This window comes from Virgibacillus salarius, from assembly GCF_039521925.1.
GTDB classification, from domain to species: Bacteria; Bacillota; Bacilli; order Bacillales; family Amphibacillaceae; genus Virgibacillus; species Virgibacillus salarius.
This window is the reverse complement of the sequence record NZ_BAAACY010000008.1, coordinates 52384-101552: the sequence shown is the minus strand read 5'-3', so window position 1 is coordinate 101552 and position 49169 is coordinate 52384. Positions and strand designations below refer to the sequence as shown.

Sequence of the window (49169 nt, the reverse complement as noted above, 5' to 3'; positions counted from 1 at the left end):
ACATCAAACATTTCAAAATAACTACTTGGCTTAACGCAGTCATTGCACTGATTTTATACTTTCTTATCTTTTAACAAAAGACTGACATTTTTCATTGTCAGTCTTTTATTAAAATCATATCATATGTTGTGGCTCGCTCACTGATCTAATACATCCATAATTCGTTGTAAGTCTTCATCATTATAAAACTCAATTTCAATTTTACCTTTTCGTTTACCGCGCTGAATGGAAACTGCTGTACCCAGCCTATTTCTTAAGTATGATTCTCTCTCCTGAAGGAAAATATCCTTCTTAGGCTTTTCTTTCTTCTTCACCGGTTTTTCATTTAACTGAATAATTAACTTCTCTACTTGTCTAACATTCAGCTTCTCTCTCCGTATCTTTTGAATCAGTGCTTGCAGTTTAGTTTTATCTTTCAGACCTAATAAGGCTCGTCCATGACCCATTGAAAGCTCCCCGTTGTTAATACAAGCTATCACCTGATCTGGTAAGGAAAGTAACCGAACGATATTGGCAATATGTGAGCGACTCTTTCCTAACCTCCTTGATAGCTCTTCTTGGGTAATCCTTAATTCATTCATTAAGTTGGCGTATGCATGCGCCTCTTCAATCGGTGTTAAATCTTCTCTTTGAAGATTTTCTAATAGGGCAAGCTCCATCATTTTTTCATCCGATAATTCTTTAATGACGACAGGAAGTTTTTCTAAACCAGCCTCTTTAGCAGCACGGTATCTTCGTTCACCAACAACTATTTCATATCCTTTAATACTTTTACGTACTATGAGTGGTTGAATGATTCCATATTCTAGTATCGATTCTTTTAACTCCTCAATAGCATCTGCATGAAATGTCTTACGTGGTTGATATGGATTTGGTCTACATTCAGTAATGGCTATTTCCTGAATAACATCATCTTCATGCTCTTCAATGTCTGGAAAAAAAGCATTAATACCTTTACCTAACCCTTTCGCCATTGGCCATCACTTCCTTCGCTAATTCAAGGTATACTTCTGCCCCTCTTGATTTTGGATCATAACTTATAATCGGAAGTCCATGGCTAGGAGCTTCACCCAACCTCACATTTCTAGGAACAATCGTTTGATACACCTTATCCTGAAAATATTTTTTAACTTCCTCAATTACCTGAAGACCCAAATTCGTTCTTGCATCTAACATCGTCAACAGTACCCCTTCTATCATAAGTGACTTATTTAAGTGCTTTTGGACTAGTCGAATGGTATTCAATAACTGACTTAGCCCCTCCAAAGCATAATATTCACATTGTACTGGAATAATTACCGTATCTGAAGCAGTTAATGCATTTAATGTTAATAAGCCTAAAGAAGGCGGGCAATCTATAATGATATAATCATACTTTTCTTTCAAGTTTTCTAATGATTTCTTTAATCTTATTTCCCTAGAAATTGTTGGTACAAGTTCAATTTCTGCACCAGCAAGCTGAATGGTAGCAGGTATGATATCTAAGTTGTCTACATTTGTTGGAATACAAACTTCCTCAGCTGGTAGATCTTCTACTAGTACATTATAGATACAGTTTTTCACATCTGCTTTATTAACCCCTGTACCACTTGTTGCATTTCCCTGGGGATCTACATCAACAAGAAGTACATTGTTGCCCAAATGTGCAAGACAAGCACTTAAATTCACCGATGAAGTTGTTTTTCCTACGCCACCTTTTTGATTTGCGATGGACATTATTTTTCCCATGTTGACACCTACCCTAAAACTATATACTTTCTATTTTATCACTTTTTTTATGCAATGGGCGACTTATTTATGTTTTGTTTCTATTTCATAATCCAAAATTGCACCATTTTCCGTGTTTTAACTATTCATGTGCAAAATACCCATCTTTTTTGTAAAAGATGGGCTGTACATGTAATTATTTCAATGTATAATAGCTTTACTTCTTTTTAGGTATTTTTATTGTGATTTGGTAGTAATCGTCTAAATCCTGTTCATCTGATTCAACTTCTACTCCCGTATCTGACACCATATTTAAAGACTGTCTAATGGTGTTCATTGCAATTCGAATATCCTTATTGAACCCTTTTCTCTTTGGCGCTTTCTTTTTCGTTGTAGATTGTTGCTCATTTAATTTTTTAATTCGATCTTCTGTTTGTTTAACATTTAGGTCATTATCCAAAATATCTTGTAATAATTTAATCTGCTTTTCTTCATCTTTCAATTTAATGAGTGCGCGTGCATGTCTTTCTGTGATGTATTTACCCAATAATGCCTCTTGTACGGGCTGTGGCAATTTTAATAAACGAAGCTTATTAGCAATTGTAGATTGATTCTTGCCTAAACGTTGTGCTAATGCTTCCTGCGTTAATGAATGTAATTCCAATAGTCTAGCGTAAGCAGTTGCCTCTTCTATAACTGTTAATTCCTCTCGTTGCAAGTTCTCAATTAATGCTACGGAGGCAGTTTCAGCATCTGTCATTTCACGAATAATAGCCGAGATGTATTCCCATCCCAATGATTGCACTGCTCTCCATCTGCGTTCCCCAGCTATTAACTCATATTTTTCTTCCTCGCCATCCACCTCTAACTTACGTACGACGATTGGTTGAATCATTCCATGCGTATGAATTGTCTGTGCGAGTTCTTTTATTTTTTCTTCACTAAAAATCGATCTTGGTTGAAATCGATTGGCCTCTATATGATTGATAGGAATCTGAATAACTTCATCAGGATGAAACGATTCCATTTCAGCATCTGAATCCGCTTCAGATTTATCACCTATTCCAAAAAATCGGTTAAAGGGCTTCACCATAATCCCACACCACCTCTATTGTACTTGATATGCTTATCTATGTATAAAATATAAAATGTTTCACGTGAAACATTTTATATGAATCTATCATTATTATAGCACAGGAAAAGGTATTCATAAGAAAAGCGCGGGGCAACTTGACTACTCCCAACATGCCTTTACAAATCTTTTATTTCCTTAAGGAAAGTGCTAAAGACCTATAAAAAAGGCAGTAAATCTAGACATTTCATCACTTATACGTTCATATCGCTTAAGAAAAAACGCTGCAGCAAAAATGCTACTGCGCTTGTATAAAAACTACACACCCATGTACATGTTGCTGGATGATAGTGCATCAGCTTATATTTTATCACATTTTTTAGCCAAAGAATATCCAATCAGCCTATTTTAAAATTAATGGTTTGATCGCTAAAATTCATACATGTAAGTAATGATAGCTTATTCAATTGGCTCTTTGTTTGGTAAGCCAGCTTTTCTTGGATACTTCTTAGGTGTTTTTCTTACTTTTTTAATCTCTATAATAGATCGTTCGCTAGCTTCTTCAGGCAAAGCAAATGTGTATGTATGCATTAATTTTCCACCTAATAACTCAACTGCCGATTTTGCTTGTCCTACTTCATCCTTTGCCTTTAATCCCTTCATAGCAAGAAAAACTCCATGCTTTTTAGTTAATGGTAAACACAATTCACATAGCACGGACATACGGGCGACAGCTCTTGCTGTTACTATATCAAACGATTCTCGAAATTGGTTCTTCCCGAAATTCTCGGCACGATCATGATAAAAAGCAACGTTATCTAATGCTAACTCCGTTGCTAAGTGATTTAAAAAGCCGATACGTTTTTTTAATGAATCCACAATCGTTACTTTAAGCTGCGGAAAACATATCTTTAAAGGAATACTGGGAAATCCTGCCCCTGCTCCGACATCACAGATAGTTAAGTCTGTAGTGAAATCATAATAAAAGGCCGCACTTATGGAATCATAAAAATGCTTTAAGTAGACATCCTTTTCTTCTATTAAACCAGTAAGATTTATTTTTTCATTCCATTCAACTAACGTACGATAATAGATAGCAAATTGTTCCTGCTGCTGTTGATTTAGATCGATTCCTTTTATCCTTAAAGCTTGTACAAATTGTTCTGGGTTCATACCGTTTAACTCCTTATGTAGAGGGTGTTACAGAAAGGAATAACAGCTGTATACCTTTCTGTAACCTGAAATATCCTAAACACTCCTGCATCAGTCCACTGTCAGTCAAATACTAATTCGCCAAACGAGCGATATTTCCTTGTTCAATATATACGATTAAAATGGATATATCTGCAGGATTGACCCCTGAAATTCGTGACGCTTGACCTACGGATAGTGGTCTTACCTTTTTAAGCTTTTCTTTTGCTTCTGTAGCTATTCCACTAATATCATCATAATCAATATCTACTGGAATTTTCTTATCTTCCATCTTAAGCATACGCTCTACTTGTTCATTTGCTTTTTTGATATAGCCTTCATATTTTATTTGAATACCGACCTGTTCCGTTACTTCAGCGGATAATTTGGGATCTGCTTGGATAATAGATGCTAATAAATCATACGATAATTCTGGACGCTTCAATAAATCATAAGCTTTTATAGCTTCTTTTAGAGGTGTTGCACCTGCTTGCTCAAGCAAGTAGTTTACCTCTTCAGAAGGTTTTATAATTAGCTTGAACAATCGATTTTTCTCTTCTTCTACCAGTCGATTTTTCTCGACAAATTTAGCATAGCGTTCTTCTGAGATAAGACCAAGCTGGTAGCCTAATTCAGTCATTCGTAAATCAGCATTATCATGTCTTAATAATAGACGATATTCCGCACGAGAAGTAAGAAGACGATAGGGCTCATTGGTTCCTTTTGTTACTAAATCATCTATTAGTACACCAATATAAGCTTGGGATCGATCTAGAATAACTGGTTCTTTATCCAATACTTTTGCTGCGGCATTAATTCCTGCCATAATTCCTTGAGCAGCAGCTTCTTCATAACCCGAAGTACCGTTAATTTGACCAGCAGTAAACAATCCAGGAATTTTTTTTGTTTCCAAGGTTGGCCACAGCTGTGTTGGTACAATTGCATCATATTCAATTGCATAGCCTGCGCGCATAATTTCTGCATTCTCTAGTCCTTCTACACTTCTTACCATTTCATGTTGAATGGATTCAGGAAGTGATGTGGAAAGTCCTTGTACATAAACCTCTTCCGTATCTCTTCCTTCTGGTTCTAGGAAAATTTGATGACGAGGTTTATCATTAAATCGAACAATTTTGTCTTCAATAGACGGGCAATAACGAGGACCCGTTCCCCTTTTCATACCAGAATACATGGATGAAAGTGATAGGTTCTCATTAATTATTTCATGTGTAAATTCATTTGTATACGTTAACCAACATGGGATTTGCTCCGTAATATATTCCGTTGTTTCATAAGAAAAACTTTGTGGTTTTTCATCACCTGGTTGGATCTCTGTTTTTGAATAATCAATGGTATGACTATTTACTCTTGGTGGAGTACCTGTTTTAAAGCGAGTAATCTCAAACCCAAGCTCTTCTAAGTTTTCGGATAGCTTAATTGTTGGGCGTTGGTTATTAGGACCACTCTCATACTCCAGATCCCCCATTAAAACTTTCCCACGCATAAACGTACCAGTAGTAATTATAACTGTTTCTGCACTATAAGCAGCATTCGTTTCAGTAATAACACCTTTACATATGCCATTTTCGACAATTAATTGATCTACCATACCTTGACGTAGTGTAAGATTTCTTTCATTTTCAATTATTTGTTTCATTTCTTTTATATATAAAGGCTTATCAGCTTGTGCACGTAAAGCCTGCACAGCTGGTCCTTTCCCAGTATTTAACATACGCATTTGAATATACGTTTTATCAATTACTTTTGCCATAACACCGCCAAGTGCATCTATTTCACGAACCACTATACCTTTAGCAGGTCCGCCTATTGACGGGTTACATGGCATAAAGGCAATCATATCTAGGTTGAGTGTGAGCATTAATGTCTTTGCGCCCATTTTTGCTGCAGCGAGACCTGCTTCTACTCCAGCATGCCCTGCACCAACTACAATCACGTCATAATGACCTGCATCATATGTCATTGGTCTTCATCCTTTCTATATTTTCATTACCAATATCAAAAAAACGATAGTTTTTATTTACTTTCCTAAACAAAATTGTGAAAACAGCTGATCAATTAAACTGTCACTTGCTGTATCACCAATAATTTCTCCTAATAATTCCCATGTTCTTGTAACATCAATTTGAACAATATCCAGAGGCATTTCTAATTTTAGAGCATCGATAGCATCTTCTAATGCACGGCTGGCTTGTTTTAATAACTGAATATGTCGTACATTTGAAACATACGTTAGATCTCCGGTATCAATTTCCCCTTCGAAGAACGTTTTAGAAATCGCATTTTCTAATTCATCTACACCTTCTTCTTCAATTAATGAGGTAGTGACAACTGGTTTATCCTCTGCTAGCACTTTTACCCGCTCTAAATCCAATTTTTGCTCAAGGTCTGTCTTATTAATTATTACAATATAATTAAGTCCCTGTATTGCTGTAAATAATTTTTCGTCTTCCTCTGTTAAATCATCGTTATAGTTCAAAACGAATAAAATCAAATCAGACTCTTTTAATACCTGTCTAGAGCGTTCCACACCAATCTTCTCAACAATATCTTCTGTTTCTCTAATACCTGCTGTATCTACCAAACGTAGTGGAACACCTCTTACGTTTACATACTCTTCAATAATATCCCGTGTTGTCCCTGGTATTTCTGTTACAATGGCCTTATTTTCTTGAACCAGTGTATTCATTAACGAAGACTTACCGACATTTGGTCTACCAATAATAGCCGTTGCTAAGCCTTCTCTTAATATTTTGCCTTGTTTAGCAACCTGTAACAGCTTCTCTATTTCTGCATGAACTTCTTTTGTCTTCTTACGCATCATTTCATGTGACATTTCTTCCACATCATCATATTCAGGATAATCAATATTCACCTCAACATGAGCAACTGTTTCCAATAAATCCTGTCGTAGACGCTCAATTAAAGTAGACAAACGACCATCCATTTGTTTTAGAGCTACCGACATTGCTTTGTCTGTTTTAGCCCGGATTAAATCCATTACCGCCTCAGCTTGAGACAAATCTATTCTGCCATGTAGAAAGGCTCGTTTGGTAAACTCACCAGGCTCTGCTAAACGTGCTCCTTTACTCAATATAATTTCCAGCACACGATTTACAGCAACCATTCCACCATGACAGTTAATTTCAACTACATCTTCACGTGTAAATGTTTTCGGCGCTCGCATCACAGAAACCATTACTTCCTCAGCAATCTCATTTGATTGTGGATCGATAATTTTCCCATAGTTAATAGTATGTGACGCTACCTGCTTTAAATCATTGCCTTTGAATATTTCCGTAGTTATTGAAATTGCTTCAGGACCACTTAATCGGACAATTGCTATCGCCCCTTCACCAATCGGTGTGGATATTGCAGTAATTGTATCTGTTTCCATTGCTCTTCACCTCCAACATAAAGTTATATATATAGAACGTATAATTATTTTTATCGTCACTAACTTAATAGAATATCATACTTTCTAATAAAAATAAAGTTATCCACAACACATCCCCGCTAACCGTGATAAGGTTTATGCACATGTGGATAACTTTATTCGATATACGCTTCCTGCTTCGTGAATTGTACACAATCTGTCAAAATAATGCTACCCTTTTTCAAAAAAAATTCCGCCTAGTTTGGCACTAAGCGGATAATTTTTGATTTATTTCTTACTAGCCATATTAAGGCTGTATTACAATATGACGATGTGGCTCTTTACCATCAGAATATGTCGAAACTTCTTCATTTGCTTGTAGTACACTATGAATAATTTTACGTTCGAAGGCAGGCATTGGCTCCAAAGCTACCTTTTTATTCATGCGGATAGCCTTATCTGCCATTTTTAACGCAAGCGACTCAAGTGTCTCTTTTCTACGTCCCCGATAACCTTCAGCATCTAGTGTCACCGTATAATATTGCTTTCCTTCTTTATTGATAACAAGATGTAGTAAATATTGTAAGGCATTTAAAGTTTGTCCTCTTTTTCCAATAAGTAAAGCTATATTATCACCCTGTACATCATAGGTTACATGATTTTCCTCTACCTTTGTAAAAATCGTAGCATCTATATGCATCTGTTTTATGATTTGCTGTAAATATTTTTCCGTTTCTTCTATCTGATTTTTGACAGTCGATACCTTTACAAAAGCGCGTTTGGACCCGAAAACACCTAGTAACCCTTTTTTTCCTTCATCAATCACGTCGATTTCGACTTGGTCCCTTGTTGTATTTAACTGCTCTAATGCTGATTGGACCGCTTCTTCAACCGTTTGTCCACTAGCAGTTATTTCTCTCACTTTTTGTCTCCTCCATTACTTTTATCAGCCATCATTGGTTTACGGATAAATAGTGTTTGGGCAACCATAAAGATATTCCCTACTACCCAATATAACGCCAATGCTGCTGGGAAGAATATTGCAAAAACACCAATCATAATAGGCATCACATAAAGCATAACCATCATTTGTGGATTTTGAGCGGCTGGACTTCCTGACATCATCAATTTTTGCTGGAACCACGTAGCTGCTGCAGCAATAATCGGTAAAATGAAAAATGGATCCGGCGCACCTAGCTCAAACCACAGAAAACTATGTGTTTTGATGGATTCCGTACGCATAATTGCATGATACATGGCAATTAAAATAGGCATTTGAATAAATATTGGTAAGCACCCTGCAAGCGGATTTACCCCATTCTTTTGAAATAATGCCATTGTTTCCTGCTGTAGTTTTTGCTGTGTATTTGCATCTTTCGAGCTATATTTCTGTTGCAGTTCCTTCAACTTAGGCTGAATATCCTGCATAGCTTTTGAACTCTTTAATTGTTTCACATTTAGTGGTAGCAGTACTAGCCTTACTAAAATAGTAACGATTACAATCGCTAGACCGTAGTTTTCATTAAATAATTCTGCAAAATATGTGATTAGCATGGATACTGGAAAGACGAAATATTTATTCCAGATACCTTCACTTTCTTCCGTGATAGGTTCATTTACATCGGTACAACCAGAAAGTATTGCTAGCAGACCAATTAAAGTTACCAGCAACCAAAACTTTTTACGCAACACTTTTCCTCCTAACTAAAATAAAAGAGCTAACTCTTTTCTATCAACGAATATTCAAATAGCTTATCCTAAGAGTTATTTTAACCTAAACAAACCTAAGATTCTATATTAAATTTATTGATTTTTTAACAATCGTTCTTTATATAAAAGATGTGTCAAGCTTTTTTTGATTTCATGATATTCCATCTGTTTTGCAGGGTGTCTGGCAATGATTACAATATCATGTGGATACGCAATTTTTTCCTCTAATTCTTGAAAAGCCTGACGTAAATAACGCTTAATTCGATTTCTTGTTACCGCATTTCCTATCTTTTTTCCAACAGATAACCCAATTCTGAAATGATTCTGCCCCTTTTTCTCTACATAATAGATGACGAGTTGTCTGTTTGCAAAAGATTTACCGCACTTAAACGTATATTGAAATTCTTCATTCTTTTTAATTCGAAATTCTTTCTTCATCTATATCACCTTATTACGTATACCACTTATCAGCTTGTCCCTGATTCTGGTCTTTTCTATGTATAATTATAGAAGAAATATCATTCTTCTATTCTTAAGCTGCCCAACTTATAAGTGGTAATAACACATTAACCCCACTTCTATCTATAAACAATATGTCTAAAGTGGAAAAAAGACCACTGATTATTCAGTGGCCTATGCAGACAAGACTTTTCTTCCTTTACGACGACGACGAGCCAATACTTTACGTCCGTTTTTAGTACTCATACGTGAGCGAAAGCCGTGTACTTTTTTACGTTTGCGATTATTTGGTTGATACGTTCTTTTCATTTATCCTGCACCTCCCTAAGGGATGAAATAATCTTTTATTAAACAGTCAATAGACAGTCTTTGTAATTATACGTAAAAATACTTCCATCTGTCAACTCACTTCTAATTTAAACTATCCACACCCTACTGTTTGGAAATAATCGAGTCTTATTTGCTATCCACAACATATATCGACAGGAAAATCACAAAATATAGTGGTGTGGACAATAATTGTCTACAACCGATGGACTTTGTGGATAACTGTCGAAACCCCATTGCATTCAAAGGGTTTTTCTGATATTATATTTGTGTTTAACTTGTGAAAAAAGAAAACTGAAATTCTAGTTATACACAAACTGTGGATAACTTGTGGATACTTGTTAACATGATTGTTTATGTTGTTATCAACAAAGCTGTGGACAACGTTTATAATTAATTCAAAGCTTATTCCACCTATATTTATTTATCCACACCAATATTATTTTTGTTATACCATTTTAACCCTTCAATTTTAAATACAATTGGAAGTAGACCTAAACGTAAATTCTATTTATCTTGCCTTTCCATCTTTAAAAGATTGAGAGAGGCTTTTTATGTCATTATTACTCATTAATTGGAGCAGTATGCAGTCTTTACGTAAATACTCATTAATTAACATAAATGGTTCCTAATAGAAACATCGATAATTGGAAGTGGATGACATTTATTACAGTGAAAGGAGTGAAATTCTGCTTGGAGAATATACAGGAAATATGGATAGCTACCTTAGAGAGAATTGAAGAAAAAATTAGTAAGCCGAGCTTTGATACATGGTTAAAGAACACAAAAGCAGAAACCATCGAAAACAATACACTTATTGTTTCCGCACCAAATGAATTTGCTAGAGATTGGCTTGAAAATCAATACACAAAGCTTATTTCCGAGATTCTATCAGAAATAACTGGTTCAGATATTGTTGCTAAATTTATACTTCCGAATACAAGTACGTCGATTGATAACTTCGAACCTACACAGAAGCAAAAGCCAAAAGACGATCCTAATGAAGCACCTAAATCCATGTTAAATGCAAAATATACCTTTGATACGTTTGTTATTGGTGCTGGAAACAGATTCGCTCATGCTGCATCCTTGGCTGTAGCTGAGGCACCAGCACAAGCATATAACCCGTTGTTTATATATGGAGGAGTAGGTCTAGGGAAAACACATTTAATGCATGCCATTGGACATTATGTACGTGATCATAATCCAAACGCAAAGGTCGTTTATCTATCTTCTGAGAAATTTACAAACGAATTTATTAACGCAATTATGGATAATAAAACAGTTAACTTTCGTAATAAATATCGTAATGTTGATGTTCTGCTAATTGATGATATTCAATTTATAGCAGGTAAGGAATCGACACAGGAAGAATTTTTCCATACATTTAATGCATTACATGACGATAATAAACAAATAATTATTTCAAGTGATCGGCCACCAAAAGAGATTCCAACTTTAGAGGACAGGCTTCGCTCTCGCTTTGAATGGGGATTAATTACAGATATTACACCACCGGATTTAGAGACCAGAATTGCTATCTTAACAAAAAAAGCAAAAGCAGAAGGACTCGACATTCCAAATGAGGTTATGCTTTATATCGCTAATCAAATTGATACGAATATTCGCGAGCTAGAAGGTGCGCTTATTCGAATTGTTGCTTATTCATCCTTAGTTAATCAAGATATTGATGCATCACTAGCTGCTGATGCTTTAAAAGATATTATTCCTAGTAATCAACCAAAGATAATAACTATCCAGAGCATTCAAGAAACGGTTGGAGCAAAATATAATGTACGATTAGAAGATTTTATTGCCAAAAAACGGACAAAATCGATTGCTTTTCCACGCCAGATTGCTATGTATCTATCTCGAGAAATGACAGACGCATCCTTACCAAAAATCGGTGAAGAGTTCGGTGGGCGAGATCATACTACAGTAATTCATGCTCATGAAAAAGTATCAAAGTTGATGGAAAAGGATACGCAATTAGTAAAAGAACTTGAAGAATTGAAAGAGCAATTAAAATCACTTTAAATGATAACTCTCACTTTCTCATTTTCAGCTAATTAAAGATCCTGTGAAAACTGTGGAAAACAGAGACAACCTTATAAACAAGTTGTCCACATGTGAATAACCTTAGCGCATTGACAAAAACAGATTTATCCACATAATCACAGCCCTTATTATTATTATTATTATTACTATATTTTTATAAAATAATATAATTAAAAAGAACTTCCACTAGGAGGATTTATTTCATGAAATTTATCATTCAGCGAGATCAATTAATAGCAAGTGTTCAAAATGTAATGAAGGCTATTTCATCTAGAACGGTTATTCCTATATTAACTGGAATAAAAATTGAAGCTAGACAAGACGGTATAACCTTAACAGGAAGTGATTCTGATATATCTATTGAGTCCTATATTCCTGCTGAAGAAAACGGTACGGTTAATGTTGAGTACATTGAAGAAGGAAGTATTGTACTACAAGCGAAGTATTTCCCAGACATTGTTCGCAAACTTCCTGAAAAGACGATAGAAATACATGCAGATGAAAACTTAAAAGTAACCATTCGCTCAGGAAAAGCAGAATTTAATTTAAATGGACAAGATGCTACAGAATATCCACAATTACCTAAATTACAGACAGATGATAGTTTTGAACTACCAATTGATTTACTAAAGAGCTTAATTAAACAAACGGTATTTGCTGTATCCACAATGGAAACTCGACCAATCTTAACGGGTGTAAATGTAAAATTAGAAAATCAAACACTTACATTTACAGCGACAGATAGTCATCGACTAGCTTCTAGAACGATACCAGTAGCAGATACTACCAATGAATTTTCTAATGTTGTTGTTCCGGGAAAAAGTCTAAATGAATTAAACAAAATCTTAGATGATACAGAGGATAAGGTTGAAATTAGTGTAACTAGTAATCAAATTTTATTCCGAACAAAACATTTGAATTTCTTATCCCGTTTATTAGACGGTAATTATCCAGAAACCTCTCGGTTAATTCCTGATCAAAGCAAAACGGTATTGCATGTTAAAACGAAAGAATTATTAAGTACAATTGATCGTGCTTCCCTATTAGCTAAAGAAGAACGCAATAATGTAGTTCGTTTAACTACACAAGGTGATCAGCTAGTAGAAATTGCAAGTAATCATCCAGAAGTTGGAAATGTTACAGAAGAAGTTACGGTATCTTCAATAGAGGGAGAAGAGTTAAAGATTTCATTTAGTTCTAAATACATGATGGATGCATTGAAAGCCATTGAATTTGAGGATGTGAATATCGAATTCACTGGAGCGCTACGACCATTTATTATTCATCCAGCAAATGAAGACTCTATCCTGCAGTTAATTGTACCTGTGAGAACATACTAAAAATAGCTCATGCTTTCCGTTAATTTAATCAAAAAATTAACAATCACTTTGATATTTCAGCGTAAAATTTAATAAAAAGCTCTTATCGGACGAAGATAAGGGCTTTTTACATCTGTATAAGTGATTTTTAGCCTAAATAAGCGATTATTTTAGGATATAAAGGGTCATACCTTTCCTTAATGGAAAATCTTTAGTAAAATAAGAATAGAGGATAAATAGATACGTGTTTTACAAATATGACCTAAAAGAGTGATAATATGCCTGAAAAAATAACTATACGAACGGAATATATCTCCTTAGGCCAATTCATCAAGCTTGCCAATGTTTTAGAATCTGGTGGTATGGTAAAAGCTTATTTACAAGATGTTGGCGTCTTAGTTAATGGTGAACGAGAACATAGGCGAGGGAGAAAGCTATATCCTGGTGATGTGGTGAAGATTGAGGAAATCGGGTCTTTTCTCGTTACAGATTGATAAAAAATGAATTAACATATAGAGTCTTAGAAAATGATTTTGACGGTTAAAATAAAACTTGCTTGTTTCTGACGCAGCTTTTTTCATTCTGCGTCTGCAATTCGTTCAGGTTCAAGCTATTTTTGCTGCTTTGCAATCTCATTACTAGGAAGAATTTAACAGGCATCAGCAAGCCGTCATTCATAAAAATCTGTTTTCGAAAAACGTTATTTCAATAGATTACCTACGTTAAAAGGATGGAATCATAATTTTTTATGATTAGAAGAGGATTAACTATGCATATTGAAAAGCTACAATTAAAAAATTACCGTAATTACCATAAATTGGATATATCATTTGATGATAAGATAAATGTAATTATCGGTGAAAATGCGCAGGGGAAAACGAATTTAATGGAGGCTATCTACCTGCTTGCCTTTACAAAGTCCCATCGAACTCCTAGAGAAAAGGAATTGATCAAATGGGATGAAGAATATGCTAAAATAGAAGGTAGAATTACTAAAAGAAAACAATCTTTTCCGCTAGAAATCGTAATCTCCTCAAAAGGGAAAAAGGCGAAGTTAAATCGATTGGAACAAAAGCGGTTAAGTGATTATATAGGAGCGCTAAATGTTGTTATGTTTGCTCCAGAGGATTTAACACTTGTAAAAGGAGCACCACAAATTCGCAGACGTTTCATTGATATGGAACTTGGCCAAATACAGCCTCGTTACATCTATCATTTAGGACAGTACCAAAAAATCCTTAAACAACGTAATTCTGTTCTAAAACAATTGCAACGCAGATCGGATCAAGATACTACGATGTTGCAGGTTTTAACAGAGCAGCTCTCAGAACATGCCGCAACTCTATTGGAAAGGCGGTTTGTTTTTTTGGATTTATTAAGAAAATGGGCTAGTCCGATACATTATGGTATTAGTCGTCAACTTGAAAGTCTGGAAATAAAGTATTCTCCGACAATAGAAGTATCAGAAGAAGCAAATAAGGAGAAAATAGAAGATATATACTGTGAAAAATTCAAAAGCATTCAAGAAAAAGAGATCGAGAGAGGGACAACATTAATTGGCCCCCATCGTGACGATCTGCTGTTTTATGTTAATCATAGAGACGTACAAACCTATGGATCACAAGGACAGCAGCGAACAGCAGCTTTATCTGTAAAACTAGCAGAGATTGAATTAATTTATAGTGAGGTAGGAGAATACCCCATTTTATTGTTGGATGATGTGTTAAGCGAACTAGATGATTTCCGACAATCTCATCTTTTAAACACAATTCATGGTAAAGTTCAGACCTTCGTATCCACCACAAGTGTTGATGGCATTAATCATGAAACATTAGAAAAAGCGGAAATCTTTCGTGTGCAGGAAGGAAAAGTAGAAGCATAATGTGGGGGGATACAGATGTTTATTCATATTGGAAATGATACCGTTATTCACTCGAGTGATGTTGTTGCTATTATTGATTATCATTTAATTTCATCATCAACCATTATGGAAGAGTTAATGACAGAATCATTAAAAGAGAAGCGAGTAGCTGGACCGATTGAACATGCAAAATCAGTCATGATTACGAAAGAGATGATGTATTATAGCACTTTATCTGTCTCTACTCTGAAAAAAAGAGCAAGTATGATATCTACAATCAGCAAGCTCGATGATTTTTCAGACGAAATTAAGGAACTAGATTCCGAAGAAGTTTAGAAATGGATGTGAAAACATGTCAATGGAAGATAAGATCATGAATGAACAGGCCTATGATGCAGATCAAATACAGGTACTTGAAGGGCTAGAAGCGGTCCGTAAACGTCCCGGAATGTATATTGGTTCAACAAGTGAAAAAGGCTTGCATCATCTCGTCTGGGAAATTGTAGATAACAGTATTGATGAAGCCCTAGCTGGCTATTGTGATAAGATCGAGGTTATTATCGAAAAGGATAATAGTATAACGGTAAAGGATAATGGACGCGGTATCCCTGTTGATATCCAGAAAAAAACAGGACGCCCAGCTTTAGAAGTTATTATGACTGTCCTTCATGCCGGAGGAAAGTTCGGTGGTGGTGGTTATAAGGTTTCTGGTGGGCTTCATGGCGTAGGTGCTTCTGTTGTTAATGCGCTGTCTACTAATTTAGAGGTACATGTCCATCGAGATAATAAAATTCATTATTTACAGTTTAAAAAAGGTGTTCCACAAGGGGAAATTGAAGTAGTTGGCGAAACAGATATTACGGGAACAATTACACATTTCAATCCTGATCCAGAAATCTTTAACGAAACCACGACGTATAATTTTGATACGTTATCTCAACGACTTAGAGAGTTAGCATTTCTAAATAAGGGAATCAATATTTCCATTGAAGATAAGCGAACAGACTCAGAGCCAATTAATTATCATTATGAGGGTGGAATTAGCTCTTATGTAGAATATATAAATCGCACAAAGGAAATTTTGCATGAGCCTTTTTATGCTGAAGGAGAAGAGCAAGGGATATCTGTAGAAGTTGCCATTCAATACAATGATGGCTTTACGAGCAATCTCTATTCATTTGCCAATAATATTCATACCTATGAGGGCGGTATGCATGAATCTGGGTTTAAAACAGGATTGACACGTGTGATTAACGATTATGCTAGAAAGAATAACTTATTTAAGGAAAATGATCCGAATTTATCTGGAGACGATGTTCGCGAAGGATTGACAGCAATTGTTTCCGTTAAACATCCTGATCCTCAGTTTGAAGGTCAAACAAAGACTAAATTAGGTAATAGTGAAGTACGGACAGTTACCGATTCTGTTTTTAGTGAAACCTTTTCTAAATTTTTATTCGAAAATCCAAACGTTGCTAAAATCGTTGTAGAAAAAGGATTAATGGCTTCACGTGCCCGGGCAGCGGCGAAAAAAGCTCGTGAACTGACACGTAGAAAAAGTGCGTTGGAAGTATCCAATTTACCTGGTAAACTTGCAGATTGTTCTTCAAAGGATGCTAAAATCAGTGAATTGTACATTGTGGAGGGAGATTCTGCGGGAGGATCTGCTAAACAAGGACGTGACCGACATTTTCAAGCAATCTTACCTTTACGTGGAAAGATTTTAAACGTAGAAAAAGCGCGGCTTGATAAAATTTTATCAAATAATGAAGTGCGAACGATTATTACTGCTTTAGGTACAGGGATTGGCGAGGATTTTGATATCACTAAAGCCCGTTATCATAAAATTGTGCTTATGACAGATGCCGATGTTGATGGTGCCCATATTCGAACGTTATTGTTAACCTTCTTTTATCGTTATATGCGCCCACTTATTGAGCATGGCTATGTTTATATTGCGCAGCCACCTCTTTACAAGATACAACAAGGTAAGGCTGTTCATTATGCCTACAATGACAAAGAGATGGAACGGATATTAGAGGAAATACCGAAAGCTCCAAAACCAGGCTTGCAGCGATATAAAGGTTTAGGGGAAATGAATGCAACGCAACTTTGGGAAACAACAATGAGTCCAGAATCACGTACCCTTCTTCAAGTTGAATTATCTGATGCAATTGACGCTGATCAGATTTTTGATGTGCTGATGGGAGATAAAGTGGAACCACGAAGAAACTTTATCCAAGAGAATGCCCAATATGTAAAGAATTTGGATATTTAGATAAAGCCACGTTCCACGTTGTTATATAAAATATAAAGCCAGCTTCTCAGGCTTTATAGGTTTTGGTTGTACTAGTGAATGGAGGTAGTATTACAATGGCGGATCAGCAACGTCCAAATGTACAGGAGATAAATCTTAGTCAGGAAATGCGTACATCATTCCTTGATTATGCAATGAGTGTTATTGTCTCACGTGCTCTTCCAGATGTTCGTGACGGATTAAAGCCTGTTCATCGTAGAATATTATATGCAATGAATGATTTAGGTATGCATGCAGATAAAGCTTATAAAAAATCTGCTCGTATCGTTGGTGAAGTAATTGGTAAATATCATCCACATGGTGATTCAGCTGTTTATGAAGCTATGGTAAGGATGGCGCAGGATTTTAGTTATCGAAATATGCTGGTAGATGGGCATGGTAATTTTGGTTCTGTAGATGGAGATTCAGCGGCAGCAATGCGTTATACGGAAGCAAGAATGTCAAAAATATCCATGGAATTATTGCGTGATATCAATAAAGATACAATCGATTATACGGATAACTATGATGGCTCAGAAAGGGAACCAGTTGTTTTCCCTTCTAGATTTCCTAACTTACTTGTTAATGGAGCATCAGGGATAGCTGTAGGGATGGCAACAAATATTCCACCACATAATCTTGGTGAAACAATAGATGCCGTACTTGCGCTAAGTAAAGATCCAGAAATTACAATTGATGAACTGATGGAGGATTATATTCATGGTCCTGATTTCCCTACAGCTGGGCAAATTCTTGGTAGGAGTGGAATTCGCAAAGCATATGAAACAGGGAAAGGCTCTGTTACTATTCGAGCAAAAGTCAATATTGAAGAGAAGCCAAACGGAAAGTCTACGATTATTGCAACTGAATTACCATATCAGGTAAATAAAGCAAAGCTGATAGAGAAGATTGCTGAGCTTGTACGAGATAAACGAATTGACGGAATTACTGATTTACGAGATGAATCAGATCGTGATGGGCTACGTGTCGTTATTGAACTCCGTCGGGATGTAAATGCGAATGTTGTTCTTAATAATTTATATAAACATACTGCGTTGCAAACTACCTTTGGGATAAATACGTTGGCATTAGTAGACGGACAACCTAAAGTACTTTCAATCAAACAATGTCTTATTCATTATTTAGAGCATCAAAAAGTAATTATTAAACGGCGTACAGCATTTGAATTGCGAAAAGCTGAGGCACGTGCACATATTTTAGAGGGGTTGCGAATTGCGCTTGATAATTTGGATGAGGTTATTGCGCTTATTCGTAGTTCAAAGACAACAGATATTGCACGTACTGGACTAATTGAACGTTTTGATCTATCTGAGAAACAAGCACAAGCAATTTTAGATATGCGTTTACAACGTTTAACAGGTCTTGAACGTGAAAAAATTGAAAATGAGTATAAAGAACTTCAAAAACTAATTGAAGAGTTAAAAGCGATTTTAGCGGATGAAGAAAAGGTATTAGAGATTATTCGTGAAGAGCTAACAGAAATTAAGGAACGCTTTAATGATGATCGTCGAACTGAAATTGTTGTTGGTGGTAGTGATTTCTTTGAGGACGAAGATCTAATCCCAGAAGAAAACATTGTTATTACATTAACACATCAGGGATATATCAAACGATTACCTTCTTCTACCTATCGTACTCAGAAGCGTGGCGGTCGTGGTATCCAAGGAATGGGAACGAATGAGGATGATTTTGTTGAACATCTTGTCTCTACTTCTACCCATGACACTATATTATTCTTCACAAATAAAGGTAAAGTGTACAAGGCAAAAGGATATGAAGTGCCAGAGTTCAGTAGAACTGCAAAAGGAATTCCCATTATTAATCTGTTGCAAATTGAGAAAGGCGAATGGGTGAATGCGGTTATCTCTGTAAAAGACTATCGTGAAGATCAATTTTTATTTTTTACAACGAAGCACGGTATTTCTAAACGTACGTCACTTGCCCAATTTGCAAATATTCGTAAAGGTGGACTTATTGCAGTAGGACTTCGAGAAGAAGATGAGCTGATCTCAGTGCGGCTAACTGATGGTACAAAGGATATGATGATTGCAACGAAAAATGGCTATTTAATTCGTTTTCCAGAGGACCAAATACGATCTATGGGAAGGACTGCAGCTGGCGTAAAGGGTATATCATTACGTGAAGATGATGAGGTTGTTTCCATGGAAATCTTACAGGAAGATGCTAAGATTCTCCACGTAACAAGTAAGGGTTATGGTAAACAAACACCAGAGTCAGAGTATCGAATAACAAATCGTGGTGGTAAAGGAATATACACTTGTAATTTAACAGAAAAAACAGGACATGTAGCAGCGGTGAAAGTTGTTTCAGGTAAAGAAGATCTTATGCTAATTACTGTTGCAGGTGTACTCATTCGTATTCCAGTCGAAGATATATCAGAGACTGGACGTAATACGATGGGAGTTCGTTTGATCCGTTTACAGGATGATGAGGAAGTAGCTACTGTAACAAGGATTGATCAGGATGAGGAAGAAGAACAAGTGGATCAGAAAGATCAAGCAGCACAAGATACAACAGAAGATGTGGAAGAATAATTGAAAAGATGGCTGACGTTCGGCCATCTTTTTTTCAACTAGATGAAACACAATGAGATACTATCCTATTTTATATATCTTATTTATCTAGTGGGGAGGAAAGTAATATGCAAGTAAGTCCATTACATCTAATACCAGGCTGTGTTTTAATGAAGGACGTAGAAGGAAAAACGAGTCGTCCGATAATCCCTAAGCAGACTGTGCTTACAGAGCAGCATATTGTTGTATTACAAAAATTCCTAGTGAAAACCGTTCATGTCTCTCCAAAGTTGGCAGATGGTAGTGAATATCAGCCGAAAGAGGAAGAAATGCAGCAAAGAAAGAGTGATTTGTTAGAAACTAACCTTCGTGAGGAAACATCATCTTTACCATTTGCAGCACATTATCAGCTAGCTGTTAAGCAATACAAAGCGCTCTTTGTATCTTGGCAAAACGGCTCAGCTATTGATATTACTCAAGTACGTAAGTTGATTATTCCTTTGTTAGGGCGAATGAAAGACATCAGCCAGGAAATCTATACTATACATCACTATGCAACTAGGGAGGACTATTTCTTTCATCATAATGTGGCGGTGGCTATTTTATCGGCTTATCTCGGATACAAAACCGGATACGCAAAAGGAGAATGGTTACAAGTTGGTCTAGCAGGATTTTTAAGTGATTGTGGAATGGCAAGAATTGATCCTGCCATCGTGAAGAAACATCATTTTTTAACAACTGAAGATTTATTAGAAGTAAAAAAGCATCCTACTTATTCCTATCGATTAACCGAGAAATTACCAACGATTAAACAAGCTGTTAAACAAGCAGTCTTACAACATCACGAGCGAATGGATGGCAGTGGTTATCCACTTGGATTATCCAAAGGGAAAATTCATCGTTATGCTCGGATTGTCGCTGTTTGTGATATGTACCATGCTATGATTTGTGATCGGTTATATAAGGAAAAGCAATCCCCTTTTAAGGTAATGGAGAAACTGCGGCAGGAGCAATTTTCTAAGTTAGATCCAGATGTAGTTCATACTTTTGTGCAAGGTATTACCAATTTCCCCGTAGGGACAAAGGTAAAGCTATCCAATGCAATGATAGGGGAGATTGTCTTCACTGATGCCAATAAGCCAACTCGACCAATGATAAGGCTACAAGATAATGACGACATCATGGCATTACAAAATCATCCTACTGTTTATATTGAAGAGATTTTAGAGAGTTCGTCTAGCATCGACTGACTCTCTTACAATTTTTTTCGTTGATCGTATAAATTTTCCCCTAATAGAAGTGGCATTTTAGTTGACGTTAATTCTAAGAAGTACAAAATGAATGGATAATCGATGTCGGGTTTTGCGACGAATAAATCTCCCCACCACTCTGTTTCATAACGACAAAGCATGCTTAGATTATATAAAATCAAATAATGTACCATCACTTCGTGAATGGACAGATAATCTTCACGTTTTAAAGGGAAAAATAATTGTTCTGTAGAACTGTGGACGAAAAATGGGCCAGTTACTTTTTTAACTGGATCAGTAACCTCCATTCGAATCATACGATCATCGTAATCATAATATTTTATATTTGGTAGGTATGGTTGAATTCGGCGAATAAAGGCTGTATCTGTTAAATGATAGGAATCCAGTAAATGAGCTGGAAACTCTAATAGTTTGGAATATTGTTTTCCGACAGGTACCATCTTATGTTCCCCTTGAAATTGAAAGAGTTGATTCATTTCTGGTATTACTGCTAATAAATGTTTCATACTTCTTTTTTCAAATGGAATCGTTTGCTCGTATAAATGCTCAGAAAAGTAAGGGAATAAGCCATTATGTTGTACTTTTACCTCATCATTCATAAATGTATAATCCTTTTTCTTTCTTTTCCTAGCTGTTACACCATGAGCTAATAAGTTGGTCGACTCAGGATAATTTGGGCGTTTGGTTAATAAGCAGGCTTTAATGAAGTGCACCATCCCATAAAAATAAAGAATCGGCTGCATAAAAGGATCAGACTTCCTTCCTTGCTGATAAAATCGGTTCCCATGGTTTAAATAATAGATAAAGGCATTACAATTCTCATAGCTCTTCGCTTCCGGATCTGGAAGTTTTAACTGTGTATAACAATGGCATAAATAGCTTTGTGCAGTTTGTTGGGATTGTAAGTAATTAACAAAGGAGATAATCGGATTCATAGATGATACCTCTTAACTATTAAAAAATTTTGAATCTATTTATTTTTTTATTTCCAACAATCTCTTGTTGAAAAAGCTAATATGTTGGCGTATTGTAAATAAAAATAGAAGTACTACTAGTGTATGCAAGTTCGGTTCTTGCATACATAAGGGTGTAGTGAAAAGCCTAGATAGTTATCTAAACTTATAAGGAGGATAAGCATGCGAGAAGATAAATTTTCTAAAGAAGGTTTAACGTTTGATGATGTTTTGTTAATGCCTGCAAAATCAGAGGTATTGCCAAAGGATGTGGATGTAAGTACACAACTAACGGACAATATAAAGCTCAACACCCCATTAATAAGTGCTGGAATGGATACTGTAACAGAAGCATCGATGGCAATAGCAATGGCTCGACAAGGTGGAATTGGTATTATTCATAAGAATATGTCGATTGAGGAGCAAGCAGAGCAAGTAGATCGTGTTAAACGTTCCGAAAGTGGCGTAATTACAAACCCATTCTTTTTAACTCCAGAACATCAGGTATATGATGCAGAACATTTGATGGGTAAATTTCGCATATCGGGTGTACCGATTGTTAATAACACGGATGAACAGAAGCTTGTAGGAATACTTACGAATCGTGATCTTCGATTTATTCAAGATTATTCTATATTGATTTCAGAAGTGATGACAAGTGAAAATCTGGTAACAGCACCAGTTGGTACAACTTTAGAAGAAGCTGAACAAATCCTCCAACAATATAAAATTGAAAAGCTGCCATTAGTGGATGATCAAACGGTTCTAAAAGGATTAATTACTATAAAAGATATTGAAAAAGTAATTGAGTTTCCACATGCAGCAAAAGATGCGCAAGGTAGACTATTAGCAGGTGCAGCAGTTGGTGTGACAGGAGATGCTATGAAACGAATTGAAAAGCTTGTGGAAGCTGGCGTTGACGCTATCGTTATTGACACAGCTCATGGCCACTCACAAGGGGTTATCGAACAAGTAAAAGCAGTACGTAAGGCTTATCCGTCATTAGATATTATTGCAGGTAACGTAGCAACACCTCAAGCAACGAAAGAGCTGATTGAGGCTGGAGCATCGATTGTTAAAGTAGGAATTGGCCCTGGCTCTATTTGCACTACACGTGTCGTAGCCGGTGTAGGTGTTCCACAAATTACAGCAGTATATGATTGTGCGCAAGCAGCTGCTGAATATAATGTACCTGTTATTGCAGATGGTGGTATCAAGTATTCAGGTGACATTGTAAAAGCATTGGCTGCAGGAGCTCATGCGGTTATGCTAGGTAGCATGTTTGCAGGTGTTTCCGAAAGCCCTGGTGAAACGGAGATTTTCCAAGGAAGACAATATAAAGTTTACCGAGGAATGGGATCTGTTGGTGCAATGAAGGCAGGCTCAAAAGATCGTTATTTCCAAGAGGACTCTGATGTGAAGAAGCTTGTCCCTGAAGGAATTGAAGGTAGAGTTGCTTATAAAGGTCCACTTGCTGATACGATTCATCAATTAATGGGCGGACTTCGTTCTGGAATGGGTTATTGTGGTACAGAAACTATTGATGCACTAAGAGAAGATGCTCAATTCGTAAAAATTACAAATGCGGGGCTAAGGGAAAGTCATCCACATGATGTACAAATTACCAAAGAGGCACCTAATTATTCTATATAGTCTTTACGACAAACTTTGTACTAGTCGATGAAAAAATTGTAGATGGGGATATTTCCCTGTCTATTTTTTTGTCTATTTCTATGGTAAAATAACTAAGTGCATCCTTAAATTGAAAAAGTGTGCAACAAACATAGAGGTTAAACTACAGGTTGGAGGTACAGAAAGTTGAAACATAGTCTACAAAAGAGTTTCGTCATTTTACTAGCAGCGATGGTAATGATGGTTTCTATCATTGCAAAGCCATTTACTGCAAATGCTGCAGAAACATTGGATATTGAGGCAGAATCTGCGATATTAGTAGATGCAAATACTGGTAAAATTTTATTTGCCAAGAATGCGGATGTGGCTCTTCCTCCAGCTAGTATGACCAAAATGATGACAGAATATCTCGTATGGGAAGCCATCGAAAAGGGTCAAATCAGCTGGGATACAACAACACAGATTAGTGACTATCCATACAGCATTTCTGCTAATGCTTCTTTTTCAGGAATAGGATTAGAACAATCGAAGGATTATAAAGTAAAAGATTTGTATAACGCAATGGCAATCAACTCTGATAATGCTACTTCGATTGCATTAGCTGAATTGATTGCAGGTTCAGAAGCGGAATTTGTGAAAATGATGAATAAAAAGGGAGAGGAAATGGGGCTTCCTGACTTTAAATTCGTTAATTCCACTGGTTTAGACAATGAATCATTGGGAAAAAACCATCCAGAAGGAACAGATCCTAATGGTACAAACTTGCTTTCTGCGGAATCTGCTGCGCTACTTGCCTATCATCTAGTAAATGACTATCCAGAATCGTTAGAGGTTTCTAGCATGCCATCCACCGAATTTGATGGAAAAGAGATCCGAAATTGGAACCACATGCTTCCGCATAAAACAACCTTTTTAGAGCAATTTTATTATGAAGGTGTAGATGGGTTAAAGACAGGATATACTGATTTAGCTGGTTACTGCTTTACAGGAACAGCTAAAAAAAATAATCAGCGCTTGATTTCAGTTGTGATGCAAACGGATAGTGAAGAAAAGCGATTTGAGGAGACTGCCAAATTATTTAATTATGGTTTCCAACAGTTTGAAAGCACAGAGGTATTTCCGGCAGGACATCAAGTAAAAGGTAAATCCTCCCTTCCAGTAGCGAAAGGAAAGGAAGATCAGGTTGATATTTCTATTAAAGAAGGAATAACGATACCTATTAAGCCTAATGAAAAAGATAAATATAGTATGGAATATACAATAAATAAAGATTTGTTAAATAAAGAGGGCAAATTGACTGCACCAATTAAAAAGGGAGAAAAGATTGGGACAGCACAGCTTAAATATAAGGGCGAGAATGACTATGGCTATATTATTAAAGATAGTAATAGTACGGTAGATGTTGTAGCGAATGAAACAGTTGAAAAATCCAACTGGTTTATGTTAACACTTGGAGCAATTGGTGATTTCTTTGCTGATTTATTTACGACAGTAGTTGATTGGGTGAAAGGCTTATTCTAATCAATTTTTCTTAAAGAGGAAAACTTGATCATCTGATATAGTTATTTTATAACAAGGGGGAGTTTATATGTCTCATACAGGTACAGAACGTGTAAAACGTGGTATGGCAGAAATGCAAAAGGGCGGCGTTATTATGGACGTTGTCAATGCTGAACAGGCGAAGATTGCTGAGGAAGCAGGAGCAGTTGCGGTAATGGCTCTTGAACGTGTTCCATCTGATATACGAGCAGCTGGTGGTGTCGCTCGTATGGCGGACCCTACTATAACAGAAGAAGTGCTAAATGCTGTCTCGATTCCTGTAATGGCAAAGGCACGCATTGGACATATCACAGAAGCACGAGTGTTAGAAGCAATGGGTGTTGACTATATTGATGAAAGTGAAGTCTTAACACCAGCTGATGATGTGTATCATATTAATAAATCAGATTATACCGTACCATTTGTTTGTGGCTGTCGTAATCTAGGAGAAGCGGCACGTCGGATTGGCGAGGGTGCTTCCATGTTACGTACCAAAGGTGAACCTGGAACAGGGAATATTGTAGAAGCAGTTCGTCACATGCGTCAGGTACAATCAGAAATTAGGAAGCTTACTGCGATGTCAAGAGATGAAGTGATGACTTATGCCAAGGAGATAGGTGCACCGTTCGAATTACTAATCGAAATTCGTGAGGATGGCCGTCTACCTGTGGTTAATTTTGCAGCTGGTGGGATAGCGACACCAAGTGATGCTGCACTCATGATGGAGTTAGGGGCTGATGGTGTATTTGTTGGTTCAGGTATCTTCAAATCTGCAAATCCTGCCAAGTTTGCTAAGGCCATTGTAGAGGCGACAACACATTACCGAGATTATAAATTGATTGCAGAACTTTCTAAGGACCTTGGGGTTGCCATGAAAGGTATTGAAATGAGCACCATTGAAGCACATGATCGTATGCAGGATCGTAGTGAATAGAAGGAAGGATTCCATATGACAACAATTGGAGTGCTTGCATTACAAGGTGCAGTCCGCGAGCATCTTCGGGCTGTAAAGGCTTGTAGTGCTAATGCAATAGAGATAAAACGAAAAGAACAGCTAGCTGAGATTGATGGATTAATTCTTCCTGGCGGTGAAAGCACAACGATTAGAAGATTAATTGACAGCTATGACTTTTTTGATGCTATTCAAGATTTTGGTAAGCAAGGTAAGCCTATCTTTGGCACGTGTGCTGGAATGATTTTAATGGCGACTGCCATAAAGGATCAAGATACTGCACATTTAAAACTAATTGATATGGAAGTTGCTCGTAATGCATTTGGACGTCAGGTTGCGAGTTTTGAGGCCGATGTAGAGGTGCATGGTATTGCAGCAGATTTTAATGCTGTGTTTATTCGCGCGCCCTATGTTGTTAAAGCAGGACCCGATGTAGAGATACTTGCTACGTATAACGAACACATTGTTACAGTTAGACAAGGTAACTATCTAGCAACAGCTTTTCATCCTGAATTAACAGATGATAATCGGATGATTGCTTATTTTGTTCAGATGGTTAAGAAAGCTGTAGCAAGTACTTAACACTAGTAAACCTGATGAGACATAACTCAAATGCTTTTTCTTTGCATGTAGGAGTTTTATAATCAGAATAAGACCGAACGAATTCGAATGCTAGTTAAAGGTGGTTATCCCGGAAGTTAGATTTTTCACTTTAACTTCCAGGGGACGGTACCATTGCTTCGAATTATCGTTCGGTTTTTTGATTAGCGTACTATGTCTGAGCCTTTTTTTATTCTCTTTTTGGTTGTCAACACCTTGCTCTATTACATTCGCTTCAACATGTTGGGCGATAGGATACGGTAGCTGTAGCAAAAAATGTTCTTCCAGATACATCTTTGGCATTATGGACGACAACAAACGAGGGATGGGGGTGCGCAGTTGCAAAAAAATGATAGTTGCATATACATAAAAAATCAGCTATGATGTAATATAATACCTATATAAAACGATGTTGACAGGAAATAGTAGTAGTTTATCTTCTTAAAGAGAATCGATGGTTGGTGTGAATCGATATTAGATAGCTATGAATCCATCCTTGAATTGGTTTATGGAATTCTTTGGATAGTAAGTAAACCCGGTGACGTACCGTTAAAACGATAAGCCGGAAGAGATTTCTCTTCAATCAGGGTGGCAACGCGGGAATTTTACTCTCGTCCCTATTTCATTAGGGACGGGAGTTTTTTGATTTTTATTTATTAGACATAACATAACTAAGGAGGACAATTGTAATGCTAGACATGAAATTTTTACGAAACAATTTTCAAGAAGTGAAAGCAAAATTAACCCATCGTGGCGAAGATTTATCAGAGCTGGATCGTTTTGAGGACCTTGACGAAAACCGGCGTAAGCTTATAGCTGAAACAGAACAGCTGAAGGCAAAGCGAAATGAAGCATCTAAACAAATATCTGTATTAAAAAGAGAAAAGAAAGATGCAGAGCCAGCTATCAAGGAAATGCGCGAGGTTGGTGAAAAGATTGCTATACTGGATAAAAATTTAAAAGAAATCGAGGAACAATTGGGGCAAATTATGCTATCCATTCCAAACATTCCACATGAAAGTGTACCTGTTGGTGAAGATGAAGATGATAACATTGAAGTGCGTCAATGGGGCGAACGTCCAAACTTTGCTTATGAAGCTCAACCACATTGGGATATCGCAACAAATTTGGGTATATTGGATTTTGAACGTGCAGGGAAAGTGACTGGCAGCCGTTTTGTATTCTACAAAGGCTTAGGGGCACGCTTAGAGCGTGCTTTATGGAATTTTATGATGGATCTACATGCGGATGAACATGGTTATGAGGAAATGATTCCACCATATATGGTAAATCGTACAAGTATGACCGGAACAGGACAGCTGCCGAAGTTCGAGGAGGATGCATTTAAATTAGTTGATTGGGATTACTTTATGGCACCAACCGCGGAAGTACCAGTAACGAATTATCATCGGGATGAAATCTTATCTAGTGATGACTTGCCAAAAAAATATGCCGCATTTAGTGGGTGCTTCCGTTCTGAAGCAGGATCAGCAGGTAGAGATACTAGAGGATTGATTCGCCAGCATCAATTTAATAAAGTGGAGCTTGTTCATTTTGTTAAACCAGAAGAATCTTATGAAACATTGGAAATGTTGACTGGACATGCAGAAAAAGTATTACAGTTATTAGAGCTACCATATCGTGTTATGAGCATGTGTACTGGTGATCTAGGTTTTACAGCAGCAAAAAAATATGATATTGAGGTTTGGATCCCTAGTCAAAACACGTATCGTGAAATTTCTTCTTGTTCTAATTTTGAGGATTTCCAAGCTAGGCGAGCGGGGATACGATTCCGTAGAGATGTAAAAGCTAAACCGGAATTCGTGCATACGCTCAATGGTTCTGGTCTAGCGATTGGTCGTACTGTTGCAGCAATCCTCGAAAATTATCAGCAAGCAGATGGTACTGTTGAGATCCCTAAAGTATTAAAACCTTATATGGGCGGAAAAGAAGTAATTAAATAGTTTATTCTAAAAGCGTGCCGGAATTATATAAATCGGCACGCTTCTATTTTAGTTGTCGCTGGATGAGGATTAATCTGTGAGCATCAGTGAACTTCAAAGGAACATTAACGAAAAACTGGTGACTTCAAACAATCATCTAGAAAAAATTCTTTTAAACCTCTAAAATGATGTAGACAAAGTGATCAAGGATTGCTACTATATAAATGATAATGATTATCAATTTCATTAGGTTAGATAGTTCTTTTTGATAAGGAAGTGGGAAGAAATATGGCTGCAGAGTCTCGGACATCCGATCTACATACAACAACGAAATCTATTAAATCTAGACCACTGCCAGCAATGATTATTTTAATTGGTGGTATTATCGCAACTATATTTGCTCTGACACTTTCTATTTCTATAGGTGCAGCTGATATTACATTTTCCACTGTATGGGAAGCGATATTTCATTATGATCCAACCAGTACTTCACACTCCATTATTCAGGAACTAAGACTTCCTAGAACCTTAGCTGGAGTTTTAGTTGGTGCATCTTTTGCTGTAGCTGGAGCGATGATGCAAGGGATGACAAGGAATCCATTAGCTGATCCAGGAATATTAGGGATCAATGCAGGAGCGGTCTTTATGGTCGCCATTTGCTTTGCGCTCTTTCCTGGGATGTCTTACAATGGATTAATTCTCTTTTCATTTATAGGTGCAGGTGTAAGCGTCGTTCTTGTATTTGGTATTAGTTCGATGGGAAAAGGAGTAGTAACACCTGTAAAAATAGTGTTAGCTGGAGCTGCTGTAACAGCATTTTTTACAGCTTTAAGTGAAGGTATAGGCATTTATTTCAGTTTAAGTCAGGATTTGGCTTTTTGGTTTGCTGGCGGTATAGCAGGTGTGAAATGGACACAGTTAAAATTAATGTTTCCATGGGTTCTCGGCGCGCTGATTGCAGCTATGCTGTTATCGAAATCAATTACGATCCTAAGTCTTGGTGATGATGTAGCCAAAGGATTAGGACAGCGGACGAAGCTTGTACGTGCAGCAGGCTTTATTATCGTGTTGTTAATAGCTGGAGTTGCTGTCGCAGTTGCTGGTCCAATAGGTTTTGTTGGCTTAATTGTTCCGCATATTGCCCGCTTTTTTGTTGGAGTTGATTATCGGCTTATTATTCCATGCTCAGCTGTGATAGGCGGCTTTCTTACTTGTATAGCAGATATAGGTGCGCGTATGATTAATGCACCACAAGAAACGCCAATTGGTGCGTTATTTGCTTTAATTGGTGTTCCATTCTTCCTTTATGTTGCTAGAAAAGAAAGGAGGAATCTGTGATGCGCTCTATAGGAATACGGTCCGAAGATGAACGAACAAGAAAACGGATTCTTATATTACTTATATTTATTGTTTTAATTGTGCTTACTTTTGTTATTAGTGTTAATATTGGCGCGATCCGTTTAGCCCCTTCTGAATTGCTACAAACAATCATTGGAAATGGGACCGCCCAGCAAGAATTGATTTTATTTGAATTTAGACTTCCACGAATTATCATCTCTATGTTAGTTGGTGCGGGGCTAGCAGTTTCCGGCTGTATTTTGCAAGGAGTAGCACGTAATCCTTTAGCAGAGCCGGGAATATTAGGGATAACTACAGGTGCAGGACTAATGGTAGTTTTAGCATTAGCATACTACCCAGTTGGCGAAAGTATACCCGTTGGTCTACTGCCGTTTCTATCCTTAATTGGTGGCATTAGTACGGCGATTATTATTTACATGCTAGCTTACGATAGGCATAATGGCTTGTTACCTAATCGTCTGGTGTTAAATGGAATTGCGGTAGCAGCTGGATTAAATGCAATTCTATTAGTTGTCTCCTTACAACTTCCAGAACAAAAGTATGATGTGTTAGCAGTTTGGATGGCAGGAAGGATTTGGGGGGCTGAATGGCGCTTCGTATTTACGCTATTACCATGGATGATTATTCTATTACCATATATCTTTTTGAAAGCACGAACGCTTGATGTCTTAACTTTTGGTGATGAAGTGGCTACAGGGCTAGGGGTTTCCGTGGAGAAAGAGCGATTAAAGGTAGTCGCTGCTTCGGTTGGATTAGCTTCTGCTTGTATATCTGTTAGTGGAGGCATCGCCTTTGTCGGCTTAATAGGCCCACATCTAGCAAGAAAATTAATTGGACCAAATCACCGTTTTCTATTACCGTTATCTGCTGTTGCAGGGGCTCTACTATTACTTGCTGCAGATACTATTGGAAAAGCAATTTTACAGCCATCTGAAATACCCGCCGGAATTGTAGTTGCAATTATTGGAGCACCATATTTTCTATATTTGTTGAGTAAATCGTAAGGTTAATAAAAAATGAAAAAGAAAAGAGGATTATAGATGAAATTTTCACGGATACTTCCATTCAGTTTCTGTTTATTAATAATTTTTCTGCTAGCAGCTTGTGGAGATAGTGATAAAGAAGAAAAAGCAGAGAACAGTAAAGCGGATGATACAAAACAATCAGAGGAACAAGCTGAGCAAACACGTGTATATGAAAGTCCAAATGGAGAGGTAGAAATTCCGGCAAATCCAGAACGAGTTTTAGTCGCTGATCAGGATTATGTTGGTTATGCATTAGCTCTAGGAGTAACACCAATTGCAACTACTGGCTGGATATTTGATTCCCCATATTTTAAAGATCAATTATCTGATACGAAAAATGTAGGAGATAAAACGTCAATTAGCATAGAAGAGGTAATTGCACTTAAACCGGACTTAATTATTACGTATTCAGAAGATAAATATGAACAGCTTGCAAAAGTCGCTCCTACTGTGTTAATTCCTTTTGGTACTTATAATTATCGAGAAATGCTTACTGAATTCGGAAAAATATTAAATAAAGAGGAAGCAGTAAAGGCCTATTTTGCTACCTTCGATGAGAAAGTAGAAGAAAAGAAAAAAGAAATAGCAGATGTCATTGAGAACGATGAAAAAGTCGTTATTATTGAACTTGCTGAAAAAGAAATATACTTGTTTGGTGAGTCTTACGGAAGAGGCGGAGAAATTATTTACAATCAACTTGGTTTGAGTGCTCCGGAAAAGGCTGCTGAAGAAGCAAAAGATGAAGGTTGGGCAAGTATTTCATTAGAAGCTGTGCCCGAATTTCTAGAAGAAGCCGATCATATATTCATTGGTGTAAGAGAATCAGAAAATGGAGATACAGAAGAACGGAAGTCAGATGTTACCTCGTTAACAATGTGGGAAAACTTACCTGCAGTTAAAAACGGGAATGTTTATGATTATAAAGTCCAAAATATGTATTTTTCCGATCCAATTGCATTAAGTCATCAATTAGATTTCATTGTTGATAAATTAAAATCAGAATAAATAGGATTGTGATATGCTCCCCTTAAGGTAGACAGATTAAAAAATAAAAACCTGTATCTACATGAAGGGGAGTTTTTTATTGTTTCTTCATTCTTTTGTCTCAGCATCTTTTTTAAAAGTTAAGAAAGTATAAAATCAGTACAATGACTGCGTTAAGCGAAGTAGTTATTTTGAAATGTTTGATGTATATTGGCAATGCTCCGACTAATTACTTCGCTTTCCGTGGGCACGGCCTCAACTAACTTTGCAAAGAAGAACACGTTGCAAAGTGGATTTTTGGCTCGCGCAATTCCCGCAGGAGTCTACGTAATTAGTCTCCGCTATGAGAAGGTGCAACAATTCTTGTCATAAGTAATAGGTTGACTTTTTTTACAATGGGTAAAGTGAAAATCGCTATCCGTGAGTATAAAAGCAGCTGTGTTACTTCATGCTAGCGTTGTAGAGCCTGATAATAGCGAAGGCCGGCCACTTCAACTCCTGTGGGAAATGTTTGACCTGAAGATCCACTTTTTTGAGCGGGTTTTGCTAAAAAAGTTAGCTGAAGGACAAACCCCACGGAAAGGGAAGTGGGCAGCCGGAGTGGTGGTCAAGTAAGAAGTAGCTATTATTCCATAATAGCTACTAGAGGGAGCGTAAATCTGAGCATGTAGTGATAAGGACTGAGCGAATTTTGCTCCGTTTTTTTTCTAGGAAATTATAAAATTTCCCCTATGGATAAATATAGGCGTGTTGGGCTGCATCCAGCTCCAGCGTCCAGTAACTAGGCTACTTCACGAATCGCCCTACGATTAAGTCATCATTGGCTCACAAGCTCACCGTGATTCCTTTATCTCCGTTGAATCGCTCCAGTCGCTACGTTTCTAATCAGGCGTTTCCGCTTTTGTTATTGTATCTGCTACTTTCGAATTATTAAAAAAGTGCATCAAATTCTAAAGAGCTGCAACTTTTTATGAGGCGAATTCGTTATTTAGGGAGGAAGGGGGAGGAATATTGGATATACAAGACTTATATAAGCTTTATATTTTAGATGTTTATCGATATTTATTCTCCCTATGTAAGGATAAGGAATTAGCAGAGGATTTGACTCACGATACATTTATGAAAGCATACATAGCATTAGATAGATCACCGCCAAAGTCCTTTAAAGCATGGCTGTTTAAAATAGCCTACCATCTTTTCATTGATTATATGAGGCACAGTAAAAGAATTGTTTATCAGGAACCAGAATTTTTTTCGAAAATAGCTCACGATCAATCAACAGAACTAGATTTTTTAAAACACTTACATATTAGAGAATTGTACCGAAAGCTTGATCAATTGAAGCCCTTACAGCGGGATGCTATTCTTCTATGTGATATTCAAGGATATTCCTATAAAGAAGCAGCTACTATTCTATCAGTAAAGGAGAACACCTTGAAATCCCATATTTTCCGTGGAAGAGGACGACTTAGACAGCTTTATAAAAAAGGGGAGTGAAGCATGAGCACAGAATGGAAAGAAAAGCTAAAAAAATATTATAATGGTGAGCTGTCAGAGGAGGAAGCTCTGGAAGTAGAGGAGGAATTAGATAGGCTTGATGATTATCAGGAAATACTAGGGAAAGAGATACCATCTGTTGATCAGGAGAATGATCGTGAAGATATACCTCCGGAAAAAGTCCAGCAAATTCTAAACAGTAGTATTCGGCATGCTAAATTTTCCTTAGTAGCCTATGTTGTTATGATCCTATTACTCATATACCCTATTATGGTGATAGCTAGTTATCTGTACTATGGCGTGAATAATAAGGCTGAAGAACTTATAGATGTTGCAATTAATACAGTTTACGTCACGGAGCCAAATGTTAGTCTTGAAGAAATGGAGATAGAGGAGCAGATTAATTTATTTCATTTTCAAGTTCAGATGGATCTTTTCAAACGAATTGGCAAAAAGGATATAAAGCAAGGGGAGTGGCAGGTCAAATATCTATTCGATGATGCAAAAATGCCAGTACGAAACTATATTACAGAATCTCCGAAAGAGCGAATCCCATATTTTGATACAAAAAAACTATATCACCCTAAAGCAACGATTACGAATCGAGATAATACAGCTTGGGATACACTTGAAAAACTGCCAGAAGGAACTGTTTCTGAAATATATGTCTCACTAAATAAACTTACAAACCCAGATGAAATGCCAGACATCGTAGATGGAATGGATGTGGAATGGCGATGGTATGCTATAGATACTGGTTTAGAATCCACAGGTAAAGATCTAGAAGGAAGATATCTGGCGCCAATCGGTTATCCTGCCCAAACAGATCCTGATGCTTGGTCACCGTACAATAATTCAAAATCAAATGAAGCACAATTCTTAGATAGTCTTCATTTACTAGAAAAATATGAAGAGCAAGCGGTAGCCATTTCCCATGCAAAATCATTAGAGCTGAATGATCGGATTAGTTATTTAATGAACCATGGGATTCATGTTTATGCCGGGGTACTTACAGGACCTACAAAAGAGATATTAAAACTACAAGAAAATGAAGCAATTCGAGCGATTCATATAGGGGAGGTGCGATTATGGAATTGGTAAGTTTATTTCATAGAAAAGAAAAAAAGAAACGACTAAAATTAAGAGAAACGAAATTTGGTATCGCGTCTTTTATATGTGCATTGCTTACATTAGCCTATTTAAATATTTTTTTACTAACCTTCGGTGAAGTTGCGGGACTTACGAATATCTTCTTTGGTGTACTACCCTTTCTTGGTACACTTTTTGGTTTAATTAGTTTAACAAGAATAAATTTTAAAAAAACCTTTACCTTGTTAGCATTCAGTATTTATGTATTTACCGCATTTTGTATTGTTATCGTCGGTTTCTTTGAGCTAAGCATTTATCCAAAGCCATGAGGAAAGTAAAAACGTTTTTCACATGGAAAACAGAGAAATACTAGAAATCTTGGAGTAGTCCATCTTTATATTAAACAAACTACTTGCTGGTAAGTGACCAACAAGTAGTTTGTTTTACTTGATTACTGATTTTCTTTACGTTCGATAATCATCTCAACGAATAAATCAATTTGTTTCTTTACTGCAATTGGGTCGTAACGATAAAAAATATCAAAGTCATTATAGAAGATTTGATCTTGTTTATGAGCTTGTAAATTTTTCCAAACAGCAGAATCTTTCAAGTCTTGTAAAGCTGTCCCTTCATTTTCAGGGTCATACGTGGTTAAGAACATATAATCAGCTGCATAGTCAGGGAGTACCTCTAGAGAAAGCTGTTTCGTACTTTCTCCTTCACTGTTCTTCTCTGGCATCTTTAATTTGAGCGCATTATACAAGGCTTGTCCACCTCTACCCGAATTATCACCAAAGGTCCACAATTCCCCTTTGTTTGTAAGCTCATAAATGCCAAATGTTTCATCCGGCTCGATAACACCCTCTAATTTTTTACGACCTTCCTCTCCTTTTTTATGAAAGTCAGTGAGGAATGCTTCTGCTTGATCCGGCTTACCTGTGATGTCACCGAATAGCTTAACGGTTTCTTCTACATCGGATGTAGTACCGTATGGGATATGAATGGTTGGAGCGATCTTAGATAATGCCTCGTAATTATCATCATACATAACGACGATTAGATCCGGTTTTAGCGATAATACTTTTTCTTCATTGAGTGGATAGCCAACATCTGTTGCATCCTTTAATAAATCTGATATAAATGGATTATCAAATGCTGTTGGTTCAGCACCTACTACGTTTGCACCTACGGACAGTAGTTCGCCCCCGTAGTAGTCGGTGACAATTCGTTTTGGTTTAACTGGTATATCGACATTCCCTTTAGCGGTTTCAAAACTACGCATTTCTTCTTGTTTATTATTATCTTCATTGCTATCTTGATTTTCTGATTCTTCTTCTGAGCTATTATTACCACCACATGCTGATAAGAAGACAGCAAGAATAACTAGAAAAACTGGTAAGCGCAATTTTTTAATCATTTTCAATCTCCTTAGCTTATGATTTTTGATATAGATGCCTTAATAGCGCTTTATTTCTTGAATTAAATTTATCGTTATGTGAAGATACCCTTGCTTTTGCTGTTGCATCAGGTTCTAATAATAGTTTTGCTTGATTAACGGCATTCGCTGCATCTACAAATGCTCCAGCAATTAAGTGTACCTTCCCATCAAACGATAAGATATCACCAGCTGCATAAAGACCTTCAATGGAAGTAGCTGATTTCGAGGTTCCTTTTACAAAGAAATCCCTTTCTATTTCAATATTTAAAGGGCTTTCTTTAATAAACGTTAATTCTCGTTCATAGCCATAGCTAATGATAAGCGCATCTGTTTTCACTTCTTCTTCTTGATTTGTCTCGTGGTTTCGTATTTCCACGGCTTCGATTTGATCGCCTTGTGCATTAGCATGCAACTTCTCAATGGTTGAATTAAAATGGATGTTAGCTGTAGAATTCATGATTTGCGAAATATGTGCTTCATGTCCTGTAAATTCATTTTTACGATGCACCATATGTAGCTGCTTAGCTATTGGTTCTAATTCGTTAGCCCAATCAATGGCTGAGTTTCCCCCACCAGATATGATAATGTTTTTATTTTTGAAATGCTCAAGACTTTGTACGGTATAATGCAGATTTGTTACCTCAAATCGATCTGCACCTTCAATATCAATTTTAATTGGATTTAATATACCGCCACCAACTGCAAGAATTACTGTTTTACTTAAATATTGATTACCAGAATGGGAAGTTAATACAAATAGGTTATCTTCATTTTTCTCTATTTTTGTAACTTTTTCGTTGAGAATGACTTCAGGATCGAATGTCAATGCTTGCTCTGCCATTTGATCAATTAAGGTAGCTCCAGTTACAGGAGTTAATCCACCTACATCCCAAATCATTTTCTCTGGATATACGTGTACCTTACCACCAAGCTTTGGTTGATATTCTATAATACGAGTTGATAAATCCCTCATGCCACTATAAAAAGATGCATATAAACCTGCTGGTCCACCACCAACAATAGTTACATCTGTAATATCTAAATGTTGCATATTATAATTACCTCCTTCGCCATTGATGATAATGAGAATCATTATCACTATGACTAATTATACAGAATTTTTTTAGTAAAGCAATAAACGGTTAGAAAAATAAATGACAGGTTTATAAAAAATTTTCAAATAGTAATTGACAGGATGTCGCAAGCGTAGTATTGTATATATCAATTACAAAATATAAACTTCTTATTCAGAGAGGTGGAGGGAATTGGCCCTTTGAAGCCTCGGCAGCGGACTTTACAAAGTACTGTGCCAAATCCAACAAGTCATTTGTGCTTGGAAAATAAGAAGAGAGCGCCAATAGATATGGAAATCTCTTCTTACAAACAAGGAGGGATTTTTTTATTCGGAACAAAATTTTATAGCGTAACTTCTTATCCAGAGAGGTGGAGGGACTGGCCCTTTGAAACCTCGGCAACAGACTCTATGAAGTACTGTGCCAAATCCAGCAAGCTAAGAGCTTGAAAGATAAGAAGAGGATAGTATATGGATGCCTCTTCTTAACTGAAGAGGCATTTTTAGTACAGACATAAAGGAGTGATACATCATGATTACGTTTGAACGTGTAAGTAAAATTTATAATGGAAAGCAACAACAAATAAAGGCATTAGAAGATGTGAATTTGCACATTGAAAAAGGTGAAATCTTTGGTGTTATCGGTTTTAGTGGTGCTGGGAAAAGTTCCCTTATTCGTTGTGTGAACCTATTAGAACGTCCCTCTTCGGGAAAAGTAACGGTTAATAATCAAGATTTGCTAAGCCTTTCTCCAAAGGATCTACGTGAAGCTAAACGAAGCATCGGGATGATTTTTCAGCATTTTAATTTATTAAATGCTAAAACAGTATTCGCAAATGTAGCGATGCCGTTATTACTTGCTAATGTACCAAAAGATGAAGTGAAGCGTCGGGTTATAGAACTACTAGAGTTTGTTGGATTAAAAGATAAAGCAGATAATTATCCAGATCAACTATCTGGTGGACAAAAGCAGCGTGTAGGAATTGCTCGTGCCCTTGCTACGAAGCCAAAGGTATTATTATGTGACGAAGCAACTTCAGCACTAGATCCAGAAACTACGAAATCAATTTTACAGCTGCTAAAGAAGATAAATGAAGAATATAACCTAACCATTTTGATTATTACGCATGAAATGGGGGTTATTCGCGAGATTTGCGATAAGGTAGCGGTATTGGATGAGGGGAAAGTAGTAGAAGCAGGTTCCGTATTCGAAGTGTTTGCACAGCCAAAGACAGAGATTGCACATAAATTTGTACGGTCTGTGATGCATGATGATATTCCTAGATCCGTATATGAGCTGTTAAAAGTGCTGGATCAACGTCAGAAAATTTATCGAATTGTATTCCTTGGGGAATCGACGGGACGACCGCTATTATCAGAAATTGCTAAGCAATATGCGGTTGATGTAAATGTGTTATTTGGCAGTATTACGGAGCTACAGGGAACACCATTTGGCAATTTAATCGTCAAACTAGATGGTGATGAAAATGAAATAAATCGTGCTATCATGCATATTCACCAACAGAAGGTAACGGTAAAGGAGGTGCTAGCAGATGTTAGTTAATGGTCAACAAATTGTGGAAGCATTATGGGAGACTATTGTAATGGTTGGCGTTTCCTTGCTTTTTTCGTTTGTAATTGGTCTAATCTTAGGGATTTTACTTGTTGTCACAAGAAAAGGTCATTTATGGGAAAATAAAGCAGTTTTTACCGTATTAAATGCCATTATAAATGTGTTCCGATCTATTCCGTTTATTATCTTAATGGTTGCTGTCATACCATTTACTCGTTTGGTAGTTGGAACTTCAATTGGAACTGCGGCAGCTATTGTTCCAATGATTTTATATGCTGGCCCATATATTGCTCGATTAATAGAAAATTCACTACTAGAGGTTGATCCAGGTGTGATGGAGGCAGCACAGGCTATGGGTGCAACACCTAAACAGATAATTATGCGCTTCCTTATTCCAGAAGCGCTTAGCTCCTTGTTATTGGGTATTACGATTGCCACCATTGGACTCGTAGGTGCATCTGCCATGGCAGGTGCAGTAGGGGGTGGAGGCCTTGGCGACTTAGCTATTACTTACGGATATCAACGCTTTGATACATTGGTTATGATTATCACCGTAGGGATTCTCGTTATTATGGTTCAAGGCTTACAATCTACAGGCAATTTCATTTCTAAAAAAATTAGACGTCGGTAATGACTATTAATTTGAACGCTTTTTTCTAGCTATTTTTTAAAGCATTTATCGTTAAGTAACGTATTTAAAAATAAGGAGAGAACAGCATGAAAAGAATAACCATCCGTTTTTTATTGATTATATTGACAAGCATTATCACAGCATGTTCGAGTAGTGATGCAGCTACAACAGTGAAAGTCGGGATTAGTGGATCAGATACAGCCATTTGGGATTACGTGGCAGAAAAAGCAAAAAAAGAAGGGATAGATGTCGAAATCGTTCGTTTTTCTGACTATGTTCAGCCCAACTTAGCATTAGCTGAGGGGGAAATCGATGCAAATGCTTTTCAGACGGTATCTTATTTTGATGCTTTTATTGAAGAACATCATTTAGATTTAACCCCAATTGCAACAACAGTTATTGCTCCAATGGGCTTATATTCTGAAAAGCATGATCGTCCAGAAGATATTCCAGAAGGTGGAACCATTGCCTTAGCAAAAGAGGCAACAAATATGGGGAGAGGTCTATTGTTGTTACAGGACGCAGGGTTGATAACGTTAGAAGAAGGATTTGATGGCAATGGTTCATTAGATAAGATTGTTGAGAATCCAAAGAATCTTCAATTTGAATTGCTAGTGGCTGGTCAAACACCGCGTGTTTTACCTGATGTCGATGCTTCTATTATTAATAATGGGATTGCAGTTGATGCAGGTTTTAGCCCGTTAGATGATTCCATTTACCATGAAGATGAAACAGCAACGCCATATATAAATATCATCGCTGTCCAAAAAGAGGATCAAGATGATGAAGTGTTGAAGAAATTAGCAGATATTTATCAAACCGAGGATGTTGCGAATTTTATAGAAAAAGAAAGAGACGGAAATTCAATTCCAACGTTCGTACCGTTAAATGAAATAGGACATTAGACAAATAATAATATAGAGAGGTGAAGAAGATGACTATCGTTACAGGTAATATTGTGGAACTTAAAAAGCGAATTGCAACTTATATTGATGCGAATAAAGAAAGATATATAGGGATTAGTCATACCATACATGAGAACCCAGAAATCGGAAATCAGGAATTCTTTGCAGCTAAAACATTAACAGATATTTTAGTTGAGGAAGGCTTTGACGTTGAAAAAGATATAGCCGGGCACCAAACAGCGTTTATCGCAAAGAAACATGGTAGAGTTAAAGGACGGACCATTGGATTTTTAGCGGAATATGATGCGTTGCCTGGAATTGGGCATGCATGTGGCCATAATGTGATAGGCGCCACCAGTATTGCTGCTGCAATTGGTCTAAGTAAAGTAATTGATGAAATTGGTGGGAATTTAGTTGTATTAGGAACACCAGCTGAGGAAGGTGGACCTAATGGCAGTGCGAAAGGAAGTTTTGTAAAGGGAGGGCTTGTTGACCAGCTTGATGCTGCAATTATCGTACATCCAGGTGCCGAAACTAGTCTAACGTCACCAAGCTTAGCTGTAGATCCATTAGATTTCGAATTTCTTGGGAAGCCAGCTCATGCATCAGCGCATCCAGAAGAAGGAATAAATGCATTGGATGGTGTGATCCAATTGTTTAACGGGATAAATGCTTTACGTCAGCATGTACCAAGTGATGTACGTATTCATGGAATTATTACAGATGGTGGTCATGCTCCTAATGTGGTTCCTGAATATGCAAAGGCACGATTTTTCATCCGAGCAGCATCGAGAAATACATTAAATGAAGTAACTGATCGGGTTAAGTCGATTGCTGAAGGAGCGGCTTTAGCAACTGGTTCACAGCTGAAGGTTACCCCATTTCAAAATGAGGTCGATAATTTTATTATAAATCGTAGTTTTGATGACGTTTTTAAAGAAGTCGTCGAAGAATTAGGGGAGACAGTTAACACAGAAGAAAGAAAAACGTTGGGATCAACAGATACAGGAAATATTAGTCAGATTGTTCCAACAATCCATCCGCATATTAAAATTGGTTCTAGTGACTTAGTTGGTCATACCGTAGCCTTTCGTGAAGCTGCTAAATCAAAGCAGGCTGATGAGGCTCTCATTGTTGCAGCCAAGGCATCCGCATTTACTGCTTTAAAGCTTATTACCGATAAAGCAGTCTATGCACGTATTTATGAAGAATATGTTGAAAGAACTCAAGCATAATAGGGATAATGGGAATATGGGGGAATGAAGATAACATTCTCATTTCCTCCATAATTTTTAACGATTCAACTAGCCTTTTTGGATCCAGAGTGTTCGGTTATCCGCATACAGTAATTTCTCTATTGAATTGAACTTTCACTTTGTTTATAGAGGTTTTTAGTGATAAGCATGTATGAAGTGAATTCAAATATACACATCTGTAAATGACGGAAATTTCCGAAATGGATTATTGTCATTGACAAGCTTATTTATGCATGGTATATTATATTTTGTTGTCACGGAGGTATACCCAAGTCTGGCTGAAGGGATCGGTCTTGAAAACCGACAGGGGTGTAACAGCCCGCGGGGGTTCGAATCCCTCTACCTCCTCCATTTATAAAATAGCGCATAAAATTTTGGAGATAAAAAAACCGTTACCATGTAGCGGTTTTTTTCGCTGTATATGGAAACGGAATTGTTGAAGTTTGCTTATTTCGTTTCTTTTATAAATGATTCGAGAAGTTTACGAGGAAGTGCAAAGCTTTCATTAGCTATTTTTAATAATTGTAAATCGTTGTCTTCACCTTCCTGTGCTTTTATATGGTTCACTTCATTATGTAATTGTTCCATTCGTAAATCGAGGTCTGATGCTACTTTCGCAGCATCCGTTAATTCTTTTGATAAATGATCAGGAATTACTTTATTATACTTATAGTAAATCTTATGCTCAAGACTTGCCCAAAAATCCATAGCAACGGTACGAATTTGAATTTCTACATATACATGTTCTTCACGATCTGACATAAACACAGGTATCGAAAGAATAAGGTGGAGACTTTGATAACCGGTGGATTTAGGATGTTTTATATAATCTTTACAGGAAATCACGGTTATGTCCTTTTGCTGCTGAATCATTTCGCTAACGCGATAAATATCAGAAATAAACGAACAAACAATACGAATACCTACAATGTCATGGATATTTTCTCTAATGGATTCAAGTGAAATATCTAGATTTTTTCGGTACATTTTTTTTAGAATACTTTCTGGAGATTTTATCCTTGATTTAATATGCTCAATCGGATTATAGTCATGGAAATGCTGAAATTCCTCCTGAAGGATCTGAAGCTTTGTGTTAATTTCATCAAGACCAAATTTATAGGTCATCATAAAACGTGTCATTTGATCGCGAATTTGTTTAAGCTGCTGAATTTGATTTATTGAATTAGCCATGTTAGCCCTTCTTTCCTTGATGATTATTTTTAGTTTAGCTTAATTTAACCTAAATTACACGTTTTCTTGACATTTGAAGCATTTCAGCATATAGTACATATCTAACCAAATAATATTTTAAAAAGGCAGTGATTGGACCAGTAATGCAGCGGGCGTACGAAAGAGAAAGGGATCCATCGGCTGAAAGATCCCAGACGTAAACGACTTGTATGAACCTATCCAGGAGCCGTTAGAATAAAAACTGACCGCAGATGAAGACTGTGTTAACAATAAAAGCTGGGCATAGGTTAGCTATGTCAATTTAGGTGGTACCGCGGAAATGCTCTTTTCGTCCTTATTTGAAGGATGAAAGGAGCTTTTCTTTTTGGAAAAACAAATAAGTAGTAAGTATCTAACGGAACGTATTGAATTTAATCTAGGAGGTAATTGGAAATGGATAAAAAAATCGCATTCATCGGAGCAGGATCAATGGCTGAAGCAATTATATCAGGAATGGTTCGGGCAGAGATCGTAGATAATAATCATATTTCAGTAACCAATCGAAGTAATCAGGAGCGAATTTCTCGACTAGAGAAAAGGTATCAAATTAATAGCGTAATGGATAAAGAAAAGATAACAACAGATACAGACATAATTATTTTGGCTACCAAACCATACGATATAGAGCAAGCCATCGATTCTATTAAGGACTATATTACAGCGAATCAATTAATTATATCTGTAACAGCAGGTATTTCTACTACAGCTATAAAACAATTTATCGGTATAAACGTACCAGTTATTCGAGCAATGCCAAACACTTCAGCATCTATTGGTGAATCTGCAACTGCTATCTCTGCTGGAAAAGGTGTAAGTAAGGATCATGTTCAGGAAGCAGTTACGCTATTTAATACGATTGGAACAACGGTAGTAGTTGATGAGGAAGATATGCATATGGTAACAGCAATTTCTGGAAGCGGCCCGGCGTATATTTATTATTTGGTAGAAGCAATGGAAAAAGCAGCCGTTGATTCTGGGTTGCATAAGGATACGGCAAAGGCTTTAATTGCCCAAACAATTCTTGGGGCTGGTGAAATGCTTAGCCAATCTGAAGATACAGCTGATGTATTACGAAAAAAAATTACGAGCCCAGCAGGAACAACGCAAGCGGGTCTAGAATCTTTAAAGAAGAATGGATTTCAACAAATAATCATCGAGTGTGTGCAAGCAGCACGGGATCGATCCATAGCGTTAGGGAAGGAATAATAAGGAGGTACAGCAATGCCGAGTTGTGCTCATTGCGATAAGAACTGGAACTATATGGATACATTAAAGCGTTCCTTTCGAATGAAAATGAAGTGCCCGTATTGTGAAGAAGCGAATTACCTATCAGCGAACAGCAGAAAGAAAAGTAGTATGACATCTCTAATCTTATTACCCTTGATTTTAATAGGTAATATCTATTTAAATCTTTCTATACCTTATGTGATTTTAATTGGACTGCTTTTATTGATTAGTATCGTGACGACAACACCGTTTATGATTGGCTTAAGCAAAGAAGAGGAACCATTGTGGTAAGGGTAAGCTTGATCAGGAAGTTTATATAGATAGAAACTTCAAATTATGTTTAGAAGATAAAAATAAATAACAACGAACGATAATTAGTTAAAAGAAATTAATTATCGTTCGTTCTTTGATCAGAATCATTCGTTTAGCACCTGAAATCAGCGAGACTCCGGCGGGAACAGCACGAGTCCGAAGATCCACGTGGTAACGTGTTTTTCTTTACCAAGTTAGCTGAGGCCGTGCCCGCAGAAAGAGCGTATATTTTCACGGTGCGGCGATGATACTCCTATTAATAACATGATTATTCGTAGTTTGAGAAAAAGAAGTTATGTTTTGTACCAACTCTTTTTAATTCCTATTTCATTAACTCTCTCGATTTCCATCTTCTAGATTGCTGAATAAAATGTCCAATCTTCTCTAGAATAGGTTCAATAGAATTTTCCTGCTTCATCAAATCATAATCAGATATATTAATCCTTAGGATTGGACATGCATTGAAGTTATTAATCCATTCTTCATAACGCTTGTACATTTCCTCCCAATAGGAAATTGGTGTACTTTTCTCCATTTCACGCCCACGTTCTTGAATACGTGCTAGCACTTCATCAAAGGATCCCTCCAAATAAATGAGTAAGTCAGGATGCGGGAAGTATGGTGTCATGACCATTGCTTCAAATAGGTTTGTATATGTTTCATAATCCGTTTTTGACATCGTTCCATTATCATAATGCATTTTTGCGAAAATTCCTGTATCCTCATATATGGAACGATCCTGGATGAATCCACCACCGTATTCAAAGATCTTTTTTTGTTCTTTAAAGCGTTCTGCTAAGAAGTAAATTTGTAAATGAAAGCTCCAGCGTTCAAAATCAGCATAGAACTTCTCAAGATAAGGGTTTGTATCTACTTTCTCCAGCGATGTTTTAAATTTAAGTGCTTTTGCTAATGCGTTTGTCATTGTTGACTTCCCTACCCCGACAGTACCAGCAATGGTAATAATACTGTCATTTGGAATAAGATATTTTTCTCTTAAATGCATGATTGTGTTCCCCTTTAACCTTTTCTCGCCTCTTCAGCGACTTTTTTAAGCTGTACATTGACCTGATTAATGATACTGTCTAGATCATTTTGATAGCGGACAAAATCCATCTCGTCTCCATTAATACGGATAACGGGAATAGTTGGATGCATGAGCTCGAATTCATTCATGTAATCCTCATAATCCTGAGACAGCTGTGCAAGATAAGATGGCTTAATGTTTTGTTCTATCTCTCTTCCGCGTTGATGAATTCTTTGCAAAATGGTATCCAAGCTTGCATGCAAATAAATCATCATATTTGGAACGGGCATATCTTTTGTTAAAATATGATAAATCTGTTCGTACTTCTCAAATTTATCAATTGGGAGTGTCCGTCTTGCAAATATCATGTTTTTCGATATATGATAATCAGCTACTACTGATTTATTTTTGCTTAAAAATTTTGTATCAATGTCCTCTAATTGTTTAAATCGATTGCATAAAAAGAACATTTCTGTTTGAAAACTCCATTCCTCAATATCATCATAAAATTTTCCGAGAAATGGATTTTCCTCCACAATTTCCTTTAATAAGTGAAAATCAAAATGTGAGGAAATTTTTTTGGCAAGCGATGTCTTTCCAATACCAATTGGTCCTTCAATTGCAATAAAAGGAACTCCTGCCATAGCTTCATCCTCCAATCCATAACTACCTAAAACAGATGTATTATATTTTATCATACAAGTTAAAGCAGTACCATGTATAATTTCGTATAGTACTTTTCAAGGTCGTTGTAATTTTGTATAATGGATAGTGCTGGATTAGAAAATCCAATTCTATATCAAGCATGAATTGGAAGAATTTTATTGATAATTTCATTGTTATCTAGTTTTCTTACTTATGCAATCATGCCCCCGTAGCTCAGGGGATAGAGCATCGGTTTCCTAAACCGTGTGTCGCAGGTTCGAATCCTGCCGGGGGCGTAGCTTTATGGGCTTTCATTTTTGAAATTGGTCACGAATTGGTCACATCACCTTTAAAACCAGAACTATTGTTCTTGTTTTCTTGTTGTTTTTTAAATGCGGATTCTAAACTTTCCGCAACCGCCTCTTGCATGTTAGGGAGCATGTGAGAATAAGTATCTAGTGTAACTTGTATAGATGAATGCCCAAGACGTTCTTGTACGATTTTAGGATGAACGCCTAACACAAAGAGCATAGAAGCATGAGTGTGTCTTAAATCGTGAAACCTTATTTTATTCAACTTTGATTGCTTTATGGATCTTCGAAACGCTCTACCGAGATTAGAAGGTAATACATGAGTACCTATGCTAGTTGCTACAACTAAATTATTATCAATATATGAGTCTCCAGCATTCATCTTAATTCGTTTCTGTTCATTAAGATGTTTTTTTAATTCAAATACATCGGAATCGGATATTGAAATAGAACGGTAACTGGAGTTATTTTTCAAGTCTGCAATATGATAATTGTTTTCTTCTGAACGTTTTAAAGACCTTTTTACATATATCATCTTATTAGAGAAGTCTACACAATCCCATTTAAGACCTAATACTTCACCTTGCCGCATACCTGTAAATGAAGCTATATACCAAGCAATATAGAATTGCTCGGTTCTTGTATCATTAATAAATTTCGATAATGATTCTATGGACCAATATTTCATTTCTTTCTTCCGAACTCTGGCCGGTTCTGCAGCTTTAGCTACATTTTTATTTATATCACCTAATTTTGCACCGTAATCTAATGCATTGGATAAAATACGATGGATATGGTGCACAGATCGTTCTGATAATTTGTTATCTAATAATGAGTCATAGAACCGTTGTACTTGCCTAGCATTTAATTCATGAACTCGGATATCTCCAATTGCAGGCTTAATGTGATTATTGATATTTCCTTTATAGTGTAAATATGTACTATGTACCACTCTTTTTCTTTTGTGCTCCAACCAACTGTCTAAATAATCACCTAATGTCTCTGTAGTAGGTTCAACATATCCACCACGATTTAATTCCACTATCATTTCATTCATTGCCGCACGAGCTTTCTTTTCGCTAGTGAATCCAGATACTCTTTTTTGCTTACGTTTTTTAGTAACAGGATCTCTTCCGACATCAATGACAAAGGAATATTTATTGCCACGTTTAATAATAGATCCCTTCATGATTTGTATCCTCCTTTGGCAATACTCTTTTAGGTATTTCCACATATTTTACTAATTCACCAATTAATTGATTATCTACTACTGCAATTTTCGAGAATACAGGTAGTTCAATAGTTTCTTTCTCTTCGGATAGATTATGTGATTGCTGCTTGTCCATGAATTATCTCCCTTTGCTTTTTATTTTTATATATTTCTAATCTTTTGCAAGCAAAGTCATAATCGACGTTAAATAGCTGCATAACATCACATACTGTATAGTTGTACAGCTTGTCTAACATAAAAGTAGGTACACAAAAGTGATACGCAAAGTTATTTGCTTGCCATTCCTGAAGTTCTACAAATAAAGGGTGCATACTAACTTGCAAACCACAATGCATGAGACAATGACCTAACTCATGACCAAAATCCATCCACTCCTGTCTTTTAGTACGCTTTTTTAAACTTATCTCATTTTCAAATCTAAATACTTTATTTTCATCATAAGTAATTTCTACCCCTAGTTTTTTTGCAATCTTGTGCATTTCTAAGCCTGTAGGATCCTTTACTCCAATTGATGTGTATAGTTTATAAACTAAATCTTCAAGGCGTGAATACAAACTACAACCCCCTAGTTAATAGAATGTATGTTCTGTTGATGGTTAAAAAAGAGAGATGTACTTGGTGTACACCATTTTCGTTTAATCGAATGCACTCTCCATCCCAGTATGAACTTTAACTGATGGTGGTAATTCACCATCAAGATAATTTCTAGATATTTCCCCAACATATGTACCAACTTTCTCGGAATTATCTACTTTAGTACTATATTCACCTGCGATTAATTCGTTTATAGCAAAACTTACTGATTCAGCTAGTTTATTTAGTTCTTTTACAACAGGGAGATTGGAGTCGTATTTATCTTCTATATCTAAAACTGCTATATTTACATCAGTAAGCGCCTCGTCTAAAGCCTTTTGTTGCTCCTTACTTCCGGTTTCATAAGTATCTACCATTAAATATTTTCCTGTCATTTGTTCCATGTAGGACAAAATTGCTGACTCTAACATTTTATCTTGTTTTTCTTCGATTTCTGCATCACTTGTGTTTGATTCTTCTTTTAACGTCTCATTTGATTCACAACCAATTATTACTACAAAAAACATTAACACGAAAAATATCTTTTTCAATTTCATCCCCCTTTATTTCTTCTGACTCTTCTTAAATTTAATATACTCATAAACTTCCTTCATTTCCTCAGCTGTTAAAGACTCCATGTCTTTAAACATTAAATCTATATCTGGGAATTCTTTAGAAATCTTGTTTTTATAATAGACTAAACCGTCTTCTTCATTTTTGTGTCCAAGTAAATAATCGGTCGAGACTTCGTATAAAACAGCCAACTTCTTCAAAGTTTCTGTATCAGGGTCACGATAATCTCTTTCATAGTTTGATAAAACCGCATTTGTGATACCAATTCTTTTAGCCACATACATTTGCGACCAATTACGTTTTTCTCTTTCCTTCTTTAAACGAGTTCCAAGACTCATATACATCACCATTTCCATTGATCTACATACAGTT

Annotated in this window: 47 protein-coding genes, 2 tRNA genes, 2 riboswitches and 1 other annotated feature; of the genes, 28 read left to right on the top strand and 21 right to left on the bottom strand. The window is 36.6% G+C overall.

Annotated elements, in window-relative coordinates:
• Window positions 1-137: 137 nt before the first annotated feature.
• The 10 genes from ABDZ84_RS01685 to rpmH form a co-directional block, all read right to left on the bottom strand.
• The gene (locus ABDZ84_RS01685; RefSeq protein ID WP_026680113.1) at window positions 138-974 is read right to left on the bottom strand and encodes a ParB/RepB/Spo0J family partition protein; all 837 of its coding nucleotides are present in this window, start codon (window positions 972-974) and stop codon (window positions 138-140) included.
• Window positions 955-1728, bottom strand: coding sequence for a ParA family protein (locus ABDZ84_RS01680; protein ID WP_026680114.1), 774 nt, complete (start codon window positions 1726-1728; stop codon window positions 955-957). Before ABDZ84_RS01680 ends, ABDZ84_RS01685 begins: the two co-directional genes overlap by 20 nt.
• 196 nt (window positions 1729-1924) lie before the next feature.
• On the bottom strand, window positions 1925-2800 hold the full coding sequence (noc, locus tag ABDZ84_RS01675; RefSeq protein WP_343779670.1) for a nucleoid occlusion protein: 876 nt from the start codon (window positions 2798-2800) through the stop codon (window positions 1925-1927).
• Between the two features lie 438 nt (window positions 2801-3238).
• Window positions 3239-3952 carry a 16S rRNA (guanine(527)-N(7))-methyltransferase RsmG gene (gene rsmG, locus ABDZ84_RS01670; protein ID WP_205389372.1) on the bottom strand — a complete coding sequence of 238 codons (714 nt, stop codon included), beginning with the start codon at window positions 3950-3952 and terminating at the stop codon, window positions 3239-3241.
• Window positions 3953-4064: 112 nt separating this feature from the next.
• Window positions 4065-5951 carry a tRNA uridine-5-carboxymethylaminomethyl(34) synthesis enzyme MnmG gene (gene mnmG / locus ABDZ84_RS01665; protein WP_026680116.1) on the bottom strand — a complete coding sequence of 629 codons (1887 nt, stop codon included), beginning with the start codon at window positions 5949-5951 and terminating at the stop codon, window positions 4065-4067.
• A gap of 57 nt (window positions 5952-6008) precedes the next feature.
• Window positions 6009-7385, bottom strand: coding sequence for a tRNA uridine-5-carboxymethylaminomethyl(34) synthesis GTPase MnmE (gene mnmE, locus ABDZ84_RS01660; RefSeq protein WP_026680117.1), 1377 nt, complete (start codon window positions 7383-7385; stop codon window positions 6009-6011).
• Window positions 7386-7671: 286 nt separating this feature from the next.
• Window positions 7672-8286 carry an RNA-binding cell elongation regulator Jag/EloR gene (gene jag, locus ABDZ84_RS01655; protein ID WP_026680118.1) on the bottom strand — a complete coding sequence of 205 codons (615 nt, stop codon included), beginning with the start codon at window positions 8284-8286 and terminating at the stop codon, window positions 7672-7674.
• Window positions 8283-9053 carry a YidC family membrane integrase SpoIIIJ gene (gene spoIIIJ / locus ABDZ84_RS01650; RefSeq protein ID WP_026680119.1) on the bottom strand — a complete coding sequence of 257 codons (771 nt, stop codon included), beginning with the start codon at window positions 9051-9053 and terminating at the stop codon, window positions 8283-8285. The genes jag and spoIIIJ overlap by 4 nt, the downstream gene beginning before the upstream one ends.
• A 114-nt stretch (window positions 9054-9167) precedes the next feature.
• Window positions 9168-9512: a ribonuclease P protein component gene (gene rnpA / locus ABDZ84_RS01645; protein WP_026680120.1), complete on the bottom strand. Its 345-nt coding sequence runs from the start codon at window positions 9510-9512 to the stop codon at window positions 9168-9170.
• A 195-nt stretch (window positions 9513-9707) separates the two neighbouring features.
• Window positions 9708-9842, bottom strand: a complete 135-nt coding sequence (rpmH, locus tag ABDZ84_RS01640; RefSeq protein ID WP_021290274.1) for a 50S ribosomal protein L34 — start codon at window positions 9840-9842, stop codon at window positions 9708-9710.
• A 711-nt stretch (window positions 9843-10553) separates the two neighbouring features.
• On the opposite strand from rpmH, the gene dnaA reads away from it, so the two are divergent.
• The 8 genes from dnaA (at window position 10554) to ABDZ84_RS01600 (ending at window position 21199) form a co-directional block, all read left to right on the top strand.
• Window positions 10554-11897, top strand: coding sequence for a chromosomal replication initiator protein DnaA (gene dnaA / locus ABDZ84_RS01635; protein ID WP_026680121.1), 1344 nt, complete (start codon window positions 10554-10556; stop codon window positions 11895-11897).
• A 224-nt stretch (window positions 11898-12121) separates the two neighbouring features.
• Window positions 12122-13258 (top strand): DNA polymerase III subunit beta, encoded by a 1137-nt coding sequence (gene dnaN / locus ABDZ84_RS01630; protein WP_166530510.1) that lies wholly within the window; start codon window positions 12122-12124, stop codon window positions 13256-13258.
• Window positions 13259-13515: 257 nt separating this feature from the next.
• Window positions 13516-13731 carry a S4 domain-containing protein YaaA gene (gene yaaA / locus ABDZ84_RS01625; protein ID WP_026680123.1) on the top strand — a complete coding sequence of 72 codons (216 nt, stop codon included), beginning with the start codon at window positions 13516-13518 and terminating at the stop codon, window positions 13729-13731.
• A 275-nt stretch (window positions 13732-14006) separates the two neighbouring features.
• On the top strand, window positions 14007-15119 hold the full coding sequence (gene recF / locus ABDZ84_RS01620; protein WP_166530509.1) for a DNA replication/repair protein RecF: 1113 nt from the start codon (window positions 14007-14009) through the stop codon (window positions 15117-15119).
• A 15-nt stretch (window positions 15120-15134) separates the two neighbouring features.
• A complete protein-coding gene (gene remB / locus ABDZ84_RS01615; protein ID WP_026680125.1) occupies window positions 15135-15434 on the top strand; it encodes an extracellular matrix regulator RemB in 300 nt (99 codons plus the stop codon).
• Between the two features lie 16 nt (window positions 15435-15450).
• Window positions 15451-17376, top strand: a complete 1926-nt coding sequence (gene gyrB, locus ABDZ84_RS01610) for a DNA topoisomerase (ATP-hydrolyzing) subunit B (RefSeq protein WP_026680126.1) — start codon at window positions 15451-15453, stop codon at window positions 17374-17376.
• Window positions 17377-17471: 95 nt separating this feature from the next.
• Entirely contained in the window at window positions 17472-19970 is a 2499-nt protein-coding gene (gene gyrA / locus ABDZ84_RS01605) for a DNA gyrase subunit A (RefSeq protein WP_343779658.1), read from the top strand.
• Between the two features lie 107 nt (window positions 19971-20077).
• Entirely contained in the window at window positions 20078-21199 is a 1122-nt protein-coding gene (locus ABDZ84_RS01600) for an HD-GYP domain-containing protein (RefSeq protein ID WP_026680128.1), read from the top strand.
• A 5-nt stretch (window positions 21200-21204) separates the two neighbouring features.
• Here the strand turns inward: ABDZ84_RS01600 and ABDZ84_RS01595 are convergent, their stop codons facing one another.
• Window positions 21205-22155 (bottom strand): YaaC family protein, encoded by a 951-nt coding sequence (locus tag ABDZ84_RS01595; protein ID WP_026680129.1) that lies wholly within the window; start codon window positions 22153-22155, stop codon window positions 21205-21207.
• 201 nt (window positions 22156-22356) lie between these two features.
• On the opposite strand from ABDZ84_RS01595, the gene guaB reads away from it, so the two are divergent.
• The 12 genes from guaB (at window position 22357) to ABDZ84_RS01535 (ending at window position 35122) form a co-directional block, all read left to right on the top strand.
• Window positions 22357-23826, top strand: coding sequence for an IMP dehydrogenase (guaB, locus tag ABDZ84_RS01590; protein WP_026680130.1), 1470 nt, complete (start codon window positions 22357-22359; stop codon window positions 23824-23826).
• A 165-nt stretch (window positions 23827-23991) separates the two neighbouring features.
• The gene (locus ABDZ84_RS01585) at window positions 23992-25326 is read left to right on the top strand and encodes a serine hydrolase (RefSeq protein ID WP_026680131.1); all 1335 of its coding nucleotides are present in this window, start codon (window positions 23992-23994) and stop codon (window positions 25324-25326) included.
• Window positions 25327-25393: 67 nt separating this feature from the next.
• A complete protein-coding gene (pdxS, locus tag ABDZ84_RS01580; RefSeq protein ID WP_026680132.1) occupies window positions 25394-26278 on the top strand; it encodes a pyridoxal 5'-phosphate synthase lyase subunit PdxS in 885 nt (294 codons plus the stop codon).
• A 15-nt stretch (window positions 26279-26293) separates the two neighbouring features.
• Entirely contained in the window at window positions 26294-26878 is a 585-nt protein-coding gene (pdxT, locus tag ABDZ84_RS01575) for a pyridoxal 5'-phosphate synthase glutaminase subunit PdxT (RefSeq protein WP_026680133.1), read from the top strand.
• Window positions 26879-27299: 421 nt separating this feature from the next.
• Window positions 27300-27518 (top strand) — a binding site (T-box leader).
• A gap of 67 nt (window positions 27519-27585) precedes the next feature.
• Window positions 27586-28860 carry a serine--tRNA ligase gene (gene serS, locus ABDZ84_RS01570; RefSeq protein ID WP_026680135.1) on the top strand — a complete coding sequence of 425 codons (1275 nt, stop codon included), beginning with the start codon at window positions 27586-27588 and terminating at the stop codon, window positions 28858-28860.
• A 267-nt stretch (window positions 28861-29127) separates the two neighbouring features.
• Window positions 29128-30177, top strand: a complete 1050-nt coding sequence (locus ABDZ84_RS01565) for a FecCD family ABC transporter permease (protein ID WP_026680136.1) — start codon at window positions 29128-29130, stop codon at window positions 30175-30177.
• Window positions 30177-31202 carry a FecCD family ABC transporter permease gene (locus tag ABDZ84_RS01560; protein WP_205389378.1) on the top strand — a complete coding sequence of 342 codons (1026 nt, stop codon included), beginning with the start codon at window positions 30177-30179 and terminating at the stop codon, window positions 31200-31202. The genes ABDZ84_RS01565 and ABDZ84_RS01560 overlap by 1 nt, the downstream gene beginning before the upstream one ends.
• A gap of 36 nt (window positions 31203-31238) precedes the next feature.
• Window positions 31239-32228 (top strand): ABC transporter substrate-binding protein, encoded by a 990-nt coding sequence (locus ABDZ84_RS01555; RefSeq protein ID WP_034678560.1) that lies wholly within the window; start codon window positions 31239-31241, stop codon window positions 32226-32228.
• Window positions 32229-32627: 399 nt separating this feature from the next.
• Window positions 32628-32822, top strand: coding sequence for a hypothetical protein (locus ABDZ84_RS01550; protein ID WP_121604059.1), 195 nt, complete (start codon window positions 32628-32630; stop codon window positions 32820-32822).
• Window positions 32823-33218: 396 nt separating this feature from the next.
• Entirely contained in the window at window positions 33219-33704 is a 486-nt protein-coding gene (locus ABDZ84_RS01545) for a sigma-70 family RNA polymerase sigma factor (protein ID WP_026679926.1), read from the top strand.
• Between the two features lie 3 nt (window positions 33705-33707).
• On the top strand, window positions 33708-34805 hold the full coding sequence (locus tag ABDZ84_RS01540; protein WP_051388246.1) for an anti-sigma factor: 1098 nt from the start codon (window positions 33708-33710) through the stop codon (window positions 34803-34805).
• Window positions 34793-35122 (top strand): hypothetical protein, encoded by a 330-nt coding sequence (locus ABDZ84_RS01535; RefSeq protein WP_026679924.1) that lies wholly within the window; start codon window positions 34793-34795, stop codon window positions 35120-35122. Before ABDZ84_RS01540 ends, ABDZ84_RS01535 begins: the two co-directional genes overlap by 13 nt.
• A gap of 122 nt (window positions 35123-35244) precedes the next feature.
• On the opposite strand, the gene ABDZ84_RS01530 is transcribed toward ABDZ84_RS01535, so the two are convergent.
• Window positions 35245-36210 carry an ABC transporter substrate-binding protein gene (locus ABDZ84_RS01530; RefSeq protein ID WP_321134008.1) on the bottom strand — a complete coding sequence of 322 codons (966 nt, stop codon included), beginning with the start codon at window positions 36208-36210 and terminating at the stop codon, window positions 35245-35247.
• A 16-nt stretch (window positions 36211-36226) separates the two neighbouring features.
• Complete coding sequence (locus ABDZ84_RS01525; protein WP_026679922.1) at window positions 36227-37282, bottom strand: NAD(P)/FAD-dependent oxidoreductase; 1056 nt, start codon at window positions 37280-37282, stop codon at window positions 36227-36229.
• 189 nt (window positions 37283-37471) lie between these two features.
• Window positions 37472-37578: riboswitch (SAM riboswitch) on the top strand.
• A gap of 81 nt (window positions 37579-37659) precedes the next feature.
• A riboswitch (SAM riboswitch) is annotated at window positions 37660-37763 on the top strand.
• A gap of 72 nt (window positions 37764-37835) precedes the next feature.
• On the opposite strand from ABDZ84_RS01525, the gene ABDZ84_RS01520 reads away from it, so the two are divergent.
• The 5 genes from ABDZ84_RS01520 to ABDZ84_RS01500 all read left to right on the top strand — a co-directional run bounded on the left by ABDZ84_RS01520 (window position 37836) and on the right by ABDZ84_RS01500 (window position 42019).
• Entirely contained in the window at window positions 37836-38867 is a 1032-nt protein-coding gene (locus tag ABDZ84_RS01520) for a methionine ABC transporter ATP-binding protein (protein ID WP_321134010.1), read from the top strand.
• Complete coding sequence (locus tag ABDZ84_RS01515; RefSeq protein ID WP_026679919.1) at window positions 38857-39507, top strand: methionine ABC transporter permease; 651 nt, start codon at window positions 38857-38859, stop codon at window positions 39505-39507. The genes ABDZ84_RS01520 and ABDZ84_RS01515 overlap by 11 nt, the downstream gene beginning before the upstream one ends.
• A gap of 86 nt (window positions 39508-39593) precedes the next feature.
• Window positions 39594-40412, top strand: coding sequence for a MetQ/NlpA family ABC transporter substrate-binding protein (locus ABDZ84_RS01510; protein WP_026679918.1), 819 nt, complete (start codon window positions 39594-39596; stop codon window positions 40410-40412).
• A 29-nt stretch (window positions 40413-40441) separates the two neighbouring features.
• Window positions 40442-41647, top strand: a complete 1206-nt coding sequence (locus ABDZ84_RS01505) for a M20 family metallopeptidase (RefSeq protein ID WP_281949777.1) — start codon at window positions 40442-40444, stop codon at window positions 41645-41647.
• Window positions 41648-41926: 279 nt separating this feature from the next.
• Window positions 41927-42019, top strand: a tRNA-Ser gene (locus ABDZ84_RS01500).
• Between the two features lie 96 nt (window positions 42020-42115).
• Here the strand turns inward: ABDZ84_RS01500 and ABDZ84_RS01495 are convergent.
• Window positions 42116-42859 carry a GTP pyrophosphokinase gene (locus ABDZ84_RS01495; protein WP_026679916.1) on the bottom strand — a complete coding sequence of 248 codons (744 nt, stop codon included), beginning with the start codon at window positions 42857-42859 and terminating at the stop codon, window positions 42116-42118.
• 432 nt (window positions 42860-43291) lie between these two features.
• Between ABDZ84_RS01495 and proC the strand changes: the two genes are divergently transcribed.
• Both proC and ABDZ84_RS01485 read left to right on the top strand, forming a co-directional pair.
• Complete coding sequence (proC, locus tag ABDZ84_RS01490) at window positions 43292-44104, top strand: pyrroline-5-carboxylate reductase (protein ID WP_034678423.1); 813 nt, start codon at window positions 43292-43294, stop codon at window positions 44102-44104.
• A gap of 15 nt (window positions 44105-44119) precedes the next feature.
• Window positions 44120-44416, top strand: a complete 297-nt coding sequence (locus tag ABDZ84_RS01485; protein WP_026679914.1) for a TIGR04104 family putative zinc finger protein — start codon at window positions 44120-44122, stop codon at window positions 44414-44416.
• Window positions 44417-44759: 343 nt separating this feature from the next.
• On the opposite strand, the gene ABDZ84_RS01480 is transcribed toward ABDZ84_RS01485, so the two are convergent.
• Both ABDZ84_RS01480 and ABDZ84_RS01475 read right to left on the bottom strand, forming a co-directional pair.
• Complete coding sequence (locus ABDZ84_RS01480; protein WP_026679913.1) at window positions 44760-45443, bottom strand: deoxynucleoside kinase; 684 nt, start codon at window positions 45441-45443, stop codon at window positions 44760-44762.
• A 14-nt stretch (window positions 45444-45457) separates the two neighbouring features.
• A complete protein-coding gene (locus ABDZ84_RS01475; protein WP_034678421.1) occupies window positions 45458-46108 on the bottom strand; it encodes a deoxynucleoside kinase in 651 nt (216 codons plus the stop codon).
• Between the two features lie 224 nt (window positions 46109-46332).
• Between ABDZ84_RS01475 and ABDZ84_RS01470 the strand changes: the two genes are divergently transcribed.
• Window positions 46333-46405 (top strand) — tRNA-Arg (locus ABDZ84_RS01470).
• Window positions 46406-46436: 31 nt separating this feature from the next.
• On the opposite strand, the gene ABDZ84_RS01465 is transcribed toward ABDZ84_RS01470, so the two are convergent.
• The 5 genes from ABDZ84_RS01465 to ABDZ84_RS01445 all read right to left on the bottom strand — a co-directional run bounded on the left by ABDZ84_RS01465 (window position 46437) and on the right by ABDZ84_RS01445 (window position 49135).
• Window positions 46437-47609, bottom strand: coding sequence for a site-specific integrase (locus ABDZ84_RS01465; RefSeq protein WP_343779625.1), 1173 nt, complete (start codon window positions 47607-47609; stop codon window positions 46437-46439).
• The gene (locus ABDZ84_RS01460; RefSeq protein ID WP_343779623.1) at window positions 47590-47766 is read right to left on the bottom strand and encodes a hypothetical protein; all 177 of its coding nucleotides are present in this window, start codon (window positions 47764-47766) and stop codon (window positions 47590-47592) included. Before ABDZ84_RS01460 ends, ABDZ84_RS01465 begins: the two co-directional genes overlap by 20 nt.
• Entirely contained in the window at window positions 47744-48205 is a 462-nt protein-coding gene (locus tag ABDZ84_RS01455; protein WP_343779622.1) for an ImmA/IrrE family metallo-endopeptidase, read from the bottom strand. The genes ABDZ84_RS01460 and ABDZ84_RS01455 overlap by 23 nt, the downstream gene beginning before the upstream one ends.
• An 81-nt stretch (window positions 48206-48286) precedes the next feature.
• Window positions 48287-48775 (bottom strand): hypothetical protein, encoded by a 489-nt coding sequence (locus ABDZ84_RS01450; RefSeq protein WP_343779620.1) that lies wholly within the window; start codon window positions 48773-48775, stop codon window positions 48287-48289.
• A gap of 12 nt (window positions 48776-48787) precedes the next feature.
• Complete coding sequence (locus ABDZ84_RS01445; RefSeq protein WP_343779618.1) at window positions 48788-49135, bottom strand: helix-turn-helix domain-containing protein; 348 nt, start codon at window positions 49133-49135, stop codon at window positions 48788-48790.
• Window positions 49136-49169: the final 34 nt, after the last annotated feature.

Coding starts and splice junctions, on each gene's coding strand:
- ABDZ84_RS01685 (WP_026680113.1), bottom strand. CDS start 974: ATGGCGAAAGGGTTAGGTAAAGGTATTAATGCTTTTTTTCCAGACATT.
- ABDZ84_RS01680 (WP_026680114.1), bottom strand. CDS start 1,728: ATGGGAAAAATAATGTCCATCGCAAATCAAAAAGGTGGCGTAGGAAAA.
- noc (WP_343779670.1), bottom strand. CDS start 2,800: ATGGTGAAGCCCTTTAACCGATTTTTTGGAATAGGTGATAAATCTGAA.
- rsmG (WP_205389372.1), bottom strand. CDS start 3,952: ATGAACCCAGAACAATTTGTACAAGCTTTAAGGATAAAAGGAATCGAT.
- mnmG (WP_026680116.1), bottom strand. CDS start 5,951: ATGACATATGATGCAGGTCATTATGACGTGATTGTAGTTGGTGCAGGG.
- mnmE (WP_026680117.1), bottom strand. CDS start 7,385: ATGGAAACAGATACAATTACTGCAATATCCACACCGATTGGTGAAGGG.
- rnpA (WP_026680120.1), bottom strand. CDS start 9,512: ATGAAGAAAGAATTTCGAATTAAAAAGAATGAAGAATTTCAATATACG.
- rpmH (WP_021290274.1), bottom strand. CDS start 9,842: ATGAAAAGAACGTATCAACCAAATAATCGCAAACGTAAAAAAGTACAC.
- dnaN (WP_166530510.1), top strand. CDS start 12,122: ATGAAATTTATCATTCAGCGAGATCAATTAATAGCAAGTGTTCAAAAT.
- yaaA (WP_026680123.1), top strand. CDS start 13,516: ATGCCTGAAAAAATAACTATACGAACGGAATATATCTCCTTAGGCCAA.
- recF (WP_166530509.1), top strand. CDS start 14,007: ATGCATATTGAAAAGCTACAATTAAAAAATTACCGTAATTACCATAAA.
- remB (WP_026680125.1), top strand. CDS start 15,135: ATGTTTATTCATATTGGAAATGATACCGTTATTCACTCGAGTGATGTT.
- gyrB (WP_026680126.1), top strand. CDS start 15,451: ATGTCAATGGAAGATAAGATCATGAATGAACAGGCCTATGATGCAGAT.
- gyrA (WP_343779658.1), top strand. CDS start 17,472: ATGGCGGATCAGCAACGTCCAAATGTACAGGAGATAAATCTTAGTCAG.
- ABDZ84_RS01600 (WP_026680128.1), top strand. CDS start 20,078: ATGCAAGTAAGTCCATTACATCTAATACCAGGCTGTGTTTTAATGAAG.
- ABDZ84_RS01595 (WP_026680129.1), bottom strand. CDS start 22,155: ATGAATCCGATTATCTCCTTTGTTAATTACTTACAATCCCAACAAACT.
- guaB (WP_026680130.1), top strand. CDS start 22,357: ATGCGAGAAGATAAATTTTCTAAAGAAGGTTTAACGTTTGATGATGTT.
- pdxS (WP_026680132.1), top strand. CDS start 25,394: ATGTCTCATACAGGTACAGAACGTGTAAAACGTGGTATGGCAGAAATG.
- pdxT (WP_026680133.1), top strand. CDS start 26,294: ATGACAACAATTGGAGTGCTTGCATTACAAGGTGCAGTCCGCGAGCAT.
- serS (WP_026680135.1), top strand. CDS start 27,586: ATGCTAGACATGAAATTTTTACGAAACAATTTTCAAGAAGTGAAAGCA.
- ABDZ84_RS01565 (WP_026680136.1), top strand. CDS start 29,128: ATGGCTGCAGAGTCTCGGACATCCGATCTACATACAACAACGAAATCT.
- ABDZ84_RS01560 (WP_205389378.1), top strand. CDS start 30,177: ATGCGCTCTATAGGAATACGGTCCGAAGATGAACGAACAAGAAAACGG.
- ABDZ84_RS01555 (WP_034678560.1), top strand. CDS start 31,239: ATGAAATTTTCACGGATACTTCCATTCAGTTTCTGTTTATTAATAATT.
- ABDZ84_RS01540 (WP_051388246.1), top strand. CDS start 33,708: ATGAGCACAGAATGGAAAGAAAAGCTAAAAAAATATTATAATGGTGAG.
- ABDZ84_RS01535 (WP_026679924.1), top strand. CDS start 34,793: ATGGAATTGGTAAGTTTATTTCATAGAAAAGAAAAAAAGAAACGACTA.
- ABDZ84_RS01530 (WP_321134008.1), bottom strand. CDS start 36,210: ATGATTAAAAAATTGCGCTTACCAGTTTTTCTAGTTATTCTTGCTGTC.
- ABDZ84_RS01525 (WP_026679922.1), bottom strand. CDS start 37,282: ATGCAACATTTAGATATTACAGATGTAACTATTGTTGGTGGTGGACCA.
- ABDZ84_RS01520 (WP_321134010.1), top strand. CDS start 37,836: ATGATTACGTTTGAACGTGTAAGTAAAATTTATAATGGAAAGCAACAA.
- ABDZ84_RS01515 (WP_026679919.1), top strand. CDS start 38,857: ATGTTAGTTAATGGTCAACAAATTGTGGAAGCATTATGGGAGACTATT.
- ABDZ84_RS01510 (WP_026679918.1), top strand. CDS start 39,594: ATGAAAAGAATAACCATCCGTTTTTTATTGATTATATTGACAAGCATT.
- ABDZ84_RS01505 (WP_281949777.1), top strand. CDS start 40,442: ATGACTATCGTTACAGGTAATATTGTGGAACTTAAAAAGCGAATTGCA.
- ABDZ84_RS01495 (WP_026679916.1), bottom strand. CDS start 42,859: ATGGCTAATTCAATAAATCAAATTCAGCAGCTTAAACAAATTCGCGAT.
- proC (WP_034678423.1), top strand. CDS start 43,292: ATGGATAAAAAAATCGCATTCATCGGAGCAGGATCAATGGCTGAAGCA.
- ABDZ84_RS01485 (WP_026679914.1), top strand. CDS start 44,120: ATGCCGAGTTGTGCTCATTGCGATAAGAACTGGAACTATATGGATACA.
- ABDZ84_RS01480 (WP_026679913.1), bottom strand. CDS start 45,443: ATGCATTTAAGAGAAAAATATCTTATTCCAAATGACAGTATTATTACC.
- ABDZ84_RS01475 (WP_034678421.1), bottom strand. CDS start 46,108: ATGGCAGGAGTTCCTTTTATTGCAATTGAAGGACCAATTGGTATTGGA.
- ABDZ84_RS01465 (WP_343779625.1), bottom strand. CDS start 47,609: ATGAAGGGATCTATTATTAAACGTGGCAATAAATATTCCTTTGTCATT.
- ABDZ84_RS01460 (WP_343779623.1), bottom strand. CDS start 47,766: ATGGACAAGCAGCAATCACATAATCTATCCGAAGAGAAAGAAACTATT.
- ABDZ84_RS01445 (WP_343779618.1), bottom strand. CDS start 49,135: ATGAGTCTTGGAACTCGTTTAAAGAAGGAAAGAGAAAAACGTAATTGG.